General features: G+C 48.0%; 52 protein-coding genes, 1 tRNA gene and 2 pseudogenes (1 of these 55 cut by a window edge). 40 read left to right on the top strand and 15 right to left on the bottom strand.

Going from position 1 to position 48,407, the window contains the following annotated elements; genetic code table 11:
• Positions 1 to 76 precede the first annotated feature (76 nt).
• From H1R82_RS09280 to H1R82_RS09250, 7 genes and pseudogenes are all read left to right on the top strand, one after another.
• Entirely contained in the window at positions 77 to 1,075 is a 999-nt protein-coding gene (locus tag H1R82_RS09280; protein ID WP_181731872.1) for a protein-L-isoaspartate O-methyltransferase family protein, read from the top strand.
• Between the two features lie 116 nt (positions 1,076 to 1,191).
• Positions 1,192 to 1,284: pseudogene (locus tag H1R82_RS09275) on the top strand (zinc ribbon domain-containing protein); the annotation flags it as partial.
• 448 nt (positions 1,285 to 1,732) lie between these two features.
• The gene (locus H1R82_RS09270) at positions 1,733 to 3,478 is read left to right on the top strand and encodes a B12-binding domain-containing radical SAM protein (protein WP_181731871.1); all 1,746 of its coding nucleotides are present in this window, start codon (positions 1,733 to 1,735) and stop codon (positions 3,476 to 3,478) included.
• Between the two features lie 133 nt (positions 3,479 to 3,611).
• Positions 3,612 to 4,442: a YitT family protein gene (locus H1R82_RS09265; protein ID WP_181731870.1), complete on the top strand. Its 831-nt coding sequence runs from the start codon at positions 3,612 to 3,614 to the stop codon at positions 4,440 to 4,442.
• 80 nt (positions 4,443 to 4,522) lie between these two features.
• Positions 4,523 to 5,566, top strand: a complete 1,044-nt coding sequence (fni, locus tag H1R82_RS09260) for a type 2 isopentenyl-diphosphate Delta-isomerase (RefSeq protein ID WP_181731869.1) — start codon at positions 4,523 to 4,525, stop codon at positions 5,564 to 5,566.
• Between the two features lie 113 nt (positions 5,567 to 5,679).
• Positions 5,680 to 6,132, top strand: a complete 453-nt coding sequence (locus H1R82_RS09255) for a MarR family winged helix-turn-helix transcriptional regulator (RefSeq protein WP_181731868.1) — start codon at positions 5,680 to 5,682, stop codon at positions 6,130 to 6,132.
• A 171-nt stretch (positions 6,133 to 6,303) separates the two neighbouring features.
• The gene (locus H1R82_RS09250; RefSeq protein WP_181731867.1) at positions 6,304 to 7,305 is read left to right on the top strand and encodes a hypothetical protein; all 1,002 of its coding nucleotides are present in this window, start codon (positions 6,304 to 6,306) and stop codon (positions 7,303 to 7,305) included.
• A gap of 59 nt (positions 7,306 to 7,364) precedes the next feature.
• On the opposite strand, the gene speE is transcribed toward H1R82_RS09250, so the two are convergent.
• Entirely contained in the window at positions 7,365 to 8,231 is an 867-nt protein-coding gene (speE, locus tag H1R82_RS09245) for a polyamine aminopropyltransferase (protein WP_181731866.1), read from the bottom strand.
• A 143-nt stretch (positions 8,232 to 8,374) separates the two neighbouring features.
• On the opposite strand from speE, the gene H1R82_RS09240 reads away from it, so the two are divergent.
• From H1R82_RS09240 to H1R82_RS09185, 12 genes and pseudogenes are all read left to right on the top strand, one after another.
• Positions 8,375 to 8,824 (top strand): MarR family winged helix-turn-helix transcriptional regulator, encoded by a 450-nt coding sequence (locus tag H1R82_RS09240; RefSeq protein WP_181731865.1) that lies wholly within the window; start codon positions 8,375 to 8,377, stop codon positions 8,822 to 8,824.
• 117 nt (positions 8,825 to 8,941) lie between these two features.
• The gene (racE, locus tag H1R82_RS09235) at positions 8,942 to 9,763 is read left to right on the top strand and encodes a glutamate racemase (protein ID WP_232335506.1); all 822 of its coding nucleotides are present in this window, start codon (positions 8,942 to 8,944) and stop codon (positions 9,761 to 9,763) included.
• Between the two features lie 81 nt (positions 9,764 to 9,844).
• Positions 9,845 to 10,891, top strand: coding sequence for a GerMN domain-containing protein (locus H1R82_RS09230; protein WP_181731863.1), 1,047 nt, complete (start codon positions 9,845 to 9,847; stop codon positions 10,889 to 10,891).
• A gap of 112 nt (positions 10,892 to 11,003) precedes the next feature.
• Positions 11,004 to 11,774 (top strand): ribonuclease PH, encoded by a 771-nt coding sequence (gene rph, locus H1R82_RS09225; RefSeq protein ID WP_181731862.1) that lies wholly within the window; start codon positions 11,004 to 11,006, stop codon positions 11,772 to 11,774.
• 75 nt (positions 11,775 to 11,849) lie between these two features.
• Positions 11,850 to 12,473, top strand: coding sequence for an XTP/dITP diphosphatase (locus tag H1R82_RS09220; RefSeq protein WP_181731861.1), 624 nt, complete (start codon positions 11,850 to 11,852; stop codon positions 12,471 to 12,473).
• A gap of 14 nt (positions 12,474 to 12,487) precedes the next feature.
• On the top strand, positions 12,488 to 12,991 hold the full coding sequence (locus H1R82_RS09215; protein ID WP_181731860.1) for a metallophosphoesterase family protein: 504 nt from the start codon (positions 12,488 to 12,490) through the stop codon (positions 12,989 to 12,991).
• A 112-nt stretch (positions 12,992 to 13,103) separates the two neighbouring features.
• A tRNA-Arg gene (locus H1R82_RS09210) sits at positions 13,104 to 13,180 on the top strand.
• A gap of 415 nt (positions 13,181 to 13,595) precedes the next feature.
• A complete protein-coding gene (locus H1R82_RS09205) occupies positions 13,596 to 14,078 on the top strand; it encodes an NUDIX hydrolase (RefSeq protein WP_181731859.1) in 483 nt (160 codons plus the stop codon).
• Positions 14,079 to 14,438: 360 nt separating this feature from the next.
• The gene (locus tag H1R82_RS09200; RefSeq protein ID WP_181821645.1) at positions 14,439 to 15,017 is read left to right on the top strand and encodes a hypothetical protein; all 579 of its coding nucleotides are present in this window, start codon (positions 14,439 to 14,441) and stop codon (positions 15,015 to 15,017) included.
• 274 nt (positions 15,018 to 15,291) lie between these two features.
• A complete protein-coding gene (locus H1R82_RS09195) occupies positions 15,292 to 15,744 on the top strand; it encodes a P-loop NTPase family protein (RefSeq protein ID WP_309544812.1) in 453 nt (150 codons plus the stop codon).
• Between the two features lie 245 nt (positions 15,745 to 15,989).
• Positions 15,990 to 16,121: pseudogene (locus H1R82_RS09190) on the top strand (HNH endonuclease); the annotation flags it as partial.
• The gene (locus H1R82_RS09185) at positions 16,118 to 16,540 is read left to right on the top strand and encodes an SMI1/KNR4 family protein (RefSeq protein ID WP_181731856.1); all 423 of its coding nucleotides are present in this window, start codon (positions 16,118 to 16,120) and stop codon (positions 16,538 to 16,540) included. The pseudogene H1R82_RS09190 and the gene H1R82_RS09185, both read left to right, overlap by 4 nt.
• Before the next feature lie 84 nt (positions 16,541 to 16,624).
• Here the strand turns inward: H1R82_RS09185 and H1R82_RS09180 are convergent, their stop codons facing one another.
• On the bottom strand, positions 16,625 to 16,819 hold the full coding sequence (locus H1R82_RS09180; RefSeq protein WP_181731855.1) for a hypothetical protein: 195 nt from the start codon (positions 16,817 to 16,819) through the stop codon (positions 16,625 to 16,627).
• A 195-nt stretch (positions 16,820 to 17,014) separates the two neighbouring features.
• Here H1R82_RS09180 and H1R82_RS09175 point away from each other — a divergent pair, with 195 nt between their 5' ends.
• The 8 genes from H1R82_RS09175 to H1R82_RS09140 all read left to right on the top strand — a co-directional run bounded on the left by H1R82_RS09175 (position 17,015) and on the right by H1R82_RS09140 (position 22,327).
• Positions 17,015 to 17,539 (top strand): Imm6 family immunity protein, encoded by a 525-nt coding sequence (locus tag H1R82_RS09175; RefSeq protein ID WP_181731854.1) that lies wholly within the window; start codon positions 17,015 to 17,017, stop codon positions 17,537 to 17,539.
• A gap of 161 nt (positions 17,540 to 17,700) precedes the next feature.
• Complete coding sequence (locus H1R82_RS09170) at positions 17,701 to 18,201, top strand: SMI1/KNR4 family protein (protein WP_181821644.1); 501 nt, start codon at positions 17,701 to 17,703, stop codon at positions 18,199 to 18,201.
• Between the two features lie 181 nt (positions 18,202 to 18,382).
• Complete coding sequence (locus tag H1R82_RS09165; RefSeq protein WP_181731833.1) at positions 18,383 to 18,901, top strand: Imm6 family immunity protein; 519 nt, start codon at positions 18,383 to 18,385, stop codon at positions 18,899 to 18,901.
• Positions 18,902 to 19,056: 155 nt separating this feature from the next.
• Positions 19,057 to 19,560, top strand: coding sequence for an SMI1/KNR4 family protein (locus H1R82_RS09160; protein ID WP_181731832.1), 504 nt, complete (start codon positions 19,057 to 19,059; stop codon positions 19,558 to 19,560).
• A 59-nt stretch (positions 19,561 to 19,619) separates the two neighbouring features.
• Positions 19,620 to 20,060: an Imm6 family immunity protein gene (locus H1R82_RS09155; RefSeq protein WP_181731831.1), complete on the top strand. Its 441-nt coding sequence runs from the start codon at positions 19,620 to 19,622 to the stop codon at positions 20,058 to 20,060.
• 220 nt (positions 20,061 to 20,280) lie between these two features.
• A complete protein-coding gene (locus H1R82_RS09150) occupies positions 20,281 to 20,607 on the top strand; it encodes an SMI1/KNR4 family protein (protein ID WP_181731830.1) in 327 nt (108 codons plus the stop codon).
• 313 nt (positions 20,608 to 20,920) lie between these two features.
• A complete protein-coding gene (locus H1R82_RS09145; protein ID WP_181731829.1) occupies positions 20,921 to 21,439 on the top strand; it encodes an Imm6 family immunity protein in 519 nt (172 codons plus the stop codon).
• Positions 21,440 to 21,787: 348 nt separating this feature from the next.
• Entirely contained in the window at positions 21,788 to 22,327 is a 540-nt protein-coding gene (locus tag H1R82_RS09140; protein WP_181731828.1) for an Imm6 family immunity protein, read from the top strand.
• A gap of 136 nt (positions 22,328 to 22,463) precedes the next feature.
• Here the strand turns inward: H1R82_RS09140 and H1R82_RS09135 are convergent, their stop codons facing one another.
• Positions 22,464 to 23,657: a trans-sulfuration enzyme family protein gene (locus H1R82_RS09135; protein ID WP_181731827.1), complete on the bottom strand. Its 1,194-nt coding sequence runs from the start codon at positions 23,655 to 23,657 to the stop codon at positions 22,464 to 22,466.
• A gap of 163 nt (positions 23,658 to 23,820) precedes the next feature.
• Between H1R82_RS09135 and H1R82_RS09130 the strand changes: the two genes are divergently transcribed.
• Positions 23,821 to 24,468: a DUF4272 domain-containing protein gene (locus H1R82_RS09130; RefSeq protein ID WP_181731826.1), complete on the top strand. Its 648-nt coding sequence runs from the start codon at positions 23,821 to 23,823 to the stop codon at positions 24,466 to 24,468.
• Between the two features lie 91 nt (positions 24,469 to 24,559).
• A complete protein-coding gene (locus H1R82_RS09125) occupies positions 24,560 to 24,760 on the top strand; it encodes a glycine zipper domain-containing protein (RefSeq protein ID WP_198058692.1) in 201 nt (66 codons plus the stop codon).
• A 64-nt stretch (positions 24,761 to 24,824) separates the two neighbouring features.
• On the opposite strand, the gene H1R82_RS09120 is transcribed toward H1R82_RS09125, so the two are convergent.
• Positions 24,825 to 25,493 carry an SOS response-associated peptidase gene (locus tag H1R82_RS09120; RefSeq protein ID WP_181731825.1) on the bottom strand — a complete coding sequence of 223 codons (669 nt, stop codon included), beginning with the start codon at positions 25,491 to 25,493 and terminating at the stop codon, positions 24,825 to 24,827.
• Between the two features lie 192 nt (positions 25,494 to 25,685).
• Here H1R82_RS09120 and H1R82_RS09115 point away from each other — a divergent pair, with 192 nt between their 5' ends.
• The gene (locus H1R82_RS09115) at positions 25,686 to 26,504 is read left to right on the top strand and encodes a class I SAM-dependent methyltransferase (RefSeq protein WP_181731824.1); all 819 of its coding nucleotides are present in this window, start codon (positions 25,686 to 25,688) and stop codon (positions 26,502 to 26,504) included.
• Positions 26,505 to 26,545: 41 nt separating this feature from the next.
• Here H1R82_RS09115 and H1R82_RS09110 read toward each other — a convergent pair whose 3' ends face one another.
• Complete coding sequence (locus tag H1R82_RS09110) at positions 26,546 to 27,115, bottom strand: dihydrofolate reductase family protein (RefSeq protein WP_181731823.1); 570 nt, start codon at positions 27,113 to 27,115, stop codon at positions 26,546 to 26,548.
• Between the two features lie 291 nt (positions 27,116 to 27,406).
• Here H1R82_RS09110 and H1R82_RS09105 point away from each other — a divergent pair, with 291 nt between their 5' ends.
• Positions 27,407 to 27,907: a snapalysin family zinc-dependent metalloprotease gene (locus H1R82_RS09105; RefSeq protein WP_181731822.1), complete on the top strand. Its 501-nt coding sequence runs from the start codon at positions 27,407 to 27,409 to the stop codon at positions 27,905 to 27,907.
• 1 nt (position 27,908) lies between these two features.
• Entirely contained in the window at positions 27,909 to 28,478 is a 570-nt protein-coding gene (locus H1R82_RS09100) for a hypothetical protein (RefSeq protein WP_181731821.1), read from the top strand.
• Positions 28,479 to 28,550: 72 nt separating this feature from the next.
• Here H1R82_RS09100 and H1R82_RS09095 read toward each other — a convergent pair whose 3' ends face one another.
• Positions 28,551 to 28,796, bottom strand: a complete 246-nt coding sequence (locus H1R82_RS09095; protein WP_181731820.1) for an SHOCT domain-containing protein — start codon at positions 28,794 to 28,796, stop codon at positions 28,551 to 28,553.
• 198 nt (positions 28,797 to 28,994) lie between these two features.
• On the opposite strand from H1R82_RS09095, the gene H1R82_RS09090 reads away from it, so the two are divergent.
• Together H1R82_RS09090 and H1R82_RS09085 are read left to right on the top strand one after the other, a co-directional pair.
• Positions 28,995 to 29,681 carry a response regulator transcription factor gene (locus tag H1R82_RS09090; RefSeq protein WP_181731819.1) on the top strand — a complete coding sequence of 229 codons (687 nt, stop codon included), beginning with the start codon at positions 28,995 to 28,997 and terminating at the stop codon, positions 29,679 to 29,681.
• 3 nt (positions 29,682 to 29,684) lie between these two features.
• The gene (locus tag H1R82_RS09085) at positions 29,685 to 31,010 is read left to right on the top strand and encodes a sensor histidine kinase (RefSeq protein ID WP_181731818.1); all 1,326 of its coding nucleotides are present in this window, start codon (positions 29,685 to 29,687) and stop codon (positions 31,008 to 31,010) included.
• A gap of 109 nt (positions 31,011 to 31,119) precedes the next feature.
• Here the strand turns inward: H1R82_RS09085 and nadA are convergent, their stop codons facing one another.
• Positions 31,120 to 32,076, bottom strand: a complete 957-nt coding sequence (gene nadA / locus H1R82_RS09080) for a quinolinate synthase NadA (protein WP_181731817.1) — start codon at positions 32,074 to 32,076, stop codon at positions 31,120 to 31,122.
• Between the two features lie 264 nt (positions 32,077 to 32,340).
• Here nadA and H1R82_RS09075 point away from each other — a divergent pair, with 264 nt between their 5' ends.
• Positions 32,341 to 34,647 carry a nitric-oxide reductase large subunit gene (locus H1R82_RS09075; RefSeq protein WP_181731816.1) on the top strand — a complete coding sequence of 769 codons (2,307 nt, stop codon included), beginning with the start codon at positions 32,341 to 32,343 and terminating at the stop codon, positions 34,645 to 34,647.
• A gap of 102 nt (positions 34,648 to 34,749) precedes the next feature.
• Complete coding sequence (gene ric / locus H1R82_RS09070) at positions 34,750 to 35,454, top strand: iron-sulfur cluster repair di-iron protein (protein WP_232333877.1); 705 nt, start codon at positions 34,750 to 34,752, stop codon at positions 35,452 to 35,454.
• A gap of 49 nt (positions 35,455 to 35,503) precedes the next feature.
• Here ric and H1R82_RS09065 read toward each other — a convergent pair whose 3' ends face one another.
• The 7 genes from H1R82_RS09065 to H1R82_RS09035 form a co-directional block, all read right to left on the bottom strand.
• Positions 35,504 to 36,937 (bottom strand): MATE family efflux transporter, encoded by a 1,434-nt coding sequence (locus H1R82_RS09065; RefSeq protein ID WP_309544811.1) that lies wholly within the window; start codon positions 36,935 to 36,937, stop codon positions 35,504 to 35,506.
• 181 nt (positions 36,938 to 37,118) lie between these two features.
• A complete protein-coding gene (locus H1R82_RS09060) occupies positions 37,119 to 37,937 on the bottom strand; it encodes an ABC transporter ATP-binding protein (protein WP_181731849.1) in 819 nt (272 codons plus the stop codon).
• A 27-nt stretch (positions 37,938 to 37,964) separates the two neighbouring features.
• Positions 37,965 to 38,744, bottom strand: a complete 780-nt coding sequence (locus tag H1R82_RS09055) for an ABC transporter permease subunit (RefSeq protein ID WP_181731814.1) — start codon at positions 38,742 to 38,744, stop codon at positions 37,965 to 37,967.
• On the bottom strand, positions 38,741 to 39,886 hold the full coding sequence (ssuD, locus tag H1R82_RS09050; protein WP_037993580.1) for an FMNH2-dependent alkanesulfonate monooxygenase: 1,146 nt from the start codon (positions 39,884 to 39,886) through the stop codon (positions 38,741 to 38,743). Before ssuD ends, H1R82_RS09055 begins: the two co-directional genes overlap by 4 nt.
• A gap of 18 nt (positions 39,887 to 39,904) precedes the next feature.
• The gene (locus H1R82_RS09045; RefSeq protein ID WP_181731813.1) at positions 39,905 to 40,849 is read right to left on the bottom strand and encodes a sulfonate ABC transporter substrate-binding protein; all 945 of its coding nucleotides are present in this window, start codon (positions 40,847 to 40,849) and stop codon (positions 39,905 to 39,907) included.
• Between the two features lie 93 nt (positions 40,850 to 40,942).
• Positions 40,943 to 41,140 (bottom strand): YezD family protein, encoded by a 198-nt coding sequence (locus H1R82_RS09040; protein WP_181731812.1) that lies wholly within the window; start codon positions 41,138 to 41,140, stop codon positions 40,943 to 40,945.
• Positions 41,141 to 41,148: 8 nt separating this feature from the next.
• Positions 41,149 to 41,574 (bottom strand): RrF2 family transcriptional regulator, encoded by a 426-nt coding sequence (locus H1R82_RS09035; RefSeq protein WP_181731811.1) that lies wholly within the window; start codon positions 41,572 to 41,574, stop codon positions 41,149 to 41,151.
• Positions 41,575 to 41,896: 322 nt separating this feature from the next.
• Here H1R82_RS09035 and H1R82_RS09030 point away from each other — a divergent pair, with 322 nt between their 5' ends.
• From H1R82_RS09030 to H1R82_RS09015, 4 genes are all read left to right on the top strand, one after another.
• Positions 41,897 to 43,606 (top strand): sigma-54-dependent Fis family transcriptional regulator, encoded by a 1,710-nt coding sequence (locus H1R82_RS09030; RefSeq protein WP_181731810.1) that lies wholly within the window; start codon positions 41,897 to 41,899, stop codon positions 43,604 to 43,606.
• A gap of 198 nt (positions 43,607 to 43,804) precedes the next feature.
• On the top strand, positions 43,805 to 45,409 hold the full coding sequence (locus tag H1R82_RS09025) for a long-chain fatty acid--CoA ligase (RefSeq protein WP_181731809.1): 1,605 nt from the start codon (positions 43,805 to 43,807) through the stop codon (positions 45,407 to 45,409).
• Between the two features lie 30 nt (positions 45,410 to 45,439).
• Positions 45,440 to 46,993 (top strand): fatty acid--CoA ligase, encoded by a 1,554-nt coding sequence (locus H1R82_RS09020; protein WP_181731808.1) that lies wholly within the window; start codon positions 45,440 to 45,442, stop codon positions 46,991 to 46,993.
• 35 nt (positions 46,994 to 47,028) lie between these two features.
• Complete coding sequence (locus H1R82_RS09015; protein WP_181731807.1) at positions 47,029 to 48,183, top strand: thiolase family protein; 1,155 nt, start codon at positions 47,029 to 47,031, stop codon at positions 48,181 to 48,183.
• 51 nt (positions 48,184 to 48,234) lie between these two features.
• Here H1R82_RS09015 and H1R82_RS09010 read toward each other — a convergent pair whose 3' ends face one another.
• Positions 48,235 to 48,407: the end of a LuxR C-terminal-related transcriptional regulator gene (locus tag H1R82_RS09010; protein ID WP_181731806.1), read on the bottom strand. It continues 1,300 nt past the right edge of the window; only the last 173 of its 1,473 coding nucleotides appear in the window; its start codon lies off the right edge, out of view — the gene reads right to left on this strand; the stop codon is at positions 48,235 to 48,237.

Genomic DNA, 48,407 nt, shown 5'->3' with positions numbered 1-48,407 from the left:
AAAATATATAATATTAACAATATAAATGAAAAGGCTCTTCCTGATCTTGGACGTGAAAAGGAGGAAGAAGAAGATTATGCCGACGATCCCGGAAGTGTTTCAGCGCGTAAATCGTGAAAAGTTTATACGCAAGGAGGACGGGAGCCTGATCCCGCAGATTTCATCTGATGGCGCGATCCGTGGCAGTCTTGAATTATTGGATGTCCAAAAAGGACAGCGGGTGCTGGAGATCGGTACGGGTTCCGCGTACAGCACGGCATTGATCGCCTTACTTGCCGGGCCCGACGGCAAGGTTGTCTCTTTGGATATTGAGCCGAAACTCACCCGACGTGCACGCCGGATGTTTGAAGACCAAAATTTGCATCAGGTGCAATTTGAAACCCGGGACGGGCGCAAAGGTTGGGAAGCGGGTTCCCCATATGACCGGATTGTGACTTGGACAACCCCGGATCTTCTTCCTGAAGCGTGGAAACATCAATTGAAAGAAGGCGGTTGGGTGGTAACGCCATTTAAAGTGCTTCCAATTGCGGACACCAATGTTGTGGTTCGACTGATCAAAAGAAACGGGAAACTGAAAGGGGAAAATGTCATTCCGGGTTCGTACATTGCCATGACGGAAAGAACACCGGAAGAGTTTTTCGGACCTTGGATTCATGCCCATTGGTCGGGAGAAGGAGAGAATCCGTGGTGGGTCAGTTCCTCTTGGATGGAAAGACCGGTTGATTCTGACTGGGTCTGTCACTTCCTCTATCTCAATCCAACAACTCCTCCTTTTCCGGAAGTTGGCGACGAGCTTCGGGCATTCTTGCTGGCAGTAAATCCCGATGGTCTGACAACGGCAGAGCGATCGGATGGAAGCTATATCGGATACAGCAGTCCGGAAGGATTTGCATTGCTTTCCCTCCGGGATTCTCAATGGATCACAACGGACGAAAGGCATGCACATGTTCTAATCCGTTGGAGGGAATCGTGGATCCGGAAAAAACGTCCATCCTACAGCCGGATCAAAGCCCGGGTGGTTGGAAAACGAGTCCGGGTTGAACTGAAAAAGGAACCGGAGCCAAAGGAAATTTAGGCTATTCAATTTTACCGTTCTTGTGCTTCTGAACGTGTAAACCAAACATTAAAATACTGTTTTTTCCATGGAGTCATAAAGCCTTATGAACTAACAAAAATAATTGATGTCATAACCATTTCAGATGCAAAAAGTGTGGTTATACCTGCCATGCTGATCTGAATGGAGCAATCAATATAGCTAAAGCCCTTTCTGGGTTAGTAGCCTAGCGTACTGGTAACAGGTACGCCGCCCATGTGGGTACACTCTAACCACATGGGACGGGGTGATGACACACCCCTGAACTTGGGCGTTGTCCAAAACGGAAACGGACTACGGATGCTAACGACCCAAGAATCCCACGGCTTCAGCCGTGTGGAGTGTCAATATGGGAGAATCATTTGTTGGACTTGGACGAAAACGGTATATTGATATAGAAAAAACCCTTGGATGGGCTGGTTGTTTGGGGAAAGGGCATTGATTTGAGAAAATGGAAGATTTGCGGAATCGGGGTTTGGTCATACAATCCGCTTCCGGACATTAAACGGTTGGCGGATTTTTGTTTGGCGGGGAAAGGAATGCGGCGGGGAGGGCTTTTTGTCCGTTTCTGTGGTATTCTGTTTAGGATAGATAAGAGGAAATGGAAAACAGGATATGATTCAGAAGAGGTTGATGAAGATGAAAGTGGTTTTGGCGACGTTGAATGCAAAGTACATTCATACTTCTTTGGCGTTGCGGTATTTAAAAGCATACAGCAGCCGGGAATTTGATGTGGAGATTGCGGAGTACACGATCAAGGATCCGGCGATGAATGTGGTTTCGGATCTGTATCAACGCCGGCCCGATGTGATCGGTTTTTCTTGTTACATATGGAATATTGAAGAGACCATTCCGATTTTGGATATGATAAAAAAAATCATGCCTCAGACAAAGATTGTGCTGGGCGGGCCGGAAGTGTCGTATGACACCCGTGAATGGATGGAACGGTTGCCGCAAGTGGATTTCATTGTGATGGGGGAAGGGGAAGCGACGTTTCATCACTTGCTGAAGGAGATCAGCACAGAAGAGCGGTATGATCAGGTGTTGGGAGTGGCTTACCGCCAGGGGGAAGAAGTGATCCTCAATCCACCGCGGCCCAAGTTGCACTTGAATGAGATTCCGACTCCGCACCGCTTTCCGGAAGATTTGCCCGACTTGTCCAAGCGGGTGATTTATTTCGAGACGAGCCGGGGATGTCCGTTTAATTGCCAGTTTTGCTTGTCCAGCATTGAAGTGGGGGTCCGGTATTTTGATATCGAACGGACGAAGGCGGACCTCATGTACTTGATTGAAAACGGGGCAAAGCTGATCAAATTTGTGGACCGGACGTTTAATATCAAGCGGGATTATGCGCTGGAGATTTTCCGGTTTCTCATTGACCATCACCAAGGGTGTGTGTTCCAGTTCGAGATCACGGCAGATATCATGCGGCCGGAAGTGTTGCAATTTTTGACGGAAAATGCGCCTCCGGGGATTTTCCGCTTTGAAATCGGGGTTCAATCGACGAACGACCCGACCAACTTGGCGGTGAAACGGAGACAAAACTTCTCCAAACTGTCGCGCACGGTGAACATGATCAAAGAAAGCGGCAAGATTGCCCAGCACCTGGATTTGATCGCCGGATTGCCCCATGAAGATTATGACACGTTTAAAAAGACATTTAATGATGTATTTGCCCTGCGGCCGGAAGAATTGCAACTGGGCTTTTTGAAAATGTTGAGGGGAACGGGACTTCGCATCCAGGCTGATCAGTATGAGTATGTTTACATGGAGCGGGCACCTTATGAGATCTTGGGCAATAAGGACCTTTCCTTTGCCGACATTGTCCGCATCAAGCGCGTGGAGGATGTGTTGGAAAAGTATTGGAATGCGCATCGCATGGACCACACCTTGAACTATTTGATTGAGCACGAGTTTCCTTCTGCCTTTGACTTTTTCCAGGAGTTTGGCGACTACTGGGAGGAGCAGGGATGGCAACGAATCGGGCATCAGTTGGAAGATCTCTTTTTGCGTCTGGTTTCCTTTCTGAAAAGCAGGGGCACTTCACAGCCGGATGTGATTTTGGGGTTGATGAAGTATGACTATTATCTCAATCATCGTCACCGTCCGCGCAAAGTATGGTGGGACTGGACACTGAGCAAGGAGGAACAAGCCGCTTATTTGAAAATGGCGTTGAAATCGCCGGAGAAAGTCTCGGGAGATTTCGGGGAGCAACCGGTGAGCGAAAGGCAGTTGTTCAAGCATGCGGTGATCGAGTCGGTGCCGTTTGATTTGGAAAGATACCGTAAGACCGGCGAAATCCTCTTGAAAAAACAATTGATGATCGCTTATTATGAACCGGGAAAACCGGTGAAGATTTATACCATGGATCCGGACAATGACTAAGCCCTTTCTCCTCTTTGGAGAAAAGGGTTTGTTTTTATCAGGAAAATTGAAGAATAGGATATCTTCCGGAGAAAGATGATGTTATACTAGATGGCTGTGAATATCAGAAAACAGAAAGTGAAAGTGATGCGAAATGGTTTTGCGAATGGTGATTATTGTCCTTTCTTCCATCTTGATTGCCTTTGCATGGAATGTGTTTTTGTTGCCGCATAAGATTTTAAGCAGCGGCGTTTCCGGGATCGCCATGATTATCAGTTTGTTGACGCCGATCAACACCGGGGTCATCAACTTTGCGTTGAATCTTCCTTTGCTTCTGCTCGGATACATGAAGCTGGGGAAAAAGTTCATCATCAATACGATTCTTTCGGTTGTCGTCACCTCGGTGGCCTTGTGGTTGATTCCCGTTGAACCAATTTCCAGCGACCCGATCATGTCCTCGCTGTTCGGGGGCGTGCTCGCCGGCATCGGTACCGGATTTATCTTTCGTTCATCCGGTTCCACCGGGGGATTGGATATCATTGTCTTTTTGCTGACCCGAAAAAAAGAGTTTTCCCTGGGGACGCTCACCTTTACCCTGAATGCGGTGATCGTGTTTGTTTCAGGGTTTTTGTTTGACTGGGACACGGCCCTTTACACCATGTTGTCCATTTTTGCCACCGGCAAAGTGATTGACATGATTCATACCAAACATTTGAAAGTCACTTTGATGATCATCACCAGCAAAGGGGAGGAAATCCGGAAAAGCCTGATTTCCCGGCTGGTGCGGGGAATCACGATTGTCGACGGGGAGGGAGCTTACACCCGGGAAAAACGAAAAGTCCTGTTCATGATTATTTCCCGCTACCAATTGGCGGAAGTGAAAAGGGTGATCATGGAAAACGATCCCAAAGCGTTTGTCAATATCATGGAAACTGTGGAAGTGATGGGATATTTTCACCGGGATTTCAACGAAGAAAATGGTTAAAAAACGTTGAACTTTGCATGAAGCGGGTCAGACTTGCGTTAAACTATAGTTGGAATTGCCTGTGAAGAAAGGATTGCGTTATGAAGTCGAAGTCTCGGGTGCAGAAACGAAAGGACGAACATATCGAAATCGTGCTGAATGAAAATGTGACCAGCCGGCAAGTGACCACCGGATTGGAACATTACCGCTTTGTTCATCAGGCGTTGCCGGAGCTGGATTTTCGTGAAATTGATCTTTCCTGTTCCTTTTTGGGGAAACCTTTGAAAGCACCGCTTTTCATCAGCTCGATGACCGGCGGGACCGAAGAAACGGGGGAGATCAACCGCATGTTGGCCATTGCGGCCCAAGAGTGCGGGTGGGGGATGGCGCTCGGATCGATGCGTGTGATTCTGGACCGCCCGGCGGTGGAACACACCTTTCAAGTCCGGCGCCATGCCCCGGATATTCCGTTGATCGCCAATATCGGAGCCGTGCAACTGAATCACGGGATCGGGGAAGAAGAGTGTTACCGCTTCGTGGAGACGGCGGAAGCCGATGCGCTGGTTTTGCATCTGAATTCGATGCAAGAAGTGTTTCAGCCGGAGGGGGATGTCAATTTCAAAGGCATCCTCCGGAAAATTGAAAAGCTGTGCCGGCGCGTTTCTTTTCCCGTCGGCGTCAAAGAAGTGGGTTGGGGAATCAACGGCGAATTGGTCAAAACCCTGTTTGATTGCGGTGTGCAATTTGTGGATGTGGCCGGAGCGGGCGGCACTTCGTGGAGTCAGGTGGAAAAGCACCGGACCACCCCCTTGCTGAAAAAAGCGGCACAAGCTTTTGAAAATTGGGGGATTCCGACGGCGGAATGTGTGATCGAAGCGCGGAGTGCGGTCCCTTCCGGAACGATCCTTGCCAGCGGCGGATTGAAAAACGGGGTGGATGCCGCGAAGGCGATTGCGTTGGGAGCAGATCTGGCCGGATTTGGACGTTCGCTTTTGCCCTATGCGGCTGATGACCGGCAGGATATGTTGATCGACCGGCTCCGGCAGGTGATGATGGAAATGAAAATTGCCATGTTTGGAGCGGGCATCGGTTCCGTCAAGGAACTGTTCCAGACCGACCGGTTGGTGTTTCATGCATGGCAGTGACCGCGGTGTAATCGCTTCCGTTTTGGTTGACAACGGACCGGTGGTTAATATTTAATAAAATTAAATATTAACCTTCCTAACCAATGGGAATGAGATGGAAAGCGGGGAGACGGATGACATTTGATCACGAGAACATTATTACCAACATTCAAATGAAACAATATGCCATTACCCGGAGAATCGGACAGCATATTACCACGGCGTTATCCGAAATCGGTTTGACCCGGGCACAGTTTCATATTTTGAGTTATATCGGGTCGAGCGACCGATGCCGGGCGACCGACATTGCCAACATGATGGAAGTCAAGCCCAGTGCGGTGACGTTGATGATAGACCGTTTGGAAGCCCACCAGTGGGTAAGGCGCTCCCAGGATGTTTTTGACCGTCGCGTGGTTGTCATTGAGCTGACGGAAGAAGGAAAAAATATATTGGCCAAAGCGAAAAAAATCAGTGAAGAAGTGGTGAAACGCTATTTGTCCAATTTGTCCCAAGAAGATTTGATCCGCTTGCTGGAAATTTATGAAAAATTGGAGCGGATCGTAAACGACGAAAAACGGACGGAATAAATTTTTCGGAAAATGTTTAAGGGTCTATCACTGCAAAAAGACGTCAAAATGCCAGTAAAAACAGAGAAAAATCCCCCTTAAAAAAGATCAGAAATGGAGGGCGGATTTGTCAAATAACGAAAGTTGTGTATTCAATACAATTCAAGGATATTGATAAAAAGGATGATCTTTATGCAGCTACCCGGCTGGTTGCAAAGCTGGAAATGGGATCAGCGTTGGCAGGAAACGGGATTTGAGTTTTTGGATGAAGCTGCTTTTTTGGATGAGCTGGCACAGTTTATGGATCGGGAAGCTGATTTGATCGTTTTTGCCGAAGCGAGGGATCTGAGCATTCCCCGCGGTATTGTGCTTGCTTATCAACCTTTGGTGGAACATCAAATTTTTGCAATCTTTCAAGGATGTGTTTCATATCCGTTGGCCATTCCGGCCGATTTGGATGAAGTCCGGCGCTTTTCGGATTATTATTTGTCGCCGGGTTGGCAAATGGAGCAAATGCGCTTGCCTCACCACACGATCCCGCAGGTTTGGAGAGGAACGAGCCAGCGGCAGTTGACACCGCTGACAGAAGAGCGCTTGAAATGGTCTTCCTTTTACATAGGCGTCGGCCATTATGAACATGAAATGGTTGACTTGGAAAACAGCGCGGCGTTCAATCCTTTTTTGCGCACCGACCGGATGGTGACGGCCACTGCGGACGGAGGGCAGTGGTCACAATGGTACACGAATTACTCCGGTTCCATTTTCTCCTTGTACCGCATCCCGATGGAGGATCAATGGGGCATTTTTTATCTGTTTGTCCACTACAGGCCGTGCCCTTACCTGGAAGGGAAGAGGCAAACCTTAAATAAACTGGCGTCAGAGGAGAAACCTGCCGGAAAATTGCCGGTGGATGCTCCCTTTGATGTGGTTCTGGCCTTGGATCAATTCCCTTTTTATCAGCTCTTTACCATAGAAGAGTTAAAAGAAGAGGCATTAAACGGCAATTATGAATGGTTTATTCATTTGCTCGGATATTTGGATTGTCCCTTGGTCAAACGGGAAATCGGGGATCTGGAGCAAGTGTTTGCCGATTTTGCCGATTGCCGCCACGAAAAAATCCGGCGTGAAGTGACGACGCTGGCGCACCTTCACGGTTGGCGAAATTTATTGAATCAATTGCAGGAAAACGATTAAGCAAAATCCCTCCTTCAAACAGGAGGGATTTTTTTGTTTCTGAAGAAGTGTATTTTAATTTAATCATGTTTCAAAAAGGCCGGCACGTCAAAACAGGTGGTCAGGATGGAATGGTTGACGTATTTGGTGTCTTTTTCGAAGCGGTCCACATACACTTGATCATAATTTTTGGAGCCCAGGGTGAAGCTCCAGAAGCCGCCCGGATAGGTGGGAACCGTTGCCGTGTATACTTTGACGGCCGGATACAGATCGCGGATGTGGCGGATGGTTTGGTTCATGACGGATCGGTGAAACAGCGGGGACTGGCTTTGGCACACCATTAATCCGTCTTCTTTTAAAGCCCGGTGGATGTTTTCATAGAAGCTTTTTTCAAAAAGCGCTCTGGCAGGGCCCACGGGATCGGAGGAGTCCACGATGATCACATCGTAGTGATCCCGAATGTTTTCCACATGTTTGATCCCGTCATTAAAAATAAAGTTCACCCGGGGATCGGAAAGATTTCCGGAAACCGCCGGCAGGTATTTTTTGCAGGCGTCGACCACCAGCTCGTCAATTTCCACCATGTCGATTTCTTTGACATTCTCATATTTGCATACTTCCCGGGCGGCTCCGCAGTCCCCGCCCCCGATGATCAGCACGCGCTCGGGATTCGGGTGGATGGAAAGCGGGATGTGGGTGATCATTTCATTGTAGATGTGGCCGTCCAGGGAAGTGGTTTGCACCACGCCGTCCAAAACGAGCATGCGGCCGAAATCATATGAATCCAAAATCATGACATGTTGAAAAGGGGATTTTTCCGAAAACACCACTTCTTTGATCCGGTAACTCACCTTCATGTTTTCCCGTTCATCTTCGATCAGCCATAAATCCCCGTTTTTTTCTTGCAGAAATTCAGGTGTTTGGTTCAACCGTCCAACCTCCTTCATATATGTTACCGAGACACCATTTTATCAGATGTGTCACCGTTTTGCAGTTTTTTGTTTACTGGATTTGGTTTGTCAAGGTGTATAATTTTATATATACTTTCTTGATAAGGGTATGATGAAAGTTTGAAATAAAGGAGAGGCTTATGGAAAAGAAAAAGCCGGTCTCTTACGAGCGATTTGCTGAAATCGAATTTTTATTGCGGGAAATCAGTGTGATTGTCAAAAGAAAAGGAAGGGAAATCCTGGACCGGTTTCCGGTGACCCCGCCCCAGTTTTCAGCTTTGTTGTTGCTTCAGGAAAACGGGGATTTAACCATCGGGGAATTGAGTCAAAAAATGTTTTTGGCTTGCAGTACGATGACCGATTTGATTGACCGGATGGAGAAAAACGAAGTGGTGGAACGGATAAGGGATGAACGTGACCGGCGCGTGGTGCGGATCCGTTTATTGGATAAAGGGCGGAAAATCATCGATGAAGTTTTGGCAGCCCGTCGGCAGTATTTGTCCGACATTCTCTCGCATTTGTCATCTGAAGAGACGGAGCAAATCCAAAAACATTTATCCGTTTTGTATCATGAAATGAAAAAAGATTGAGGTTTTCCTCCATTCATGCACCGAATGGAGGTTTTTGTTGCCTGTGTTCCAATTCTTGGGGAAACCAATATGATATCATATCCGGTTGAGACAGAGGGATAGGAGTTGGATTTTTGTATGATGCAGCAAACCAGAGACCGGGCGATCGGCATCCTTGATTCCGGGGTCGGCGGGTTGACCGTTGCCCGTGAAGTGATGCGGCAGTTGCCCCGGGAGACCATTTATTATGTGGGGGATACCAAACGCTGTCCGTATGGCCCCCGCAGCAAAGAAGAAGTCCGGAAATTCACCATGGGCATTGTCCGGTTTTTGATGAATCATCCGATCAAAGCGATTTTGATCGCGTGCAATACCGCAACCGCCGCAGCGCTGGATTTGGTGAGAGAACAGGTGGACATTCCGGTCCTGGGAGTGATTGATCCCGGAGCGCGGGCGGCCATTAAAGCGACGAAAAACAAAACGATTGGCGTGATCGGCACGCAGGGAACGATTCAAAGCGGGGCTTATGAACAGGCTCTCCGCAAAATCCATCCCGACTTGACCATTCACAGTCTGGCCTGTCCGGCCTTTGTGCCGCTGGTGGAAAGCGGGTATCGCCATACCGCTTTGGCCGATGACATAGTTGCCGACACGTTGTCCCCGCTCCGGAACACTTCCATGGACACCTTGATTCTCGGATGCACGCATTATCCCCTTTTGGCGGATTCCATCCGAAAAGCGGTGAGCGAATCGGTGTCCATCATCAGCTCGGCGGAAGAAACCGCGGTGGAGTTAAGCACGATTTTGCAGCACCAACAATTGCTTTCGGATCAGCATTCGCCCAAACACCGCTTCTTTACGACGGGGTCGACGGAAAGCTTTTCGAAGATTGCCGAAGACTGGTTTGGTTTTCCGGTCAAGGTGGAACAGGTGGAGCTTTATTTCCCTTCGGTGGGATAAAATTTTGTTCCGGAAAGTGCTAAATTCCCCCCATGCCCGTATACATGTAATAAATGACTTGTCCTTGGGGGGAGATTGTTCATGGATCAAAGATTCATACGCTCAGCCGTTTTTCTATTATTCATTCCTTTGCTGGTGACCGGATGCATGTTCGGACCGGGAAAAGAATCCACCAAGCCCATTGACCCGCCCCCGGCCAATGCCAATTTGGACAACGCAACGCCGGTGGGGGCCGGCCAAGAAAAAAAGGATGACAAACAGGAAAAGACGACCGGGGTCGAACTTTATTTCAAAACGAATAACGGCCACGTCGCTCCTTATACCTTGAATCTTCCGGCTTCCACAGGGATTGCCAAAGAAGTGTTAAAGTTCATGGTGAAGGAAGGACCGGGAGCGTCCATGCTGCCGGAAGGGATGACTCCGATTCTGCCCAAAGGAACGCAGGTGAAGGCGTTAAATATTTCAGACGGGGTTGCAACCATTGACTTTTCAAAAGAATTTTTGAACTACAAAGAGGATGAAGAAGAGGATTTGTTAAGTGCCGTGACTTGGACGTTGACGGGTTTTCCCACCATTGACCAGGTGAATATCTGGGTCGATGGGAAACCGCTTGCGGTCATGCCGAAGAAAAAGACACCGGCTCAAGGTTTGACCCGTAAAGACGGGATCAATCTGGAGGTGGCCGAAGGAACGGACCTGACGCGGAGCATGCCGGTCATCCTGTATTTCATGGGGCAATTGCCCAATAACGAAATTTACTATGTGCCGGTGACCCGGATGGTCAATTCATCGGACCAAATCGGCGAAACGGTGATGAAAGAGCTGATCAAAGGGCCGCAATACGATTCCGGTTTGAGTGCGGCGCTGGACAACACCTTGGCGGTGAATAAAGTTCAGGTCAAAGACAAGGTGGTGTCGGCGGATCTGGGAGAGCAACTGTTACAGTACGGAAAGAACAGCGCTTCCAAAGACGCCATCCAAACGATCGTGTTGTCCTTGACGGAAAACACCGATGCGGATAAAGTGCAATTGACCGTGAACGGGAAACAAAGCGTTGCCGTGGAAGGGGAAGGAACCGTCAGCAATCCCGTGGCCCGCCCCGTCTTTGTCAATCCAAATAAATCCTGATGCAGGTGCAAAAGGAATGAGTCAAATTTCATTCCTTTTTTTCTTTTCTCATTCGGTATTTGGGATAAGGGTATGCTATACTAAAGGAACTTGGCACAGGAGGGAAGCATCATTGAGAACCGATGGACGCGCAAATCATGAACTAAGAAAAGTGGAAATGCAGCGAGGCTTTATCAAGACGGCGGAAGGTTCCGTTTACATAACCGTGGGGGATACCCGGGTCATTTGTACGGCGACGGTGGAAGAAAGAGTCCCCCCTTTTTTGCGAAATTCCGGTAAAGGGTGGATTACCGCGGAATATTCGATGTTGCCGAGAGCGACCCATCAACGGACCGTTCGTGAATCCAGCCGGGGGAAAGTCAGCGGCCGGACGATGGAGATCCAGCGCCTGATTGGAAGGGCACTCCGTTCCGTTGTGGATTTATCCGCCATCGGGGAAAGAACCCTGTGGATCGACTGCGATGTGATCCAAGCCGACGGCGGAACCCGTACCGCGGCGATTACCGGAGCATTTGTCGCCATGGTGGATGCGCTGGCTCCCATGGTGAAAAACGGCGTTTTAAAAGAGATGCCGGTCAAAGACTTTTTGGCTGCGACCAGTGTGGGGATCGTCGGGGAAGAAGTGCTCTTGGATCTTTGTTATGAAGAAGACTCCTCCGCCATTGTGGATATGAACATTGTCATGACAGGTCTCGGAAAATATGTGGAAATCCAAGGAACGGGCGAAGAATCTCCTTTTTCGGGCGATCAGCTTTTCCAACTTTTGGAGCTGGCCAAAAAGGGAACGTCTGAATTGATTCTCATGCAAAAAGAAATCTTGGGAAGTGACGCCGAACTGGTGGGGAAAACCGTTTCGGAGGAAAGTTCTTCGGCAACGAAATAAACCAATCGGGCCCATGAGCTTTTTTATTGTTCATGGGCTTTCCCATGAACCATTGAAAGGGAAAGGAAGAGAAACATGAAAAGAAACTGGCCTTTTCCGTATATCATCATTGCGACGGGAAACCGAAACAAATTGGAACAATTCCGGGAACTGTTTTTGGAGCATTTGAACCTGGATGTCAAAGGGTTGAAAGACTTTCAAGATTTGCCCGGCATTGTAGAGGATCAGGACACGTTTGAAGGCAATGCCGTCAAAAAAGCGGAAACGATTGCCCGGCATTTGAATGCGCCGGTGGTTTCGGATGATTCCGGTCTGGTGGTGCCGGCGTTAAACGGGGAGCCCGGCGTTTATTCGGCCCGCTATGCGGGGGAAAATGCCACGGATGAAGAGAACAACCAAAAATTGCTGAAGCAAATGGAATCCGTCCCGCAAGAGAAACGCCAGGCTTACTATGTTTGCGTTATGGCGCTGGCTGTGCCCGGTGAACCGACCAAAACCGTGGAAGGAACGTGCCACGGCGAAATCACGCGGGAGCCGCGGGGGGATCAGGGTTTCGGTTATGATCCGCTTTTTTACGTGCCTTCGCTTCACAAAACGATGGCGGAGCTGAGCAATCAAGAAAAATTCGCCATCAGTCACCGCGGGAAAGCCACCCGTCTGTTGATCGAAGAGATGAAGAACATGTATCATTTTTCATAAGAGGAGGAATGATGATGAAAGTGTTGATCATCAGCGATTCACACGGCCGGGCGAAGCGGTTGAATGAAATTGTGGACCGGGTGAAAGCCGATCATGTGATCCATTGCGGCGATTTTTGCACCGGCCGGTCTGAACTTCCCTCCGTGCCGTTGACTGTGGTGAGAGGCAATTGCGATTGGGAAGAGGTTTCCGAGGAAGAGATCTTTGAAGCGGATTCCCTTTGTTTTTTTGTCACGCATGGCCACCTGTACCGGGTGAAAGAGTCTTTGCTTCCCATCAAATACCGGGCGCAGGAAGCGGGAGCGCAAATTGCTTGTTTCGGCCACTCCCATTTTCCGGTGTGCGAAAAAGAAGACGGCGTTTTGCTGATCAATCCGGGAAGCATCACGCAACCCCGTGGCTTTACTGTACCGACCTATGCCGTTTTGGAGACAAAAGACGGGAAAATCAAAGTGGTGTTCTACCAAATCGATGGAACCCCGATTACCGAGCGGGGATTTGAAGGGGAATTGTCGTAATGATAATTCCTTTTCCTTTTGCCCGTTTTTTTTGCTGGAATAAAAAAAGTGGTTGACGGAAAGAATAATCTGTTGTAGAATATGTTGTGTCGTCACGGCGAATTAGAAAAATGTCCCAGTAGCTCAGCTGGATAGAGCAGCGGCCTTCTAAGCCGTCGGTCGGGAGTTCGAATCTCTCCTGGGACGCCAAGCCGTTTTGAAATGTGACATCGGAAACCGGTAGTGAACCGGTTGAACGCGTGAAGGCGTTCGCCTTTTTCGTCTGTACAGGCGAAAGGCGGACGTCTTATTATTTTGTCTGAAACCCGACTCCACGTAAACTCCCGGTAAGAGAGCGTATTGGCAAAAACCTCATTAAGGAACGGGCGCGCTTTTGGGTGGAAGAAGGCTGTTAAGTGGCGAAGCTGAAGGTGCCGTGGGAGATTCCCGGCGGTTCCGGTTGGTGTCCCTTTGCAGGAGCCGCATTTTTTGCCCGGTTTGCCGCTGATTCGCGCGATCAGCAGCAAGTTGGCTGAAACAGGAAAATATCTTCAATTTAAAGAATTAAAAATAAAAGAGACGGTAAAGTTTCTCTTTCTTTTCAGATTGCTTGGAGGTCATAAGAATGGAAATGCCAAAACATATTGTGGCAGTGGGTGGCATCGTCGAAGATGAACAAGGGAATATCCTTTTGGTGAAGACGAAACATGGCGGATGGGTATTTCCCGGTGGACAAGTGGAAGTCGGGGAAAATCTGATGGATGCATTAATCAGAGAAGTCAAAGAGGAAAGCGGGATAGACGTAATTGTATCGCATTTGATTGGCGTTTATTCAAATACAGGGATTTACAAATGGTATGACGGTGTCACGGAGATTCCGACCAAAATCATGTTAGACTTTGTGTGCACTCCTGTGGGCGGAGCATTATGCACTTCGGAGGAAACATTGGAAAGCCGCTGGGTTGCAAAGGATAAAGTGCTTGATAAGATTACAGCCCCCGCAATACGTACCCGTTATCAAGCTTATATGGATTTTGACAGAAATATCCGATATATGGAATATATCACGAAACCCGAATTTGAAATTAAACTGCACAGGGGTATTTAAAAACGGCAATCTTGGCAAACGTCAATTAACCGCTCTGGTATGGGCATTGTTTGGTCAAAAGTCTATAATAAAAATATAAAGAAAATTATCAATTTTATTTGTGATGCCGATCCGAGACCCGCCACAAACGGAAGGAGGCTTGAAGATGGCATCCCTTTGCCTTCGCTGTGGTGAGCAAACGTTGGGAAAGTCCCGGGACGGCTATGTGTACTGCAGCAACTGCGGATACGAGGAATACGACGGCTGCGGGGAAGACGACGGTTGAACGGATGCGCCCGTTACGGGCGTTTTTTCATGCAGGAATCATTGTGGCTATAACGAATAAATATCCGCACAGTTTGAAGCGAGGGAGCGATGAACTTGCGTACGGTGGATGCGTTCTTAAAAGGGTACAAACCGGCCTTCTTGGATATTCCCCTTGAAAGATGGAAAACGGAGCACATGGAGTATTTGCTGGAAACTTACCCGTATGTCGGGCAGAACGATTATGATTTGCTGAGCGGGCGGCCTTTTTATTTGTTCTTTCAAAACGAGCTCATCCAATCTTTATTCCATGCGGAAGTGAAACGCAGCGGAACGTTATCCGCCAAAGAAGCCGACCGGATTTTGGGGACGATTTTGGGTTTTCCGCCGAAAGCCGTGGATTTTTACGTACGGATGATGGAAGAAGAGAGAAAAGGAAACATCGAAGAATATCACCGGTTGAGAGGCCGGAAAATCGGGTTGATTTACTGCGGATGCAGCTTTGCAACCGATATCGAGGACCTCGAAATCAATGCACTCTGGTTGCTGGACAAATATCCGTACGAAGAAGCGAAAGAAGATGGAATGTACATACGGTTGGACGGAGAGAGAATTAGGGTGCCTATCGAAAGCTATCGCCAATTGGCGGAGTTTCACGAATCCATACGGCAAAGACGGGGTGCGGTACCGGTATAACCAGCCTTTTTCAGGCTTGTTATTTTTTTGTGGAGGCAGAACAAAAGCCCGGCTGCGGTTCTGTCAGCCGGATTTAGATGTTCTGTGCGTAAAACAGCGTTGTTTGCTGTTTCATCGTTACAAAATGTGCGTTTTGTAACCTTTTATGTGCATAAAAAATGAAATGTGATGCCGAAGAGAGCAAATCATTTTGGGGAGAGAGCTTTTTTTACCGATTAAAAGGCGCTATCGTGTATTTTGCAAAGTTTGGTCTTGGAACGAAGTGGTCGGTTCTGTGGCCGGAAACGGGGAAAAGGGTTGGCATGTGGTGAACCGCATTATGGTGATCGGGGTTTCATCCGGTGGGGGCAAATCGACGTTTGCGCGGAAATTAGGGCAAATCTTAAAGATCCGTGTTTACCATTTGGATGCTTTCTATTGGAAACCGGGCTGGGTGGAGTCTTCACCGGAAGAGTTCGTCACAGCTCAGCAAGAAATTGTGAACCAACGCCAATGGATTATGGAAGGGAATTACAGTCGTACGTTTGAGATGCGGGCAGAACATGCGGATACCATGATCTATTTGGAACTGCCCCGATATTTGTGCCTGTTGCGTGTGATCAAGCGCATTTTGGTGAACATGGGGAAAACACGACCGGATATGGGAGAAGGATGCCCGGACCACTTACGATTCCCGCCAGAGAAAAATGATGGAGCGATTAGAAAACTTTCAAAAGTCCGGCTCTGACAAAACGGTTGTCATCTTAAAGAGCAGACAAGAGATTCATCGTTTTCTGGAAAATATCAAAAGGCAGGAAGAGAGAAATAAGTAAGAAAAAATTGCACGGGAAACCCGAGCTGAAAAAAGGGCCAAAGAAAGGTCAAACAGTTATTTTAACAAAACAGTGGTAAACAACTGGCTATCCAGATTTCTGTAGAACCTTCTCTGATCCAAATTTGAAAGCTTAGAGATGCAAAAGATCTTCCACGCTTACCTTGCATCATCATCAGAATCCTGCTAAGAGGCAGCTTGTTTTAACTGAAGTTCATGGCCCAACTAAACATACTGGTGGACGCAAGATTTGGGAAATTAGATTCCGGCAAATAAGTGGGGGGATATTATGAAATGGAGAAAAAGCAAGGTACCTGCTGATAAGCAATCAATTTATCAGGTAGAAAAAAATTTTGGGATTCAATTCCCTTCCGATTTCCGACAGATTGCAATTACTTCTCATGGAACCCAACCAAGTCCTGATACGATTGACTTTGGAGATCTAAAACAAATGGTATTTGGTTGTTTACTTTCATTTGAAAAAAACTCCCCGATCTATATTGAAAGAGTATATCGTTGGGTAAAAGACGATCTTCCTGACAAAGTTTTTCCTTTTGCAAAAGATCCTTTTGGCAACTTGTATTGTTTTGATTATAGAGACAGTGAAGATCCTATCATTGTATATTGGTACCATGAATCTTCAAATGTCACAAAAGTATGTGACAATTTCTCAGATATCGAGAAAATGCTATACGAACCCGACCAGGATTAAAGTTACAAACAGCCTGTTCAGCGGGATATAGCGTGAACAGGCTGTTGTTTTTTCATTTTGGGCTGGTTTATCGCTGATTTCAACTCAAGAAGATGAATGATGTTCATCTCTGACATCTTCTTCAATATCATTTAAAAATTCATCAAGTAATTGATGAAGTTTTTCCCTTGAAAACTTTGGTTGTTCAAAAGCAGAGGAAAAATCGATCGTGCTATCACGACTAAAATTATCTTCTTCAAACCAAACAGAAAAACGAACCTCACGAATTGTTTTATTCAAAATTTCTCACTCCGTTAAAGTGGGATGTCAGTAAACGTTATAAAAATATCTTTTGATGATTGTATCATCAGTAATGAAAGAAAGACAAAGGATGACTATGAGATATTTCTTTACAACGAAAGATAGATTATCCTGAGGATAGTATATATATTCCTAATCCTTTGAATATCATCCGGATTGGATAGAGGGGTCGTTATGCAATGGTATGATCATGTTAGTGAAGATGCAAAGGCGGCTTTTTATTTATTTTTAACAGAAAAAGTATTGGATAAAATCAGTCATTATGAATGGTTTCATCATGTAAAAGAAACCATGAACATGTGTTGGAATTGGATTGAGGAAAGAGGATGGAGTGGACATGATCTTTATGAAAGGCTTGATGATGAAGAATCAGAAACAGGGTTATTTTCAATTCACATGAATGAAGTCGATGCTGGTTTAGATGACGATGAAGATGAACTTGCTTTTTTCTGTGTAATCGATGCAGTGGCATACACGGTTTGGCAAGCCTGTAAGTATGAAGAGAAAGGCTATGTTCCGCAAGCAATTGAAGTTGTAAATGATGAATTTACAGACGGTGAATTTATGAGAAAAATTTGCCAGATTCATGATTACCAAGAAGAATGGGCTGAGCGATTAAAACAATACCTGATGAAAAACCATTTGGCAGGCAGTGACAAGAAGATCCAAAGAGAAGAATTGTTGAGCTTGATTTTGTAAAAATTGGTTCCATGGATGTTCGTTGAAAGCCCGCCCGGTCAAAAGGAGCGGGTTTTGGTTTTGTTAAAGGTGAAAGCAAAAGTGCCATGTTTCCATGGGTTATTACTGAATGATGCGGTGAAATCATGATTGATCTCATATCTTGAAAGGTGATCAGAGCAATGAGTGACTTTTCTTTTTTGAAAAAATATGTTCTTCCATCTAGACACATCCAAGCACCTCCGGATTTTAAGCATAAATTTTATCCGGTTGGCAAACGTGAAGTGGAAGAAGCGGAACAAAGGCTCAATCGAACGTTTCCAAAAGAGTTAAGGGAATTTTATTTGCAAATTGGATATGGCTTTATGTGTTTTCATCAGAAGACTTTTGATAACCTGATTATGGGTCCCCATTCCATCGCAGATTTGATCTTGGGTGAAGATATCTGGGAGGATTACGATCTGGTGGAAGAGATTGCAGAGGACCCACATTTGTTCCCATTTTTTTTCTTGGGTAATGATGACTTGATTTTTTTCGATTTGAGTCAAGAGACAAGAGAAGGAATTCATCCGGTTGATTATGCAGGGGTGATCATTGCGGAATCCCTCGAAGATTTTTTACGAAAGCTGGATGCTAAAGAAAATTATTATATCTATGTTGTTGATGATGAATCGGGTTTTTGAAAGATTTTCCCCCACTATAAAAAATATAGTGGCACCTGATTGAACGATAGAATATCAAATGCTGAAAAATTGATTCCGATTTTGCGGCTGATATTTTACGAAAATGATTGTGAGATAACAGCTTCAACAAACATTAAAAACCATTATGGAACAATGTAACGAACTTGGGAGGCAATAGAGTGTGGAGTGGTACAAAAAAGTAAATATGGATGCGAGAGCGGCTTATTTTTTAGCTTTATCTGAGAAAGTTTTAGATAAATTAACTAAATTTGATTGGTTTCCTGCAATAAGAAAGTCCATGGATTTGTGTTGGGAATGGATCGAGGAAAAAAAGTTAAGTGGACTCGACATGTATTTGGAGATAGACGATGAAGACGAGGGATTGTTTGTTGTCACGACTTTAACAGATCCGTTTTCAGGAAATTCTCAAGCAGAGTCAGCTTTTTGGTGTGTTCTGGATGCCGTATCATACACCATAAAACAAGCATATATCTTTGCTGGTGAGCAAAATAAAGTTCCGCAACCTGTTGAACCGGTCAATGATGAAAATACGCCAGATGAATTTTTGGAAGAAATTAAAAAAATAAACGGCTACCAAGAAGAATGGTCCGAGCGGTTACAGAAATACCTGCTGAAACATTATCCGTCAGGCAGTGACAAGAAGATCAAAAGAGAAGAGTTGTTGAACTTGATTGCATAAAAAGTCGTTTGGAAGTCCGTTTCCGGTGAAACAGGAGCGGGCTTTGGTTTTGTTAAAGATGACAAGCAGGGGTACCATGTTTCAATGAGTCATAACTTGATGTGGAAGTGAAATCATGAATGATCGATATTATATCTTTGGAGGTGATCAGAACAATGTGTGATTTCTCTTTTTTAAAAAAATATGTCCTTCCATCTGAACACATTCAAGCTCCCTTGGACTTTAAGCACGAATTTTATCCGGTTGGAAAGCGGGAAATGGAAGCTGCTGAAAAAAGACTGAATCGTAAGTTTCCAAAAGAGTTAAGAGAATTTTATTTACAAATTGGATATGGTTTTATGTGGACAGTCAAAGATCGGATGTCCATTAATCGGATCATGGATCCGGATTCCGTGGCGGATCTGCTTTTGGGTGAAAATGTCTATGAAGATTACTATTTGGCCGATGAATTCGCAGAAGAACCACAATTATTTCCTTTTTTTGAGGTTGGCGACGATATCATGATTTCTTTGGATTTAAGCCTGGAAACAGATAACGGAAATCACCCCGTTGATTATACAGGTTTGAAGGTTGCAAATTCATTGGAAGAGTTTTTACGAAAGTTAGATGCCGAACAAGATTATTATGTACGATTCACTTATGAAGAGGATGAGGACTGATTCTGTTCCGTTATTTAATAGAGTGGGGGATTTTTGAGGAATAACTTGGAGGAAGATTAATGCAATGGTACATGAATATTAATAGTGAGGCTAGAGTGGCATATTTATTGGTTTTAACAGAAAAAATTATCGATCAGGTGGCTGAAGGGAAAAATTATGTAAGAAATGCAATCAACATGTGCTGGGAATGGGTGGAAGAAAAGAAGCATCATGCCGATGATATTTATGAAGTTTTTGTAAACGATGAAGCTCAGGGAGTCGCCATGTATTATGAGTTTGCAGAAGATCCTCAGCAAGAGGTGATTTGGTTATGTTTTAATTATGCGATGCAATATACGATTTGGCAGGCTTATGAATATGAAAATGCGGAAGCTGTTCCACAACCAATTGAAACAGTTGATGATGAAATGACAGAGGATTTTACTCAAGAAATTAAAAAAGTAAACGGCTACCAAGAAGAGTGGGCAGAGCGTTTAAAGGAATACCTGCTGAAACATTAGGCAGGCAGTGACAAGAAGATCAGAAGAGAAGAATTGTTGAACTTGATTGCATAAAAAATGGTTCCATGGATGTTGTTTGGAAGCCCGCTCTGGTGAAACAGGAGCGGGCTTTGGTTTTGTTAAAGATGACAGCATACCATGTTTCAATGAGTTGTCACTTAATGACGTGGAAGTGAAATCATGAATGACCGATATCATATCTTAGGAGGTGATCACAGCAATGAGTGACTTTTCTTTTTTAAAAAAATATGTTCTTCCATCCGTAAACGTTCAAGCACCACCTGAGTATAAACATGTATTTTATCCTCTGGATACAGGTGAAGTTGAAGAAGCAGAAAAAAGACTCAATCGAACGTTTCCAAAAGAGTTAAGGGAATTTTATTTACAAATTGGATATGGCTTTATGTGTTTTCATCAGAGGACTTTTGATAACCTGATTATGGGTCCCCATTCCATCGCAGATTTGATCTTGGGTGTGGGAAGATTACTATCTGGTGGAAGAGATCGCAGAGGATCCACATTTGTTCCCGTTTTTTTTCTTGGGTAATGATGACTTGATTTTTTTCGATTTGAGTCAAGAGACAAGAGAAGGAATTCATCCGGTTGATTATGCAGGGGTGATCATTGCGGAATCCCTCGAAGATTTTTTACGAAAGCTGGATGCTAAAGAAAATTATTATTTATACGTTGATGACGAATAGTTCTTGAATAATGTTTCCTTCCATTATATAGTGGGGGGATTTATTAGAGGGGATGACTGCGAAAAACATCACTCTGATTTGCAGCTGATATTTTATGAAAATATCTGGTGAGATATAAGATTCAACGTGACAACCCCCATGGATCGGAGGTGATAAGAGATGGAATGGTATAAAAAAGTAAATATGGATGCGAAAGCGGCATTTTTATTAACATTGACAGAGAGAGTTCTTGATCCAATAGAGAATTATGATTGGTATCCAATAGTGAGGACATCGATGGATGCTTGTTGGGAATGGGTGGAAGAGAAGAAGAATCATGGTGATGATCTTTATGAGAATGTGGAGAACGAAGATGAGGAAGGATTGATTTTTATTGAAGGGGTGGCATATGAGAGCGATAAAGTATATAGTCCCCAAGTAAAATTAGTCTGGGCATGTGTATTGGATGCAGTGTGTTATACGTGCTGGCAAGCCTATCAATATGAAAAAGAATATCTGCCGCAATCTCTTGAAGGTGAAAGTGATAGGACGATAGATGAATTTATGGAAAAAATAGTAAAAACAGTCGGGTATCAAGAAGAATGGGCTAAGTGTTTAAAGGAATACCTGCTGAAACATTATCCGGCAGGAAGTGACAAGAAGATGAAGAGAGAAGAGTTGTTGAACTTGATTGCATAAAAAAGGATTCAATGGGTCATTTGTTGCACCATTTCTTGTCTTTGTAGAAGCCCGCTCCGGTTGAAAGGAGCGGGCTGTTTTCTTGGGTTTCTTGATGTATCTTTGTTCCATCATGGGAGGTGTGCCGTGCTCAGTGATATGGCTTTATCATTTGTGATCAGCATGGCCCTGAATGGAAGGGAAATTAAAACAAAATGACCTTCTTGGAAGCAGCCATTGGTAACCTCTTGGGATTAATTGCATCTGAAATCTCAGAGGGAGGAGAAGCTTAAAGAAAACATTTCTTCATAGTAAAAAGATAGAGAAATGGTATAAATATTATCATTGTTTGATACGGAGGGTTAACGAATGCATTGGTATAATTATGTAAATGACGATGCGAAAGTGGCATTCGTATTAACATTGACAGAGAGAGTAATTGATAAATTGGTCAATTACCGATGGTATTCTCAAATCAGAGAAACGATGAATATATGCTGGGAATGGGTGGAGGGAAAGAAGTATCGTGGTGACGAACTGTATGACCAGTTAGAAGACGATGAAGATCAAGGGTTATTTGTTGTCTATATTGAAGAAATCGACTGTGAGATGCCGGTTTCAGGTGATCCCCAAGTAAAGCAAGTGTTTGACTGTGTATTGTATGCAGCAGCCTGTGCCACAAGACAAGCCTATGTTTATGATGGTGAGTTAAATCATTGTCCTCAAACCGTTAATATCGCACATGATGAATTTATCGATGAGGTGTTTATGGAAGAAATAAAAAAAGTAGACGGCTACCAAGAAGAATGGGCCGAGCGATTAAAACAATACCTGATGAAAAACCATCCGGCAGGCAGAGACAAGAAGATGAAAAGAGAAGAATTGTTGAACTTGATTGCGCAAAAATGATTCAGTGGAACATTTCCGCTATATTTGGCGTTATATATGAAGGGGATTTCCCCTTTTAATCGTCCCGATTGCACAAGATGAAAATCAAATGTTTATACAAAAGGCAAAGGGAACTTCCCTTTGCCTTATGCTTTGGTCAGATGGATTGCAAGGCTTGTTTGACATCGGCTTTGAGGTCTTCGATATGTTCAATGCCGGTTGAAAAGCGGACAAAGTTTGGTTGGATGCCGGAGGTCCGCATTTGTTCTTCGGTCATCGTTCCTGCCCACATGGCGGCCGTATGGACGACCAGGGAGTCGACACCGCCCAAACTGACGGCATGCCGGGAGATTTTTAATGAAGAGACAAAGCGCCGGGTTTCTTCATAACCGCCTTTGATGGAAAAAGCGATGACGGCCCCGAAGCCTTTCATTTGCCGCTTGGCGAGTTCATGTTGCGGATGGCTGGGGAGGCCGGGGTAAAACACTTTTTCCACTTGCGGCTGGTTTTCCAGGAACTCAGCCAAAGCCAGCGCATTGGCGTTGATTTGTTTCATCCTCATCGGAAGCGTGCGCAGTCCCCGCAGCAGAAGCCAGGCATCCATGGGGGACAGCACGGAGCCGAGGGAAAGGTGGGTTTGCCAGATTTGTTCCGCCAATTCGTTGCTCGTACAGATGACCCCGGCGGTGAGATCATGGTGCCCGCCCAAATATTTGGTGGCGCTGTGCACAACCACATCCACCCCGTAATCGTGCGGCCGCTGATTGATGGGAGAAGCAAAGGTGTTGTCACAAACGACAAGTATGCCGCGGGACTTGGCCAGTTTAACCACCGCCTCAAGGTCTGTGACAACCAAGGTGGGATTGGCGGGGGTTTCCACCATGATCAGTTTGGTGTTGGGCCGGATGGCTTCTTCAAAAGCGGCGGTGTCTGCTTGTTCCACCACGGTGACCTCCACCCCGAATCGCGGCAGCATTTCATCCATGATTTTGGCAGTGCTCATATAGTGCCGGGTTTGTGCGATCACATGATCTCCGGCACGGACCAGCGAGAGAAGGGTGGTGGCAATTGCTCCCATCCCGGAGCCGGTCACCAATGCGGTTTCGGTTCCTTCAAGCTCCGACATGATCTTTATGACCCGTTCGTGAACCGGGTTGCCGTAACGGGTATAGTACCGGGGATGGCGGGGGGTGTTTGCCATATCGGCAAATGCTTCGGCGTTTTCTGCGACGAAGGTGGCCGAGTAATAAATGGCCGGAGAGACGGTTCCGTCATTTGTGATGCTGTCATCGGAATGTGTGACCAAGGTTTCGTGTCGAAGGTTGGAATCCTTGCGATCGTGTTGATTCATACTCCCACTCCCTCTCTTTTTTCAATTGAGCTTGGATCGATTTTATCATAATGGTGAAAGGATTCCAGTAAATTTATGAATTCGAAAATGGAGTTGATGGAATATAAAATGTTTTTTGTTAAAATGGCATGGGTGAATTTTTAGAAGAGAGAGGGGTTGGCCAATGGCGGAGACGCAGAAACAAGTCGTGATGGATCCAAGCGGGGAGCGTGCGGTGATGATCTTCGGTTTCCCGGTTGAGCCAAAGAGAAGGGAAGTGAGCGTGCGTCCGGCGGAGGATGTGGCCCGGCGGGCTTTGGAGCTTCATTTGTTGCAGGGCGTGATTTTTCATCATGCGCCGGAAGAGGTGGTGAAATGGGCGCGCGAAGAGGGGTTGTGGGAATATTTGAGTCCGCGGGAGAAAGAGATTTTCCGGATTCCGGTTTCCGGTCTCTCCCCGGAAGAAATCCGGTGGAAGCAACAAGCCCTGCAATCGCATCTCTTGACGTGGCGTATCGAAGGTTTGCTTGCGTTGTTATGGAGCCTCGATTTGGTTGAATCCCTGGAACCGCCGGTCGACCGGTGTGACGGCACCGTGATGCAGGATGTGTTGCCGATGCCGGGCGATTCCCTGGAAGCCTTTATCGGGAAAGCCCGGTTGCGTCCGGTGGAAGAGATTGTACAAATGCTGGAGCGACATTTGCAAATTTACCATCAACAAGTCGAAGCTTATGAAAAAGAAGAAATGCTTCTGTTTGACATGTTGGTCGCCTATGAACGCATCCATGCGTGGAATTGGGTTTGCGGTTTGATTGACGAATGGGATGATTAAAGGCATAGCTGTTGTATGGTTCAAATTCTTATTTTTCGGGTATATACATAGGGGTATGATGGTTTCGTATTTTTTTATTGGAGGTAACAGCGTGACTAAAGATCAAAAGGATCAAGAGAACAAAGCAGGAAAGTCATTGGGTTCCGGCATGGCGATCGGCATTGCGATCGGTGTGGGCATTGGGATGGCCACGGATAACCTGCCGCTTTGGATCGCGATCGGGGTTGCCATTGGCGTCAGTTTGGGCGGAGCCGGTTATGCGTTCAGAAACAACAAAGAAGAGAAAGAATAATGTTTGCTTGCAAAGCGAACGAAAACCAGGGAGATCATCCCTGGTTTTTTATATTGGCCGGGGCTTATCCCTGATCCGCCGGTTCGATGAGGGACGGATCATCGTTTTTGGGGGAGTTGACCCGCTGTGACACGGGATAAGCTTCCATTTGATCTTCCGGATAAGGTTCCAGCAGCGACTGCAAAACAACGGGGTTGTCCATTTCCGGATCCAGCCAGGTTTCGTAGTCGTCTTCCTTCAGGATGACCGGCATCCGGTTGTGCACTTCACCGACGAGGGCATTGGGCCGGGTGGTGATAATGGTGCAGGTATACAAAAGGTCCGTTCCTTGTTTCCATTGGTCCCACAGCCCGGCAAAAGCAAACGGTTCCCCGCCCTTGATTTGAAACCGGTAAGGCTGTTTGGTTTTTCCGCTTCTTTTCCATTCATAAAAGCCGTCCGCCGGGATCAAGCAGCGTTGTTTGCGGAAAGGATGCCTGTAAACCGGCCTTTCGTTCAAGGTTTCCGCCCGGGCATTGATCATTTTGTATCCGATTTTGGGATCCTTGGCCCAAAAGGGAACCAGCCCCCATCGCATGGGTTGTCCGACACGACGGTTTCCCTGCCGGGTCACCGTGAGCACGGGTTGGCTGGGAGCGATGTTGTATCGCGGGTTCCACGCATCGGGAAACGTGAACCGGAATTTTTCTTGCAAAAGGTTGAAATCCATGGCCAGCGAAAAACGACCGCACATAAGATCACCCCATCCCAAGCAGGAGTTTTCCTTTTTCCCCATCATAGAGAAAGCAGGTTTTTCGGTCAACCCGGGCGGAGGAAACCCGGGAGGCCAAGTGTGATGGATTTAACGGAAGGGCACGGTCCATTTTCATTAAGATAAAGAGGACACCTCCTGATCAAGGTTCAGGAACAAAACGAGGTGAAAAAAATGCCGGCACCAACAGCAAAATTGCCCGGGCATCTGTTTCTGGCAAGTCTGGGGAAAACGGTTCTCCGGCCCGGGGGAAGAAAAGGAACGCAGAAAATCATTGATCATCTGCAACCGGATGAACATTCCTGTCTTTTGGAAGTCGCGGGAAACATGGGGACCACGGCGGTGCATCTGGCCAAAACATACGGTTGCCGCATTGTGTGCGTGGACCTGCATCAAGACAGTTTGAAAAAGGCGGAAAAGAATATCAGGCAGGCCGGGGTGGAGCATTTAATCACCCTGCAAAGGGCCGATGCCAGAGATTTGCCGTTTGCGGATGAAACGTTTGACGGTGTGATCAATGAGGCCATGCTGACAATGCTGCCTGATCAGGATAAAATCAAAGCTTTGAATGAGTATTACCGGGTTTTGAAAAAAGGCGGCAAACTGGGAACCCACGATTTGTTGATCAAACGGCAGCCGACCGAAGAAATGTTGAAAATGGTGAAACATATCATGGATGTTCCCTTGCCGGACAACCCGGTTGTGGTCAAGTTGTTGTATTATGCGTTGAATTTGATCGTCAAACCATTGGACCGGAAAAAATGGGAGGGCATCTATGCCCAAACCCCCTTTTCCAAGGTGGAATTCAAAGAAGGAGAGATGTCCCTGTTAACCCTGGATGGTCTCCTGTATGACGAGGGGTGGGACCGAACCATTGAGATTTTGCAAAATGCGGCGAAGTCCGGGGAGGCCAGAGAAAGGCTTTTCTTTATGATTAAATTGTTTAACCAAACCGAAACGTTCGGGCATATCACCATTCACGCCGAAAAATGACACAACCCAATCCAAACCATACGCCCAAAAGCGTATGGTTTTTATTTGTCTTTTGGATGATAGATCAGTTGCACCACACCGGAAGAAAACGTCCGGGTTTGCACCAGTTTTAAATTCAGCCTCTGTTTCAAATCGGTAAATAACGGTTTGCCTTCGCCCAAAACAACCGGGTGAACGGATAACCAGAATTCATCCACCAGCCCCAAATCGATGAACGTGGCGATGAGATCGGCGCCGCCATACAGCCAAATGTCTTTGCCGGGCTGGTTTTTGATTTTCATGACTTCTTCATACAGATGGTCATGGATGAACGTTGCCTGCGGGCCGGAACCGGTCCGAGTCCGGGAGAAGACAACTTTCTTTTTGCGTTGAATCTGTTGCCAAATTTCTTTTTCCATCTCCGGTGCTTCAGCGTGCGGGCGGTATTGTTCCCAGATTTCATAACTTTTTCTGCCAAACAGAATCGTGTCGATTTGATTCAGGAAGGAAATGAAGTCCATATCCGGTTCCATGATGCACCAATCAATTTCTCCATTCTTCCCTTCAATAAAACCATCCAACGTCACGGCCAAATCCAAAAGGATTCTTCTCGGGTTGGTGTGAACGGACATCCTTTTGCTCCCTTTCTGCCAAGATTTGATTGGAATATATATGATACATGAACAGCCGTCGGAGTCAAGGCAATGTTTTTGGTGAACTGTTTAAAGGAAAATGGGGAACGGTTGCGGAAGATCATGAGACGGTGCAACGGGAAGAAAAATGAACCATGAGCCGGAAACAGCCGGATTCTGACCAGAGAATGGAACATACCATGTAATATCGTTATATTTTTATTTATATTGGGAATATTTTTATGATAAAATCGCATTAGATCATCGATGGACAAGCAGGAGGTTCATGGATTGAAAAAAATCACCTTTCTTTTGCTTCTTGCTTTGGCGGTTATTTTCGGCTTGCTTCCAAGCGGATATGCAGCTCATTACATTGACGCGGATTCGGTGAAAAATGGAGCGATTCGATATAAAAATTCGTCCCGTTATCTGAAGGCGGTCGACCATGCGGATTATGCCTGGAACCAGCTGACGACGATCTCTGTTTATCCGGCAAGCTCACCGGATTTGATTTTTTACGATGCCAATTATTCCACGGCAAGCTGGGACGGGCTGTACACGCCGAAATCCGGTGCGGATACCATCCATTTGAATATCTATTACATGGACAAATATACGACGCCCGTTCAAGCCCGCGTGGCCGCCCATGAAATGGGGCATGCTCTGGGTTTGGGGGATCACGAAGAATACAGCTACCGAAAAATTTTGATGTATAAATGTTCCACCTGTAACCCCTATAACACACCGACGCACCATGACCGGCAAGATTATTATGCCAAATGGAGGGACTGATATGAAAAAGCGCCATGTCATCGTGGTGGCACTGCTGTTTCTTTTCACCGGTGTGATCGTCGTGTATCAACACATTTCCAAACAAAAGCCCGAAGTGATCAATGCGGCCGCATCTTATGTGACGGATATCAATGATCCGCGAAAGCTTTCCGGTTTTTCCAGTGATATTTTTATCGGCAAGGTGGTTGAAAAGTCCGGGAGCAACCCAACGGGCGCCATTCCTGAAACCCGGTTTGATGTGCAAGTGATCGAAACCCTCAAAGGAAAAGCGGCGGGCAAGGTGATGGTGAACCAACAAGCCGGTTTTGACGAGAACGGGGATTTTTTCACCATTGACGGTGACCGGATGCTGATCCCCGGGAATATCTACCTGTTTGCCACGGTTTACGATTCGGTTCACGACTGGTACACGCTTGTTCCCAATGCCGGGGATGTTCCCTTGACCGTCAAGGAAGAGGTTTCAACCACTGGTGACGGGGACATGGTCTTTGATGAAGCATCGCAAAAAGCCATTGAAGAGATGAAACGGGGTATTGAAAATGAAATTCCGTTTGAACCGGGGAGCCGGTAGCATGGTTTTTCTGAAGGGAAAAGGAGTCAGGACAAGTTTCCTGACTCCTTTTTTGTTCTGCCGGCCGGTCGGTTATTTCTTCAGTAGTTCTTTCATTTTCAAGTATTCTTCTTCGCTGATTTCATGGTTGATCAAGCGAAGTTTTAAAATTTCTTCAGCTTCCAGATGGACACCGGCAGAATGTGAACGGCACCCGTAACGGCGGTTCATGAACCGGAAGATCAAAATCGCCGTGATCAGCAGGCAGAAGAATACAATGGGAAAAATGAAAAAAGGAAAAAAGGGAGCATGGGTTGCCGGGTGTACGGTTAAAAACATAAGATCACCTCTCTGATTGATATGGTCAGACAATCATGACTGCCTTGCATGTGTATAAGATACATTTTTTTCATCACAAATAAATTTGTGAAAAAGTCACAGACCGGTCACGAATCCATCAGGAATTGCTTATCTTTTCAAACGGGCGGGATGGCTGTGTTAAGATGAAGTTGATTTTTGGATGCATGGAGGTTCGCCATGGACAGGAAAGAGACCATATTGGTAGTGGATGACGATAAAGAAATCGTGGAATTGATGCAGGATTTTTTGGAAGATGAGGGATATCGGGTGGAAAAGGCTTTGGATGCGGAAAAGGCGCGGCAACTGTTGAATCAGGTGCCGGTGGATTGCATCCTTTTGGACGTGATGATGCCCGGGCAGGACGGCTTTGAACTGTGCCGTGAAATCCGGAAAAACAATGATGTCCCCATTTTGTTTTTAAGCGCCCGCGACGGAGACATGGATAAAATCAGGGGGCTTGGGATCGGCGGGGACGATTATATTGTCAAGTCAGCCACGCCGGTGGAAGTGGTGGCCCGGGTCAAGGCCGTTCTGCGCCGATACCGGAAACAAGTCGCCCCGCAAAAAGCGGTTCTCCGGTATGGTCCGCTCCTCTTGGATGTCCGGGCGCATGAGGTTTTCGTGCATGGCAAACCCGTTTCCCTGACCCCGAAAGAGTTCGACATTCTCCTCTTGTTTGCTGAACATCCCCGCCAAGTGTTCACTTATGATCAATTGCTTGAAAAATTCTGGGACGGGGTGGGGGACAAACATACGGTGGTTGTGCATATCAGCAGAATCCGGGAAAAAATCGAAGAAGATCCCAATCATCCCAAATGGATAGTCAACGTTTGGGGAGTCGGATACCGTTTTGAAGGAGCATAAACCATGAAAACATTACGAATCCGCCAGTTTCTCTTTGCCGGTTTGTTGGCCATGGTGCTGTTACCGAGATTGTTTTACACCCTCACGGATTTTGTGCTTCAGCCGGTTGTGGCACACCAAACCGAATCCAAGAAGGCTTTGGCTGACCAAATGATGCGGGACATCACGCAGCATGTCGATGAGTGGAAAAATCCCGCGTGGCAACAAGCCTTCCAAAACCGGTATGCGTCTTCCGGGATTCCCGTCTTCATCACCGATCCGTCCGGCCATAAAATTTTTCAAACGGGCCACCCGCATCCCAGCCCATGGAACAGCCGGCAAATGACCGTGATTGAAAACGGAAAAGTCCGGGGTATGGTTCACCTGTATCTGAACAACCATCAGCAGGTGTTTGCGGTTTTATCCGCCGTTTTTGCGGTCATTGCCACGATTTTTCTCATTGGCTGGCTGATGGGGAAATATGTGTTGAAGCCTCTTTCGGGCATGAGTGTGGCTGCCAAACAAATTGCCAAAGGGAATTTGGATTTCCGGCTGCCTGCCTCCCGGTTGACGGAAGTGGACGAAGTCCGGGCGGCATTTGAGAAGATGGGGGACAGCCTCCGGGAGTCGTTGAACCGACAGGCAAAATTGGAAGAAGAACGCCGCTTTTTTATCTCTTCCATCGCCCATGACCTGCGCACGCCGCTGTTTGTTTTGCGGGGCAGTTTATGGAGGATGGAGCAAGGATTGGTCCGGTCCCCGGAAAAAATGGAGAGGTATATCCATGTGTGCAGGCAAAAAGCTGAACAGTTGGAGCGGTTGATCTCGGATCTGTTTGCCTATGCAAAGACGGAATTTCAGGAGCCGTCGGCCGCGGTCCGGGGCGAGACGTTTGATTTTGGAGATTGGATGGAAGAAATCCTGGATCATTACCGGCTGGTCGCACAAACCAAAAACATTGAGATTTACGTGCAGGGGCAAACGGAAAAATGTTTGGTGAGGGGGGACAAACACTTACTGGAACGGGCCGTGCTCAATCTGATGGACAATGCGTTTAATTACACCCCTTCCGGAGGCGAAATCTGCGTGCAATGGCGCAAGGAAGGAAATCAAGTCGTGTTTACGGTTGCCGATACCGGACCGGGAATTCCGGAGCAGGATTTGCCCCATGTCTTTGAGCCCTTCTACCGGGCGGAAAAATCAAGAAATCCCAAAACCGGGGGAACCGGCCTGGGACTGACGATTGCCAGACGGATCCTCCATGCCCACGAAGGGGATCTGGTTGCCGGAAATCAGCCTGGAAAAGGGGCTGTCTTTACCGGGCGGCTTCCGCTTCATGAATGTTCTTGAAAACTGCCTGAAAAAAACCACCTCTTTTTGAAAAAGAGGTGGTTTGTCATTTTCGGATGCCTTTGGTTTGTAAGCGATCTCAAAGGTTTGTTCTTGAAACGGTTTATGCTTATCCGATGGAAACCATTCTTTCGATGGCCCGTTTGGCCTTTTCGGAAATGTCCTTCGGCACATTGATCACATGTTTGTTTTCCTTTAAGGCATCCAGCACTTTGGGCAAGGTGGTCATTTTCATAAAGGGGCAAACGGCTTCCGGATTGGCCGGAACAAATTGTTTTCCGGGGTTTTGTTTTTCCATTTGGTAAAGGATGCCGGTTTCCGTTGCGACAATAAATTCGTCAGACGGCGAGTGTTTCAGATGGTTCAACATTTTTCCCGTGGATAAGATATGGGACCGGCTTTTTGGAAGGGCTCCTTCGGCCATCAAGTACATGCCGGAGGTGGAACATCCGCATTCCGGGTGAACAAGCAGTTCCGCGTCAGGATGTTTTTTGAACATGCTTTCCACTTGATGGGCCCGGATCCCGGCATGCACATGGCATTCGCCCATCCAGATGTGCATGTTTTTGCGACCGGTGACGCGCTGGACATAAGAACCGAGAAACATGTCAGGCAGAAAAAGAATTTCTTGGTCTTCCGGAATGGATTCAACGATTTGCACGGCGTTGGAAGAAGTGCAGCAATAGTCACTTTCCGCTTTGACTTCCGCGGTGGTATTGACATAGGCGACCACCACCGCTTCGGGATGTTCCGCTTTCCACGCCCTAAGTTGCGCGGCCGTGATGGAATCCGCCAGCGAGCAGCCTGCTTCAAGGTCCGGAAGCAGAACGGTTTTATCCGGGCTCAGCATGGCGGCCGTTTCCGCCATAAAATGGACGCCGCAAAAGACGATGACTTCTGCTTCTGTGGCCATTCCGGCCCGTGCAAGCGTCAAGGAATCCCCGAGGACATCAGCGATATCCTGAATTTCCGGAAGTTCATAGTTATGAGCGAGGATGATGGCATTTCGCATCGTTTTCCATTTTTGAATTTCCTCAATGAGTTCAGATTTCTTGGCAACAGACATGGAATGACTCCTCTCCGTTGGAGGTTTGATAAAACATCCATGTCCAGTATAGAGATCCTTCCTTGGATTCAATGTGATATATTTCGCATTTTGACCAAAAGGGATGGGGTTTTCCGGAGAAATTTGGGACAGGTGAGGGTTGGAAATGAATGAAAATTTCCATTTCGGATTCATGTGAATGAAATCACAAAGAGGATGGAGCGAATCTGATTATATGGAAGTCGAAACAGGAATGTTTCAATCACAAACAAGAAGGGATGAGCGATGAAAAGTTTATCGGATTCAACGTTGTCGATCTTGAAACAAAGCCTGGTCCTCACGATTATCATCAGTTTTACCGTATTATTGGCCGGCGGTTTCTGGATTTATAAGGAGATGGCCCCGCGCCCGGCCAAAGTCATAAGCCCACATGGTGAAGTGATGACAACCGCTGAGAAAATCAAAGGAGGCCAGGCGGTATATCAAAAATACGGTTTGATGGATTATGGATCCGTATTGGGCCACGGATCTTATTTGGGGCCTGATTATACCGCAGAAACCCTGCATCTGACGGTTACCGCCATGCAAGATTATAAAGCAAAGCAGATGTATCATCAACCGTTTTCAAACTTGTCTGCCGACAAAAAAGCAGTGATTCAGGAAAAAGTGAAAAATGAATTGAAGAAGAATCGCTACAATGCAAAAACCGATACATTGATGCTGACGGATGCACAGGTCTATGCCTTGCAACAAGTAAGGAAGCATTATGTCAACATTTTCACCAAAGGTGACGGGCACGGGATTCTGCCCGGTTTGATCCATGAAGAGGATATGCCTCTGAAAGACCGGAAATGGGTGGCTGAAGGGAATCAGCTCGAACAAATTGCCGATTTCTTCTTCTGGACTGCATGGTTATCCGGTACGGAGCGCCCGGATGGCACGTCCACTTATACCAATAACTGGCCTTATGATCCGGAGGCCGGCAATCAGATGGGATACTCAACCATTTGGTGGAGTGCGGCCAGTGTGGCGCTTTTAATCGGATTGACCGGCTTGGTGCTTTACTTTTACCAGCGATATAAATTGGACATGCATGAAGCATATAAACCGGGAAGATTCCCCGTGTTTGATTTGTCGTCCAACCGGGTCACACCAAGCCAGATCAAGACCGGTAAATTTTTTCTCGTGGTGGCATTAATGTTTTTGGTTCAAACAGGGTTCGGCGGTTTGCTTGCCCATTATTATTTGGAACCCGGCTCGTTTTACGGGTGGGATTGGATTGCCGAAATGTTGCCGTTTAACATTGCCAAAGGGTATCACTTGCAACTGGCGATCTTTTGGATCGCCACGGCATGGCTGGGGCTCGGAATTTATGTTTCTCCCCTGGTCGGGGGAAAAGAGCCGAAACGGCAAGGTTTATTGGTGGATATTCTTTTCTGGTCCCTTGTGATATTGGTTGCGGGCAGTATGACCGGGCAATGGCTGGGAGTGAACGGGTATCTCGGGAACCTTTGGTTTTTGCTCGGACACCAAGGATGGGAATACCTCGAATTGGGACGAATCTGGCAATGGGTGCTCGCCATCGGAATGGGGCTTTGGCTGTTCATTGTATGGCGGGGATTCAGAGATGGTCTCCGTTCGGAAACGGATAAAGGCGGTTTGTTGCATCTTCTCTTTTACTCGGCCATTGCCGTTCCGTTCTTCTACATCTTTGCCTTTTTCTATGATCCCGGAACCAATATCACTTATGCCGATTACTGGCGCTGGTGGATCATTCACCTCTGGGTCGAAGGGATTTTTGAAGTGTTTGCCGTGGTGATCATCGGTTTCCTCATGGTTCAAATGAAACTGGTCACCAAAAAATCAACCATCCGGGCGTTGTACTTTCAATTAATTGTATTGTTGGCCGGCGGTGTGATCGGCACCGGTCACCATTACTATTGGATCGGGGCGCCTGATCTGTGGATCGGCTTGGGGGCGGTCTTTTCCGCAATCGAGGTGATTCCGCTGACTTTGTTGATATTGGAAGCTTATGGTCAATATAAAGTGTTGGTCGATGGAGGTTCGAAATTTCCGTATCGCGCGTCATTCTGGTTTCTCATTTCAACGGCGGTGTGGAATTTGATTGGAGCCGGGGTGCTTGGCTTCCTCATCAATTTGCCGTCCGTTTCTTACTTCGAGCACGGTTCGTTCCTCACTCCGGCTCACGGACATGGTGCGATGATGGGGGTTTACGGGATGTTTGCCATTGCCGTCCTTCTCTTTACCCTGCGCAATATTGTCCGGCCGGAGAAATGGACGGGGAAAACGGATAAAATCTTAAAGATTTCCTGTTGGGGGTTGAATATCGGTTTAGCGGGCATGATCCTGATCACATTGCTTCCGGTCGGGATGGTTCAATTGCAAACCGCTTTTGAACAAGGCTTCTGGGTTGCAAGGGATCCTTCGTTCTATCAAGACGGGCTGGTAAGAGTGTTGTTGTGGCTTCGGATCATCCCGGACAGCATTTTCATCCTGGCGGGTGTTGTCCCGCTGGTTTGGGCGGTGGTCCGGGCGATGTTTCACCTTCGCAAATCCGGCGGAGGGATGTGACCCTGTTCACAGCCAAGGGTTCATGCCTGCTTTAACATTAAGTTGAAAAGCCAGTGGGATTTACGGAGATGAATTTTGAAACAAAGCGGGGTTGGTGTAATGATGAAATTTGACGGAACAGAAAAAATCGGTGACATCGTCTCTCAGTTTCCCGGGGCCGGTCATTTATTCAGGGAATACGGCATTGATTTTTGTTGTGGAGGCAACCGGACCCTGTTGACCGCTCTTCGTCAGAAAGAAATAAATCCTGAATCGTTTCTCGGACGGTTGAATCAAGCTTACGAAAAAGCCAATCAACAACCAGATGGGAATACGGACTGGAGAAAAGCCCCTTACACGGATTTGATGAACCATATCGTTCACCATCATCATGCATACTTGAACGAAGAACTTCCTCTGCTTGGCGGGTTTACCACGAAAATTCTTCGTGTACACGGTCCGAAACATCCTGAACTTGCTGAATTGCACCGGTTGTTCCACCAATTAAAAATGGACTTGGAGCAACATTTGATTTCGGAAGAAGAAGTGGTTTTCCCGATGATTGCGGTTTTTGAAAAGACAGGTTCCAAACAGGTGATTGAAAAAGCGGTGCAAGCTGCAGATGACCTGGAATCGGAGCACAGTGAGACCGGGGAGCTCCTCAAGAAAATGAGAGAGGTTACCAATGGGTACAAACTGCCGGAAGGGGCGTGCCGGACATATGCATTGACCTTTCACATGCTTGAGAGGTTGGAAGCGGATTTGTTCCAACACATTCATTTGGAAAACAACATTTTGTTCCCGCGTCTTAAAAGCGAAATGAAATAAACAAAGAGCCCGTGAATCTTGGGATTCACGGGCTCTTCTTTGGCAGAAATCATCCATTGGCCGGTTTCGGCTGTTCGAAGAATTGTTGGTGCCTTTTCCCTTTCCAATACTTCCGGTAATAGATGTATTGCCCGAGAAGTGTGGCGAAATAGGAAACCGGATAAGCCATCCACACGCCGTATAAGCCAAACAGCCGGGAGAAGACAAACGCACATGGGATTTCCACCAAAAGGATGGTTGCGATAATGATGGCGGTGGGCCAGAAAACAGTACCGCTGGAGCGCATCAATCCGGATAAAATCACCGCATGGCCGAGCACGGTGAACGCCCACAAGGTGAAGAACAAAGACTTTTGCGTGATGTCAATGGTGGACGGGTCCGTCAAGAACATGGACAGGATCGGGCGGCTGAACACATAAATGAGAATGGTCAAAAAGCCGCCGACCACGTAGTTCAACCATACAGTGGTTTTGATTAATTCCTCCAGCTTTTCCTGAAGATTGGCCCCGATGAGTTGGGCGCCGAAGATGCCCACGGCGATCGACAAACTCATGGACGGAATGTGCACATAGTTAATGACTTGGTTAATGACTCCGTAAGCGGCCGTTGCCTTGGCCCCGAAATGGTTGACAAACGTGACAATGGCCAATTCCGAAACGGAGATGACAACCATTTGGATGCTGGTCGGCAACCCGATTTTTACCATCAATCGCAAAATTTGCGGGTTCAGTTTCAGCATTTTCAATGTATCTTTGTCCAAGGCAAGCGGGTGTTGCACTTTGAACAAATAAAGGATCAACAGGATAAACGTCACCAGGCTGGCGATGATTTGAGCCAGCGCCGCTCCTTCCAGCCCCATCTGCGGAACGCCCCATCCGAATAAAAACAGGGGGGTGAGCAAAATGGTCAGGGTTGTGCTGACGACCAGAAAATAAAAGGGCGTTTTCGAATCTCCGGTTCCCCGCAACAAGGTGGTGTAAATCACATAAGGAAACAAAAAGGGCAATCCCGTAAAAAGAACATGCATGAATTTGGAAGAATCGCTTTTAATCTCCTCCGAGATTCCCATGAGGGAGAGCAATTGGTCTGAAAATAACCAACCGATGATTAAAGATATGACTCCCAAAATAAAACTAAAAGTGAGCGAAGTGCCGACGGTTTCTTTCATTTTCTCCGTGTTTCTGCTTCCGAAAGCCTGCCCGATGAGCACGGAGCTGGCACTTCCCAGGCCAATCACAAAGGAGATCAAAAAGAAGGTCAGCGGAAATACCGTGCTGGCCGCTGCCAGAGCATTTTCTCCCAGCTGTTTTCCGATCAGAACGGAGCTGACCGTCCCGCCTAAAGATTGCAATGCATTGCTAAAAATTAATGGAATCAAAAACGGGATCATCGTCTTCCAAATCGGTAAAGAAAAATCTATCGAACGCTCTTTTTTGGATTCAGGGATTTTCCTGGCTGATATGGTTTGTTCTTGTTGAGACACGTTGATCCCCCTTTCTTTCAGGTCATTTTTTAGAGGGTTTCACAAAAAAACCCTTTAGCATCATACCATATTGTTTAAAGAAAATCTTTATGAAAATGATAATCTAATTTTATTTTTATTGTTCATAAAAGTAAATGATTGGCAAATAAAAACATGCCAGACATTTTGTCTGGCATGTTGGTTATAAGCGCGAAGGTTCGGGGAGCCAGTTTGAAGGTTTCTCGGGGGAATGGGAAGATGCGGATGATTCGTTCCGGCCGGGTTGGGAGGTGTCCATGACTTCGTTCAGGATCCGGCCTGCCAAGGAAGAGAAATGTGCATCGTCTCTTTGGCGGGGCCGGGGAAGAGTTACCGGAATGTCGGTTGCGACTTTGCCGTCTTTCAGCAAAATGACCCGGTCTGCCAGGGTCACTGCTTCTTCGACGTCATGCGTCACCAACAGAGCAGTGAATTTTTGTTCTTGCCACAGTTCTTCAATTAATTTTTGCATTTCGATCCGGGTGAATGCATCCAAAGCACCCAAGGGTTCATCCAACAACAAAAGGCGGGGGCGGCTGACCAGGGCACGGGCCAGCGCCACCCGTTGCCGTTGCCCGCCGGAGAGAATACGGGGCCATTCATCTTTATACGGAGAGAGTCCCACTTTTTCCAACATCAATTCGGTTTTTTCTTTTCGTTGCTGCTTGTTCCGGATGCCGAGGGCAACATTTTGGAAAACTTTTTTCCATGGCAACAGGCGGGATTCCTGAAACATCATGCGGGCCGCCGGATTGACTCCGGTCAGAAATTCTCCGTCTTGAATTATGTTTCCGCTGCTGGTTTTTTCGATTCCGGCAATCAATCGGAGCAATGTGCTTTTTCCGGTGCCGGAGCGGCCAACCACGGCGATGAATTCTCCCGGGTTGATTTGCAGGTTGATGTGATCCAGAATCAAACGGCCGTCGTATTGTTTTTGCAAGTCTTTCAAGTTGAGCCGGGTTCCGAAAGGTTGACGGTTCAGGTGAAACACCTCCTGAAAATTGCATGGTTACGGTGATTGGGTTTCCCGCCACTTCAGGCAACGGTTCTCCAACATTTTTGCCAAAAGGTCTGCCGCTTTTCCGAGCAGAGCATAGAGCAGAATGCTTAACACCACCACATCCATTTGCATAAATTCCCGGGCATTCATGGCCATGTAGCCGATGCCGGAGTCAAAGGAGATGGTTTCGGCCACGATCAGTGTCAGCCACATGATTCCCAAGGCATAGCGGAGCCCGATGAGGATGGAAGGCAACGCGTTGGGCAAAAGGATGTGCCAGAAAAAATACCAGGGGGTGAGTTGATAAATTTTGCCCACTTCAATCAATCCGGGATCGATGTGGCGGATACCGTGAAACGTGTTTAAATAGACGGGGAAGAAGACCCCGAGGGCAACCAGAAATAATTTGGATTCTTCCCCGATGCCAAACCACATGATGGCAAGCGGAATCAAAGCGAGATGAGGGATGTTGCGCAACATTTGCACCGTGGAATCCAAAAGCTTTTCAGCCACCCGGGAGATTCCGTTTAAAAATCCCAGCAACAGCCCGATCCCGCCGCCGATCCCCAATCCCAAAAGGGCCCGGACCGTGCTGTCGGCAATATGTTGCGGCAATTCCCCGGACCGGGTCAAGCGGACAGCCGCTTCAATCACCGTGAGGGGAGCCGGCAAGGTCCGGTCGGAAATCCAGCCGATACTGCAAAAAATTTGCCAGAGCACGATCAGCAGGGCCGGAACCAGCCAAGACAGGAGAAAATGAAATTTGCGTGCATAATGCCGGATGTTCATTTCACCCCTTCTTTCTTTTGCGGAAGATGATGATTGGCCACGATTTCCCCGAACGGGCTCACGGCGGACGGCCGGGAGTAAAGAGGACTGGCCGGAAGGGACAGTTCCGGGAACAGCCATTCCGCAACCCGGTAGGCCTCTTCCAGATGGGGGTAGCCGGACAAAATAAAGGTTTCGATTCCCAAATCGGCGTATTCCCGGATGCGTTTGGCAACCGTTTGCGGGTCCCCGACCAGCGCTGTGCCGGCGCCGCCCCGGACCAGGCCGATTCCGGCCCACAAATTGGGGCTGATTTCCAGATTGGATTTTTTGCCGTGATGAAGCCGGGTCATGCGTTGTTGGCCGACGGAATCAAAGCGGGAAAAAATATGTTGGGCATTGCGAATGGTCTCGTCATCCAGATGGCGGATCATTTCTTCGGCCGCCTTCCACGCTTCTTTTTCGGTTTCGCGGATGATGACATGCAAGCGAATGCCAAACGTTACGGTTCTTCCTTGTTGAGCGGCAAGCTTGCGGACTTGCTCAATTTTGGAAGCAACTTGGGACGGGGGTTCCCCCCATGTGAGATAGACATCCGCATGTTTTGCGGCCACTTGCATTCCCGCGGGAGAAGAGCCGCCGAAATACAAAGGCGGATGCGGATTTTGGATTGGGGGAAACAGCAGGCTCCCGCCTTTGATATGGAGATGGCGGCCGTGAAAATCCACTTTTTCCCCTTGCATGATCCGGCGAAAGACCGTTAAAAACTCATCAGTCAATTCATAGCGGGTGTCATGGTCGAGATGAATGCCGTCCCCGGCCAGTTCCACCGGATCTCCCCCGGTGACGACATTTAAGAGCAACCGTCCGTTGGACAAACGGTCAAAAGTGGCGGCCATGCGCGCAGAAGCCGAAGGGGAAATGATGCCCGGGCGTACCGCAACCAAAAATTTCATCCGTTTGGTGACCGAAAGCAAAGAGGACGCCACAATCCATGCATCCTCACAGGATCGTCCGGTGGGGATGAGCGCGCCGCTGAAGCCGAGATGATCCACGGCTTGAGCCACTTGAAGCAAATAAGGATACTCGGTGGCGCGCCCTCCGATCGATGTTCCCAAATAACGTCCGTCTCCATGGGTCGGGAGAAACCAAAACAGTTTCATCAATCTCATCCTTTCATTTTATTTTGGTGACCAAATCACATCGCGGACTTGGATGGATTTGGGGATCAGGCCGGTTTCATAGAAAGCCCGGGCGATTTGTTGTTGGTCCTGAACAACGTCCGGACTGATGGGTTCAATCCCGTATTTCGCCCGTCGGATGGCGATATCGACCGGCTTGAAATCCATCCCGATTTGTTTGGCGAGCAATTTGGCGGTTTGATCGGGATTTTGGTTAAACCATTCGGCTGATTTTTGCAATTCATCCAACAGGATCTGAATCTTGTCCGGATTCCCTTGTGCAAAGTCTTTGGACGAGAAATAGTAAGAACGGTTCGATGTGTATCCCTTTGCGTCCGTGAGGATCCGGACGTTCAAATCCGTCTGGGCATCGGCAAAATAAGGATCCCAAATGACCCATGCATCCACACTTTTTCTGATAAAAGCCGCTTTGGCATCCGCCGGCGGCAAATAAACCGGCCGGATATCCGAATACGAAAGCCCGGCTTTTTCCAATGCTTTAAGCAACAGATAATGAACATTGGAGCCCTTATTCAAAGCGACTTTCTTCCCTTTTAATTGCCGGATGTCATGAATGGGTGAGTCATCATGGACGACAATCGCTTCACCCTCGGGCCGTGGCTTGCCGGCTCCGATATACACCAGTGGGGTGCCCGCCGCTTGCGCAAAGATGGGAGGGGTGTTTCCCGTCTCCCCGATGTCAATGCTGCCGGCATGAAGGGCTTCCAGTAGTTGGGGACCGGCCGGAAATTGGATCCACTTTACCCGGATCCCCTGGGATTCGAAGCGTTTTTCCAAGGTTCCGCGGGCTTTCAAGATGCTTAGAACCCCGAATTTTTGGTAACCGATCCGGATTTCGTTTTTGTTGGCTTCACCGGACCGGCAACCAGCGGTCAGAGACAGTAATGCGATGAGAAGAACAACAGGAATCAATCGCAGGCGCATGTTATGTTTCACCTCTTGCTTTAAAAATGAAAAAAAGCCCCGACATCCCTGAATCCAAACAGGGTGTGGGGCCTCCAGTTTTCTGGTCGGCTGTTAAATGTTTTTTTGGTTGGGGTTTGCCCGGTCCGGAGAGGGACGGGATTTTTTCAAGGAGAAACGGTGTTTTTCCGTGCGGTCGATCTGCACAATGTTGGAATCATGGACCGTGATGACGACAGTCCCGTATTCGAGCCCTTCCAGTGATTTTTGAATGCGCAGCATTTGTTCATCCGAAACGGTTGACGGTCTCATCTTGGTTTTCACGCCCCTTTGACACTCGGAATTTGACCTTCCAGCAAGTCCTTCAAAGTGGTCTGTTCCAAACACCGGGCAACAGTGTCCCGGATGAAGGCCCATAAAGGTTTCAACAAACAACCTTCCTCCAGTGGACAGGGATCATAAGCGGTGACACTGACGCATCCCATGGGGGCCAACGGCCCTTCCAGCTGCCGGATCACTTCTCCGATAATGATTTGCTCGGGCGGTTTGCGCAGAAAATAACCGCCCCGGACTCCCCGTTTGCTTTGGACATAGCCGAGGTTTTTCAGCTGAAGCAGGATCTGCTCCAGATAGTTGAGCGGCACCCGGGTTTTTTCGGAGATTTCGGCGCCGGGGATGACTCCGGAATGCTGTGCGAGCAGAATGAGGGTGCGCAAGGCGTATTCGCCACGGGTTGAAACTTTCATCGTTCAATCCCCTTTGCAGTCAGAAACAAGCCAAAGAATCTTGAGTAAATTTGTCGACTTTTCGGCAAAGGTTTGGAAACGGGTGAAACAAGCCGTTTTTGAATGAATTGTTCGTTTCATTATATTCTTTTGAAATTAATGTATTACAAATCTTAGTCCGGGTCAATCGTTATTTTCATAATTTCTCATCGATTTACTATGATTTTATTTTCTGTGATCCGGACAAAATTCATTTTATGAAGCAGATCAGCCGATTTCACAGCCGGGAGCGGTTTTTTGTTAAAATGAAATTAGTATTTTCTGAATTTACCGGGAGGAGATCATGATTCGACTGCAGGAAATCTTAAAGAAAGTGGATGTTTTTCTTCATCCGGAGGATAGCGTGCGGGATGCCGCCGCAAAATTGCTCCGTTCCCCGTCAGAGGCCATCCCCGTGGTGGATCCCCGCGGAACATTTCTGGGCGCCGTCACCCGGGACCATTTGCTGCAAATGGTTTTGCGAAAGCTGCCGCTTCATGCCCCGATCCAAGATCATTTTCCGCAGGATGACTCGTTTGCTGTTTCCAATCCCTCTTGGGAAGAAATCTTGGAAAAAATGGTTCACAGTCAGGTGGAAACCGTTTTTGTGCTGGACCGGGAAGGACAAGTCACCGGTTCGCTTTCCCGGTCGGACCTTCTCAGGATGCTGTTTTCCCGGTGCCGGATGATGGAGAGGATCCTGGAACAAGGAAGTGACGGCTGGTTTTTGGTGAATGAAGAGGAGAAAATGGTTTTTGCCAACCAAAACCTGCTTGAACTCATGGCTTGTTCCGGGAAAGAATGGCTGGGAAAACCGATCGGCCAATTGCTTCCCGGACTGAAGCTGAAAGACATGATGAAAACGGGAAAGGCAGAAGTGTCCGGGTGGTTGGAAGCCAACGGCATCCGGTATCTGGTTCACGGTTGCCCGGTTTTTGAAAACGGGAAGGTGGCGGGGGTGGCCGGAAAAGTGATCTACCGGCATTGGGATCAAATCAAGAAGCGGTTGGAACAGCTGGACGAAGGGTTAAACGCGGAAACCGGCGGAAAGAGGCAGACCAAGCCGTCCCTTTTTACTTGGAAACAGGTAATCAGCCGTGATCCGGAAGTGGAGCGGTTAAAGTGGTGTGCCCGAAAAGCGGCGGCCGGGGATTCAACCATCCTGATCCGCGGGGAAAGCGGAACCGGGAAAGAACTGGTGGCCCATGCCATTCATGTTGACAGTCCGCGCAGAAACGGACCGTTTGTCACCGTCAATTGTGCGGCTGTTCCCGAACATTTAATGGAAGCGGAATTTTTCGGATACGATGAGGGGGCATTTACCGGAGCCGGAAAGAAAGGAAAGCCCGGCAAATTGGAATTGGCGGATGGTGGCACGTTGTTTTTGGATGAAATTGGAGACATGTCTTTGAAACTGCAAGCCAAACTGCTCCGGGTGCTGGAGGAAAAATCATTTTACCGGGTCGGCGGCACCAGACGGATTGAAACCGATGTCCGGATCATCGCCGCGACCAATCAATGCCTGGAAGAGATGATCCGAAAGGGAACGTTCCGGGAGGATCTTTTTTACCGGTTGAACGTCATTGCGCTAAACATCCCGCCGCTGAGAAAACGGAAGCAGGATATTTTGCCGTTGTGCCGCCACTTTGTCAAAGAACTGAATCAAAAGCTGAGGACCGCCATCACCGGAATCGATCCGGAAGCGGAACAGATTTTGTTGAATTATCATTGGCCCGGCAATGTCCGTGAATTAAAAAACACCTTGGAACGGGCGATGATTTTTGCCGGGCATGGCATCATCCGGTGGCAGGATCTCCCCTCTCCCCTGCGGGACCTGAAAGAAACCGCATGCCAAAAGGAGGATGGTTTGCTGAAACAAGCCGAAAAAAATGCAATCTGCCAGGCGCTTTTGGAGACGGGAGGCAATAAAGTGAAAGCGGCCCGTCTGTTGGGAATCAGCCGTTCTGTTTTATACGAAAAATTGAAAAAGTATGAACTGTCCAGTGCGTTTTGAAAGAAAAAACCCCCGGGGGCCATCCTGCTGTCCGGAATCCGGACACCGGCCTTGGGCAAGTGTCCGGTTTTTCGGAGCCAACCCGCTCCGGGAGAAAGGGAGTGAAGGATTTTCCGGCCTTTTTCCCCGCACACTGTTGGCATTGGATTTGCTTATTTGTAAGGATGGATAACAAGGAATCTGGGGGGATTTTGGGGAATGCGTGCCACCATGATGAATTATCCGCTGACGTTGTCGCATTTATTGGAAAGGGCCAATGATTTGTATGGTTCTGTTGAAATCGTCTCCCGAATGCCGGACCGTTCGTTGCATCGGTACACTTACGCGGATTTTTACCGGCGTGCCCGGATGTTGGCCGGCGCATTGGAACAAGCCGGCTTGAAAAAAGGGGACCGGGTGGCCACCTTGATGTGGAATCATTATATACACCTGGAAGCGTATCTTGGTGTCCCGGTGGCCGGCGGGGTTTTGCACACGCTGAATTTGCGCCTTCATCCCACGGAAATTGCTTATATCATCCGGCATGCGGGGGACCGGTTTTTGATCGTCGATGATATCCTTTTGCCGCTTCTGGAAAAATTCCGGGATCAAATTGACGTGGAAAAGATCTTTGTTGTCCCGCTCACCGGCCAACCGGTTCCTTCCTTCGCTGAAGATTACGAACAGTTCCTGGTGAGTGCCGGCGATTCCTTTTCTTATGCCAGGCTGGACGAAAATGACGCCGCGGTGATGTGCTATACTTCCGGAACAACCGGAAAGCCGAAAGGCGTGGTTTATTCCCACCGGGCTTTGGTGCTGCATTCCTTTATGTTGGGGCTCAAAGACGGGTTGGGGATTTCCGGTGAGGATGCCGGGATGCCCATTGTTCCCATGTTTCATGTCAATGCCTGGGGTCTTCCTTTTGTTTCGGTGATGTTGGGCGTCAAGCAAGTGTTTCCCGGTCCGTTCCTGGATGCCGAAAGCCTTCTGGACTTGATGGAAAAAGAAAGAGTGACCTTTGCGGCCGGGGTTCCCACCATCTGGTTTGATGTGTTGAACAAGCTGGACGAAAATCCGGACCGGTGGGATCTGGATCCGGAGCTCAAGCTTTTGATCGGAGGGGCTGCCCCACCGGAATCGTTGATCCGGGGATTGGAACGGCATCGCTTGCAAGCGGTGCACGGATGGGGAATGACCGAGACCACGCCGGTGGCCACCGTATCCCATTTGAAGCCTCATTTAAAAGAAAGACCGGCCGATGAACAATTGGCATACAAATTAAAACAGGGATTGCCCGTTCCGTTTGTCGAAATCCGGGTGATGGACGGGGATCGGGAAGTCCCCTGGGATGGAAAAACGATGGGAGAGCTCCAAATCCGCGGTCCTTGGGTTACCGCCGGTTATTATAACCGTCCGGATGCCAAAGAGGTGTTGACAGACGATGGTTGGTTTCAAACCGGGGATGTGGCAACGATTGATCCGGAAGGTTATATGAAGATCACCGACCGGACAAAAGATCTGATCAAATCCGGGGGGGAGTGGATCAGTTCTGTGGATTTGGAAAATGAACTGATGGCCCATCCTTCGGTCAAGGAAGCCGCGGTGATCGCCATGCCGCATCCCAAATGGCAGGAGCGCCCGCTGGCAGTCGTCGTGCTGAAAGAAGGAAAAAAAGCCGGCAAAGAGGAGTTGCGTGCATTTTTGGCTTCGAAGTTCAGTAAATGGTGGCTGCCGGATGAGTTTGTTTTTACGGATTCCATCCCGCGCACCTCAGCGGGGAAATTCTCTAAAATGGAATTGCGTAAGAAATATATCAAAGGTTGATTCACTTTTTAAAGGGGGAACGCTTCGTTCATGTACCCAACCATCGGGAAGATCCTGGAGCAAACGGTTCAAAAGGATCCGGACAAAGAAGCGCTGTTTGATGCAGAGAAGAACCGGCGATTTACTTACCGGATGTGGGATCGCGAAGTGAACCGGCTGGCCCAGGCGTTTTTGGCGGCCGGGGTGAACAAAGGGGACCGGGTTACCACATACCTTTTTAATTCCGTGGAGTTGGTCACTGCTTTCTTTGCCTGTGCCAAAATCGGCGCGGTCTTCAACCCGGTCAATTTCCGTTTGACGGCCGAAGAAGTGGCTTATATTTTGCATGATGCCGAACCCAAAATTGTTTTGTTTGAAAAAGCCTTGGAAAATCCGATTGCAAAGATTTACGGGAGATTTCCCCGGACTTCGTTTTGGATGACGGACGGGGACCCTCCCCATTATGCTGAAAGTTACCATGAACGGGTCCGGCTGGCTCCGGATGACCGGCCGGAAGCGGAGGTGTCGGAAGAGGACCTGTACGGCATCATGTACACCAGCGGAACCACCGGCCGGCCCAAAGGTGTGATGCACCGCCATCGCGACATGATTGAGCAAAGCCTGATCATGTTGGCGATGATGCGTTTGACTCCGAAAGACCGGGGGCTGGTGACTGCTCCCATGTTTCATTGCGCCGAACTGCATTGTGCGTTTTTGCCGAGGGTGCATATCGGAGCCGGACAGGTGATCATGCGCCAATTTGATCCGAAACGGGTATTAAAGCTGGTGCAGGAGGAGAAGGTCACCGTCTTTTTTGCCGCTCCCACCATGTGGAACATGTTGTTGCAGGAAGATTTGTCGCGGTACTGTTTGTCGTCGTTGCGCCTGGGGTTGTACGGCGGGGCTCCCATGGCTCCGGCATTGATTCAACGTTGCCGGGAGAAGCTCGGCATCGGTTTGGTTCAGGCCTACGGAATGACGGAAATGGGACCGGCGGTCACCTTTTTGTTGGAAGAGGAACAGATCACCAAAGCCGGGTCTGCCGGAAAGCCTTGTTTAAACCATGAGGTCCGGGTGGTGCGTGTCAGGGAAGGGGCGCCGTCGGATCCGGAGAATGTGCTCAAACCCGGTGAGACCGGGGAGATTCTCGTCCGGGGATCTTGCATGATGAAAGGATATTACCGCAACGAAGAGGAGACCCGCAAATCGCTGCATCAAGGGTGGTACCATACCGGGGATCTGGGTTATGTGGATGAAGACGGATATTTGTGGGTGGCCGACCGTTTGGATGATATGATCATCAGTGGCGGGGAAAACATTTATCCGCGGGAAGTGGAGGATGTGCTGTATGAGCACCCCGGGGTGTTGGATGTGGCGGTGTTGGGGGAACCGGATGAAACTTGGGGAGAGCGGGTGGTGGCTTATGTCGTCAAAAAAGACCAGGGGGTGACGGCAGACGCATTGGACCGGTTTTGCCGGCAAAGCGAAAAACTGGCCCGTTACAAACGGCCGAGAGAATACCGGTTTGTCAAGCAGCTTCCCCGCAACGCCAGCGGGAAAATTCAGAAGTTTCTTTTGCGCAACCAACACAAAAACCAAGCCTGATGAAACGTGAAAAAAGAAAAAAGGAGCGATGGACCATGCGGGAGGCAGTCATCATCGAAGCAGTTCGCACGCCGATTGGGCGGCGAAACGGCGCTTTAAGCGGAATCCGCCCGGACGATTTGGCGGCTATGGTGTTGAAAGAGGTGGTCCGGCGGGCCGGAATCCCTCCGGAACTGGTGGAAGATGTGTTGATGGGGTGTGTGACGCAAACCGGCGAACAAGCAAGAGATATCGGGAGATTGGCTGCATTGATCGCCGGATTTCCGGTAGATGTGCCCGGGGTCACCATCGACCGGCAATGCGGTTCCAGCCAGCAAGCCGTCCATTTTGCGGCCCAGGCGATTTTAAGCGGGGATATGGATGTGGTCGTGGCGGCCGGCGTGGAAAGCATGTCCCGCGTGCCGATGTCTTCCAATTTTCAAGGCGCCGCCTTCAGTAAACAACTTACCTCCCGGTATGAGATGATCCATCAAGGCTTGTCGGCGGAGCGCATTGCCGACAAATGGGGGTTTTCACGGGAGCAACTGGACGAATTTTCCCTCCTGAGCCATGAAAAAGCAGTCCAGGCACGCAAAGAAGGGCGTTTCAAGCAAGAGATCATGCCGGTTGCCGTCCGGTTGCCCGACGGAAGCGAACAGGTGATGGATCAGGACGAAGGGCCGCGGGAAGACACTTCCATGGAAAAACTGGCCGCTTTGTCCCCTTCCTTTGTGGAGAACGGAAAAATTCATGCCGGCAACTCCAGCCAAATCAGTGACGGCGCGGCGGCTATTTTGTTGATGTCCCGCGAAAAAGCGGAACAGCTGGGGTTAAAGCCCCGCTTTCGCATCTTGTCCCGTGTGGTGACCGGGTCCGATCCGACCCTGATGCTGACCGGACCCATTCCGGCAACGGAAAAGGTGCTTAAAAAAGCGGGATTGAAATTGGAAGAGATCGATCTTTTTGAAGTGAATGAAGCCTTTGCGCCGGTGCCGCTCGCTTGGCTTTGTGAAACGGGCGCCGATCCGGAAAAATTGAATCCCAACGGCGGGGCGATTGCACTCGGACATCCGCTCGGGGCTTCGGGAGCCCGATTGATGACGACCCTGGTGCATGAATTGGAACGAAGCGGCGGCCGGTACGGACTGCAAACCATGTGCGAGGGATACGGCATGGCCAATGCAACCATTATTGAACGGCTGGACGGATAAAAGGGTGAAAATGAGAAAAGGACGGTTGAACCTGCAGCTCAACCGTCCTTTTTATTTGATCAACCGTTGGCGCAGGGCTTTGGCAACCGCTTCGGCCCGGTTTTTGGCGTGCAGTTTTTTAAAGACCGACCGGATATATTCATTCACGGTGTGTTCGCTGATTTTCAGTTTGGCGGCGATCTGTTTGGTGCTTAATCCGTCGGCGCTGAACCGGAGAATTTGCT

Source organism: Thermoactinomyces intermedius, from assembly GCF_013912365.1.
GTDB classification, from domain to species: domain Bacteria; phylum Bacillota; class Bacilli; order Thermoactinomycetales; family Thermoactinomycetaceae; genus Thermoactinomyces; species Thermoactinomyces intermedius.
Note: the sequence above shows the minus strand (reverse complement) of the source record. Positions and strands in the feature narration are given on the sequence as shown.

Bases quoted from the DNA above. Each gene is read 5' to 3' on its own strand.
- H1R82_RS09035 (WP_181731811.1), bottom strand. From the start codon at position 41,574: ATGAAAGTTTCAACCCGTGGCGAATACGCCTTGCGCACCCTCATTCTG.
- H1R82_RS09110 (WP_181731823.1), bottom strand. From the start codon at position 27,115: ATGTCCGTTCACACCAACCCGAGAAGAATCCTTTTGGATTTGGCCGTG.
- ric (WP_232333877.1), top strand. From the start codon at position 34,750: ATGAAATTTGACGGAACAGAAAAAATCGGTGACATCGTCTCTCAGTTT.
- H1R82_RS09270 (WP_181731871.1), top strand. From the start codon at position 1,733: ATGAAAGTGGTTTTGGCGACGTTGAATGCAAAGTACATTCATACTTCT.
- H1R82_RS09215 (WP_181731860.1), top strand. From the start codon at position 12,488: ATGAAAGTGTTGATCATCAGCGATTCACACGGCCGGGCGAAGCGGTTG.
- H1R82_RS09025 (WP_181731809.1), top strand. From the start codon at position 43,805: ATGCGTGCCACCATGATGAATTATCCGCTGACGTTGTCGCATTTATTG.
- H1R82_RS09170 (WP_181821644.1), top strand. From the start codon at position 17,701: ATGAGTGACTTTTCTTTTTTGAAAAAATATGTTCTTCCATCTAGACAC.
- H1R82_RS09015 (WP_181731807.1), top strand. From the start codon at position 47,029: ATGCGGGAGGCAGTCATCATCGAAGCAGTTCGCACGCCGATTGGGCGG.
- H1R82_RS09030 (WP_181731810.1), top strand. From the start codon at position 41,897: ATGATTCGACTGCAGGAAATCTTAAAGAAAGTGGATGTTTTTCTTCAT.
- H1R82_RS09040 (WP_181731812.1), bottom strand. From the start codon at position 41,140: ATGAGACCGTCAACCGTTTCGGATGAACAAATGCTGCGCATTCAAAAA.
- H1R82_RS09265 (WP_181731870.1), top strand. From the start codon at position 3,612: ATGGTTTTGCGAATGGTGATTATTGTCCTTTCTTCCATCTTGATTGCC.
- H1R82_RS09055 (WP_181731814.1), bottom strand. From the start codon at position 38,744: ATGAACATCCGGCATTATGCACGCAAATTTCATTTTCTCCTGTCTTGG.
- H1R82_RS09095 (WP_181731820.1), bottom strand. From the start codon at position 28,796: ATGTTTTTAACCGTACACCCGGCAACCCATGCTCCCTTTTTTCCTTTT.
- H1R82_RS09045 (WP_181731813.1), bottom strand. From the start codon at position 40,849: ATGCGCCTGCGATTGATTCCTGTTGTTCTTCTCATCGCATTACTGTCT.
- H1R82_RS09155 (WP_181731831.1), top strand. From the start codon at position 19,620: ATGCAATGGTACATGAATATTAATAGTGAGGCTAGAGTGGCATATTTA.
- H1R82_RS09150 (WP_181731830.1), top strand. From the start codon at position 20,281: ATGAGTGACTTTTCTTTTTTAAAAAAATATGTTCTTCCATCCGTAAAC.
- H1R82_RS09075 (WP_181731816.1), top strand. From the start codon at position 32,341: ATGAAAAGTTTATCGGATTCAACGTTGTCGATCTTGAAACAAAGCCTG.
- ssuD (WP_037993580.1), bottom strand. From the start codon at position 39,886: ATGAAACTGTTTTGGTTTCTCCCGACCCATGGAGACGGACGTTATTTG.
- H1R82_RS09145 (WP_181731829.1), top strand. From the start codon at position 20,921: ATGGAATGGTATAAAAAAGTAAATATGGATGCGAAAGCGGCATTTTTA.
- racE (WP_232335506.1), top strand. From the start codon at position 8,942: ATGATGCAGCAAACCAGAGACCGGGCGATCGGCATCCTTGATTCCGGG.
- H1R82_RS09160 (WP_181731832.1), top strand. From the start codon at position 19,057: ATGTGTGATTTCTCTTTTTTAAAAAAATATGTCCTTCCATCTGAACAC.
- H1R82_RS09140 (WP_181731828.1), top strand. From the start codon at position 21,788: ATGCATTGGTATAATTATGTAAATGACGATGCGAAAGTGGCATTCGTA.
- H1R82_RS09175 (WP_181731854.1), top strand. From the start codon at position 17,015: ATGCAATGGTATGATCATGTTAGTGAAGATGCAAAGGCGGCTTTTTAT.
- H1R82_RS09020 (WP_181731808.1), top strand. From the start codon at position 45,440: ATGTACCCAACCATCGGGAAGATCCTGGAGCAAACGGTTCAAAAGGAT.
- H1R82_RS09240 (WP_181731865.1), top strand. From the start codon at position 8,375: ATGGAAAAGAAAAAGCCGGTCTCTTACGAGCGATTTGCTGAAATCGAA.
- H1R82_RS09220 (WP_181731861.1), top strand. From the start codon at position 11,850: ATGAAAAGAAACTGGCCTTTTCCGTATATCATCATTGCGACGGGAAAC.
- H1R82_RS09085 (WP_181731818.1), top strand. From the start codon at position 29,685: ATGAAAACATTACGAATCCGCCAGTTTCTCTTTGCCGGTTTGTTGGCC.
- H1R82_RS09135 (WP_181731827.1), bottom strand. From the start codon at position 23,657: ATGAATCAACACGATCGCAAGGATTCCAACCTTCGACACGAAACCTTG.
- nadA (WP_181731817.1), bottom strand. From the start codon at position 32,076: ATGTCTGTTGCCAAGAAATCTGAACTCATTGAGGAAATTCAAAAATGG.
- speE (WP_181731866.1), bottom strand. From the start codon at position 8,231: ATGAAGGAGGTTGGACGGTTGAACCAAACACCTGAATTTCTGCAAGAA.
- H1R82_RS09100 (WP_181731821.1), top strand. From the start codon at position 27,909: ATGAAAAAGCGCCATGTCATCGTGGTGGCACTGCTGTTTCTTTTCACC.
- H1R82_RS09130 (WP_181731826.1), top strand. From the start codon at position 23,821: ATGGCGGAGACGCAGAAACAAGTCGTGATGGATCCAAGCGGGGAGCGT.
- H1R82_RS09255 (WP_181731868.1), top strand. From the start codon at position 5,680: ATGACATTTGATCACGAGAACATTATTACCAACATTCAAATGAAACAA.
- H1R82_RS09090 (WP_181731819.1), top strand. From the start codon at position 28,995: ATGGACAGGAAAGAGACCATATTGGTAGTGGATGACGATAAAGAAATC.
- H1R82_RS09115 (WP_181731824.1), top strand. From the start codon at position 25,686: ATGCCGGCACCAACAGCAAAATTGCCCGGGCATCTGTTTCTGGCAAGT.
- H1R82_RS09230 (WP_181731863.1), top strand. From the start codon at position 9,845: ATGGATCAAAGATTCATACGCTCAGCCGTTTTTCTATTATTCATTCCT.
- H1R82_RS09185 (WP_181731856.1), top strand. From the start codon at position 16,118: ATGAAATGGAGAAAAAGCAAGGTACCTGCTGATAAGCAATCAATTTAT.
- fni (WP_181731869.1), top strand. From the start codon at position 4,523: ATGAAGTCGAAGTCTCGGGTGCAGAAACGAAAGGACGAACATATCGAA.
- H1R82_RS09250 (WP_181731867.1), top strand. From the start codon at position 6,304: ATGCAGCTACCCGGCTGGTTGCAAAGCTGGAAATGGGATCAGCGTTGG.
- H1R82_RS09280 (WP_181731872.1), top strand. From the start codon at position 77: ATGCCGACGATCCCGGAAGTGTTTCAGCGCGTAAATCGTGAAAAGTTT.
- H1R82_RS09205 (WP_181731859.1), top strand. From the start codon at position 13,596: ATGGAAATGCCAAAACATATTGTGGCAGTGGGTGGCATCGTCGAAGAT.
- H1R82_RS09120 (WP_181731825.1), bottom strand. From the start codon at position 25,493: ATGTGCGGTCGTTTTTCGCTGGCCATGGATTTCAACCTTTTGCAAGAA.